This window comes from Psychrobacter halotolerans (assembly GCF_039680845.1).
GTDB lineage: Bacteria > Pseudomonadota > Gammaproteobacteria > Pseudomonadales > Moraxellaceae > Psychrobacter.
The window spans coordinates 1-57,671 of sequence record NZ_JBDKWD010000006.1 but is presented as its reverse complement, the minus strand read 5'-3'; the positions used below and the strand labels follow the sequence as shown (position 1 = coordinate 57,671).

The 57,671-nt window shown below is 44.2% G+C and carries 48 protein-coding genes (1 of these 48 running past the window's edge); 24 read left to right on the top strand and 24 right to left on the bottom strand.

Annotated elements, in window-relative coordinates:
• From tatC to AAJP47_RS11380, 5 genes are all read right to left on the bottom strand, one after another.
• Positions 1-601: the 5' portion of a twin-arginine translocase subunit TatC gene (gene tatC / locus AAJP47_RS11400; protein ID WP_497198726.1), read on the bottom strand. Its footprint begins 137 nt before the window's first position; only the first 601 of its 738 coding nucleotides appear in the window; the start codon lies at positions 599-601; its stop codon lies off the left edge, out of view.
• 161 nt (positions 602-762) lie between these two features.
• Positions 763-1,431, bottom strand: a complete 669-nt coding sequence (tatB, locus tag AAJP47_RS11395) for a Sec-independent protein translocase protein TatB (RefSeq protein ID WP_346718044.1) — start codon at positions 1,429-1,431, stop codon at positions 763-765.
• Positions 1,432-1,480: 49 nt separating this feature from the next.
• Positions 1,481-1,753, bottom strand: a complete 273-nt coding sequence (tatA, locus tag AAJP47_RS11390) for a Sec-independent protein translocase subunit TatA (RefSeq protein ID WP_346718043.1) — start codon at positions 1,751-1,753, stop codon at positions 1,481-1,483.
• A gap of 189 nt (positions 1,754-1,942) precedes the next feature.
• Positions 1,943-2,803 carry a bifunctional phosphoribosyl-AMP cyclohydrolase/phosphoribosyl-ATP diphosphatase HisIE gene (hisIE, locus tag AAJP47_RS11385; protein WP_346718042.1) on the bottom strand — a complete coding sequence of 287 codons (861 nt, stop codon included), beginning with the start codon at positions 2,801-2,803 and terminating at the stop codon, positions 1,943-1,945.
• A 158-nt stretch (positions 2,804-2,961) separates the two neighbouring features.
• Positions 2,962-3,405: a thioesterase family protein gene (locus AAJP47_RS11380; RefSeq protein ID WP_346718041.1), complete on the bottom strand. Its 444-nt coding sequence runs from the start codon at positions 3,403-3,405 to the stop codon at positions 2,962-2,964.
• Positions 3,406-3,861: 456 nt separating this feature from the next.
• On the opposite strand from AAJP47_RS11380, the gene rpmI reads away from it, so the two are divergent.
• The 5 genes from rpmI (at position 3,862) to AAJP47_RS11355 (ending at position 9,016) form a co-directional block, all read left to right on the top strand.
• Positions 3,862-4,059: a 50S ribosomal protein L35 gene (rpmI, locus tag AAJP47_RS11375; protein WP_062845610.1), complete on the top strand. Its 198-nt coding sequence runs from the start codon at positions 3,862-3,864 to the stop codon at positions 4,057-4,059.
• Between the two features lie 134 nt (positions 4,060-4,193).
• Positions 4,194-4,550 (top strand): 50S ribosomal protein L20, encoded by a 357-nt coding sequence (gene rplT / locus AAJP47_RS11370; protein WP_011281252.1) that lies wholly within the window; start codon positions 4,194-4,196, stop codon positions 4,548-4,550.
• A 346-nt stretch (positions 4,551-4,896) separates the two neighbouring features.
• Positions 4,897-5,952 carry a phenylalanine--tRNA ligase subunit alpha gene (gene pheS / locus AAJP47_RS11365; protein ID WP_346718040.1) on the top strand — a complete coding sequence of 352 codons (1,056 nt, stop codon included), beginning with the start codon at positions 4,897-4,899 and terminating at the stop codon, positions 5,950-5,952.
• Positions 5,953-6,034: 82 nt separating this feature from the next.
• Entirely contained in the window at positions 6,035-8,452 is a 2,418-nt protein-coding gene (gene pheT, locus AAJP47_RS11360; RefSeq protein ID WP_346718039.1) for a phenylalanine--tRNA ligase subunit beta, read from the top strand.
• Between the two features lie 264 nt (positions 8,453-8,716).
• Positions 8,717-9,016, top strand: a complete 300-nt coding sequence (locus tag AAJP47_RS11355) for an integration host factor subunit alpha (RefSeq protein WP_346718038.1) — start codon at positions 8,717-8,719, stop codon at positions 9,014-9,016.
• Between the two features lie 218 nt (positions 9,017-9,234).
• On the opposite strand, the gene AAJP47_RS11350 is transcribed toward AAJP47_RS11355, so the two are convergent.
• Positions 9,235-9,603 (bottom strand): hypothetical protein, encoded by a 369-nt coding sequence (locus tag AAJP47_RS11350; RefSeq protein ID WP_346718037.1) that lies wholly within the window; start codon positions 9,601-9,603, stop codon positions 9,235-9,237.
• Positions 9,604-10,126: 523 nt separating this feature from the next.
• Between AAJP47_RS11350 and ypfJ the strand changes: the two genes are divergently transcribed.
• Entirely contained in the window at positions 10,127-11,020 is an 894-nt protein-coding gene (gene ypfJ, locus AAJP47_RS11345) for a KPN_02809 family neutral zinc metallopeptidase (protein ID WP_346718036.1), read from the top strand.
• A 123-nt stretch (positions 11,021-11,143) separates the two neighbouring features.
• On the opposite strand, the gene AAJP47_RS11340 is transcribed toward ypfJ, so the two are convergent.
• The 3 genes from AAJP47_RS11340 to trxA all read right to left on the bottom strand — a co-directional run bounded on the left by AAJP47_RS11340 (position 11,144) and on the right by trxA (position 14,264).
• Positions 11,144-11,392: a YMGG-like glycine zipper-containing protein gene (locus AAJP47_RS11340; protein ID WP_346718035.1), complete on the bottom strand. Its 249-nt coding sequence runs from the start codon at positions 11,390-11,392 to the stop codon at positions 11,144-11,146.
• A gap of 732 nt (positions 11,393-12,124) precedes the next feature.
• The gene (rho, locus tag AAJP47_RS11335) at positions 12,125-13,393 is read right to left on the bottom strand and encodes a transcription termination factor Rho (RefSeq protein WP_068403707.1); all 1,269 of its coding nucleotides are present in this window, start codon (positions 13,391-13,393) and stop codon (positions 12,125-12,127) included.
• Positions 13,394-13,937: 544 nt separating this feature from the next.
• Complete coding sequence (gene trxA / locus AAJP47_RS11330) at positions 13,938-14,264, bottom strand: thioredoxin (protein ID WP_346718034.1); 327 nt, start codon at positions 14,262-14,264, stop codon at positions 13,938-13,940.
• 304 nt (positions 14,265-14,568) lie between these two features.
• Between trxA and AAJP47_RS11325 the strand changes: the two genes are divergently transcribed.
• Both AAJP47_RS11325 and AAJP47_RS11320 read left to right on the top strand, forming a co-directional pair.
• Entirely contained in the window at positions 14,569-15,282 is a 714-nt protein-coding gene (locus AAJP47_RS11325; protein ID WP_346718033.1) for an RluA family pseudouridine synthase, read from the top strand.
• A 324-nt stretch (positions 15,283-15,606) separates the two neighbouring features.
• Positions 15,607-17,112, top strand: coding sequence for a flavin-containing monooxygenase (locus tag AAJP47_RS11320; RefSeq protein WP_346718158.1), 1,506 nt, complete (start codon positions 15,607-15,609; stop codon positions 17,110-17,112).
• A gap of 187 nt (positions 17,113-17,299) precedes the next feature.
• Here AAJP47_RS11320 and AAJP47_RS11315 read toward each other — a convergent pair whose 3' ends face one another.
• On the bottom strand, positions 17,300-18,244 hold the full coding sequence (locus tag AAJP47_RS11315; RefSeq protein ID WP_346718032.1) for a D-2-hydroxyacid dehydrogenase: 945 nt from the start codon (positions 18,242-18,244) through the stop codon (positions 17,300-17,302).
• A gap of 367 nt (positions 18,245-18,611) precedes the next feature.
• Between AAJP47_RS11315 and rapA the strand changes: the two genes are divergently transcribed.
• From rapA to AAJP47_RS11300, 3 genes are all read left to right on the top strand, one after another.
• Complete coding sequence (gene rapA, locus AAJP47_RS11310; RefSeq protein ID WP_346718031.1) at positions 18,612-21,500, top strand: RNA polymerase-associated protein RapA; 2,889 nt, start codon at positions 18,612-18,614, stop codon at positions 21,498-21,500.
• A 387-nt stretch (positions 21,501-21,887) separates the two neighbouring features.
• Positions 21,888-22,790 (top strand): acyl-CoA thioesterase, encoded by a 903-nt coding sequence (locus AAJP47_RS11305; protein WP_346718030.1) that lies wholly within the window; start codon positions 21,888-21,890, stop codon positions 22,788-22,790.
• 180 nt (positions 22,791-22,970) lie between these two features.
• Positions 22,971-24,605 (top strand): hypothetical protein, encoded by a 1,635-nt coding sequence (locus AAJP47_RS11300; protein ID WP_346718029.1) that lies wholly within the window; start codon positions 22,971-22,973, stop codon positions 24,603-24,605.
• Positions 24,606-24,655: 50 nt separating this feature from the next.
• On the opposite strand, the gene mutY is transcribed toward AAJP47_RS11300, so the two are convergent.
• The 5 genes from mutY to AAJP47_RS11275 form a co-directional block, all read right to left on the bottom strand.
• Positions 24,656-25,891: an A/G-specific adenine glycosylase gene (mutY, locus tag AAJP47_RS11295; protein WP_497198725.1), complete on the bottom strand. Its 1,236-nt coding sequence runs from the start codon at positions 25,889-25,891 to the stop codon at positions 24,656-24,658.
• Positions 25,892-26,029: 138 nt separating this feature from the next.
• Positions 26,030-26,971: a GIY-YIG nuclease family protein gene (locus tag AAJP47_RS11290; protein WP_346718027.1), complete on the bottom strand. Its 942-nt coding sequence runs from the start codon at positions 26,969-26,971 to the stop codon at positions 26,030-26,032.
• Between the two features lie 30 nt (positions 26,972-27,001).
• Entirely contained in the window at positions 27,002-27,958 is a 957-nt protein-coding gene (gene ylqF, locus AAJP47_RS11285) for a ribosome biogenesis GTPase YlqF (RefSeq protein WP_346718026.1), read from the bottom strand.
• 142 nt (positions 27,959-28,100) lie between these two features.
• Positions 28,101-31,241 carry a DUF2339 domain-containing protein gene (locus tag AAJP47_RS11280; protein ID WP_346718025.1) on the bottom strand — a complete coding sequence of 1,047 codons (3,141 nt, stop codon included), beginning with the start codon at positions 31,239-31,241 and terminating at the stop codon, positions 28,101-28,103.
• A 272-nt stretch (positions 31,242-31,513) separates the two neighbouring features.
• Positions 31,514-32,251, bottom strand: a complete 738-nt coding sequence (locus AAJP47_RS11275; RefSeq protein WP_346718024.1) for a dienelactone hydrolase family protein — start codon at positions 32,249-32,251, stop codon at positions 31,514-31,516.
• Between the two features lie 159 nt (positions 32,252-32,410).
• Here AAJP47_RS11275 and AAJP47_RS11270 point away from each other — a divergent pair, with 159 nt between their 5' ends.
• Positions 32,411-32,992 carry a YcgN family cysteine cluster protein gene (locus tag AAJP47_RS11270; protein ID WP_346718023.1) on the top strand — a complete coding sequence of 194 codons (582 nt, stop codon included), beginning with the start codon at positions 32,411-32,413 and terminating at the stop codon, positions 32,990-32,992.
• A 29-nt stretch (positions 32,993-33,021) separates the two neighbouring features.
• Here AAJP47_RS11270 and AAJP47_RS11265 read toward each other — a convergent pair whose 3' ends face one another.
• Positions 33,022-34,428: an Lnb N-terminal periplasmic domain-containing protein gene (locus AAJP47_RS11265; RefSeq protein WP_346718022.1), complete on the bottom strand. Its 1,407-nt coding sequence runs from the start codon at positions 34,426-34,428 to the stop codon at positions 33,022-33,024.
• A 281-nt stretch (positions 34,429-34,709) separates the two neighbouring features.
• Between AAJP47_RS11265 and AAJP47_RS11260 the strand changes: the two genes are divergently transcribed.
• The 5 genes from AAJP47_RS11260 to AAJP47_RS11240 all read left to right on the top strand — a co-directional run bounded on the left by AAJP47_RS11260 (position 34,710) and on the right by AAJP47_RS11240 (position 42,336).
• Entirely contained in the window at positions 34,710-35,609 is a 900-nt protein-coding gene (locus tag AAJP47_RS11260; protein ID WP_346718021.1) for a transporter associated domain-containing protein, read from the top strand.
• A 433-nt stretch (positions 35,610-36,042) separates the two neighbouring features.
• The gene (gene lnt, locus AAJP47_RS11255) at positions 36,043-37,632 is read left to right on the top strand and encodes an apolipoprotein N-acyltransferase (protein WP_346718020.1); all 1,590 of its coding nucleotides are present in this window, start codon (positions 36,043-36,045) and stop codon (positions 37,630-37,632) included.
• A 133-nt stretch (positions 37,633-37,765) separates the two neighbouring features.
• Positions 37,766-38,221 (top strand): hypothetical protein, encoded by a 456-nt coding sequence (locus AAJP47_RS11250; protein WP_346718019.1) that lies wholly within the window; start codon positions 37,766-37,768, stop codon positions 38,219-38,221.
• A gap of 311 nt (positions 38,222-38,532) precedes the next feature.
• On the top strand, positions 38,533-40,095 hold the full coding sequence (locus AAJP47_RS11245) for a peptide MFS transporter (protein ID WP_346718018.1): 1,563 nt from the start codon (positions 38,533-38,535) through the stop codon (positions 40,093-40,095).
• Between the two features lie 423 nt (positions 40,096-40,518).
• A complete protein-coding gene (locus AAJP47_RS11240; RefSeq protein WP_346718017.1) occupies positions 40,519-42,336 on the top strand; it encodes an aminopeptidase P family protein in 1,818 nt (605 codons plus the stop codon).
• A 265-nt stretch (positions 42,337-42,601) separates the two neighbouring features.
• Here the strand turns inward: AAJP47_RS11240 and AAJP47_RS11235 are convergent, their stop codons facing one another.
• Together AAJP47_RS11235 and fabF are read right to left on the bottom strand one after the other, a co-directional pair.
• A complete protein-coding gene (locus AAJP47_RS11235; protein WP_346718016.1) occupies positions 42,602-43,465 on the bottom strand; it encodes a hypothetical protein in 864 nt (287 codons plus the stop codon).
• Positions 43,466-43,649: 184 nt separating this feature from the next.
• Positions 43,650-44,921, bottom strand: coding sequence for a beta-ketoacyl-ACP synthase II (gene fabF / locus AAJP47_RS11230; protein ID WP_346718157.1), 1,272 nt, complete (start codon positions 44,919-44,921; stop codon positions 43,650-43,652).
• Between the two features lie 369 nt (positions 44,922-45,290).
• Here fabF and AAJP47_RS11225 point away from each other — a divergent pair, with 369 nt between their 5' ends.
• Positions 45,291-45,941: a hypothetical protein gene (locus AAJP47_RS11225; RefSeq protein ID WP_346718015.1), complete on the top strand. Its 651-nt coding sequence runs from the start codon at positions 45,291-45,293 to the stop codon at positions 45,939-45,941.
• Positions 45,942-45,978: 37 nt separating this feature from the next.
• Positions 45,979-47,115, top strand: coding sequence for a helix-turn-helix domain-containing protein (locus AAJP47_RS11220; RefSeq protein WP_346718014.1), 1,137 nt, complete (start codon positions 45,979-45,981; stop codon positions 47,113-47,115).
• Positions 47,116-47,159: 44 nt separating this feature from the next.
• Here the strand turns inward: AAJP47_RS11220 and AAJP47_RS11215 are convergent, their stop codons facing one another.
• Positions 47,160-48,581, bottom strand: a complete 1,422-nt coding sequence (locus AAJP47_RS11215) for an anhydro-N-acetylmuramic acid kinase (RefSeq protein ID WP_346718013.1) — start codon at positions 48,579-48,581, stop codon at positions 47,160-47,162.
• 119 nt (positions 48,582-48,700) lie between these two features.
• Here AAJP47_RS11215 and tyrS point away from each other — a divergent pair, with 119 nt between their 5' ends.
• Genes tyrS through AAJP47_RS11200 form a run of 3 tightly spaced genes read left to right on the top strand, consistent with a single transcriptional unit; the run spans position 48,701 to position 50,822 of the window.
• Positions 48,701-49,915 (top strand): tyrosine--tRNA ligase, encoded by a 1,215-nt coding sequence (tyrS, locus tag AAJP47_RS11210; protein WP_346718012.1) that lies wholly within the window; start codon positions 48,701-48,703, stop codon positions 49,913-49,915.
• 59 nt (positions 49,916-49,974) lie between these two features.
• A complete protein-coding gene (locus AAJP47_RS11205; protein WP_346718011.1) occupies positions 49,975-50,553 on the top strand; it encodes a GNAT family N-acetyltransferase in 579 nt (192 codons plus the stop codon).
• A 29-nt stretch (positions 50,554-50,582) separates the two neighbouring features.
• Positions 50,583-50,822, top strand: coding sequence for a DUF1653 domain-containing protein (locus tag AAJP47_RS11200; protein ID WP_346718010.1), 240 nt, complete (start codon positions 50,583-50,585; stop codon positions 50,820-50,822).
• Between the two features lie 241 nt (positions 50,823-51,063).
• Here the strand turns inward: AAJP47_RS11200 and AAJP47_RS11195 are convergent, their stop codons facing one another.
• Positions 51,064-51,900 (bottom strand): alpha/beta fold hydrolase, encoded by an 837-nt coding sequence (locus AAJP47_RS11195; protein WP_346718009.1) that lies wholly within the window; start codon positions 51,898-51,900, stop codon positions 51,064-51,066.
• A gap of 151 nt (positions 51,901-52,051) precedes the next feature.
• Entirely contained in the window at positions 52,052-53,014 is a 963-nt protein-coding gene (locus AAJP47_RS11190; protein ID WP_346718008.1) for an alpha/beta fold hydrolase, read from the bottom strand.
• Positions 53,015-53,224: 210 nt separating this feature from the next.
• Between AAJP47_RS11190 and AAJP47_RS11185 the strand changes: the two genes are divergently transcribed.
• On the top strand, positions 53,225-53,881 hold the full coding sequence (locus tag AAJP47_RS11185; protein WP_346718007.1) for a hypothetical protein: 657 nt from the start codon (positions 53,225-53,227) through the stop codon (positions 53,879-53,881).
• Positions 53,882-54,039: 158 nt separating this feature from the next.
• On the opposite strand, the gene AAJP47_RS11180 is transcribed toward AAJP47_RS11185, so the two are convergent.
• The 3 genes from AAJP47_RS11180 to upp all read right to left on the bottom strand — a co-directional run bounded on the left by AAJP47_RS11180 (position 54,040) and on the right by upp (position 56,238).
• The gene (locus AAJP47_RS11180; protein ID WP_346718006.1) at positions 54,040-54,792 is read right to left on the bottom strand and encodes an SDR family NAD(P)-dependent oxidoreductase; all 753 of its coding nucleotides are present in this window, start codon (positions 54,790-54,792) and stop codon (positions 54,040-54,042) included.
• Between the two features lie 168 nt (positions 54,793-54,960).
• Positions 54,961-55,461 (bottom strand): GNAT family N-acetyltransferase, encoded by a 501-nt coding sequence (locus tag AAJP47_RS11175; protein WP_346718005.1) that lies wholly within the window; start codon positions 55,459-55,461, stop codon positions 54,961-54,963.
• Between the two features lie 117 nt (positions 55,462-55,578).
• Positions 55,579-56,238 (bottom strand): uracil phosphoribosyltransferase, encoded by a 660-nt coding sequence (gene upp / locus AAJP47_RS11170; protein ID WP_346718004.1) that lies wholly within the window; start codon positions 56,236-56,238, stop codon positions 55,579-55,581.
• 402 nt (positions 56,239-56,640) lie between these two features.
• Between upp and AAJP47_RS11165 the strand changes: the two genes are divergently transcribed.
• A complete protein-coding gene (locus AAJP47_RS11165) occupies positions 56,641-57,354 on the top strand; it encodes a DNA glycosylase (protein ID WP_346718003.1) in 714 nt (237 codons plus the stop codon).
• Positions 57,355-57,671: the final 317 nt, after the last annotated feature.

Genomic DNA, 57,671 nt, shown 5'->3' with positions numbered 1-57,671 from the left:
CAACTGCTGCTACCGCAAAACAACCAACGATAATATAACGGCGTTTTTCCTCTAGGCTCTGAATGGAGACAATACCGGCCAATATCAATAGCAAGGTGACAACGGGAATCTCAAACGTTAATCCAAACACCATAAATAATTTTAAGGCAAAACTTAGATAGCTGTCGATATCTGTCATTGGTAGGACATTCTGCGGGGCAAACATGATAAAGAACTTCAGCACGCCTTTGAGCACCACGAAGTAAGAAAACGCTACCCCTGCATAGAATAAAAAGATGGATGAAAATAGCACTGGAATCGCGATTTTCTTCTCTTTTTTATACAATCCGGGCGCAACAAATGACCAAATCTGATAAAGAATATACGGCATGGCCAAAAATGCAGCGACAAATACAGTCAGCCGTATCGGTGCCATAAAGTTGGACGTAATATCGGTTGCAATCATGGTCGAATTGGCAGGCAATTGAGCAACCAGTGGGTCTGACAAAAAGTTATACAGCTCACGTGAAAACCCTGCTAACGCCAAAAATATGACCAGTACCGCCACACATATTCTAATCAGGTGGCGACGCAGCTCAATCAGATGCTCAGTGATGGGCATATCAGCCAAAGCGCTTAAAACATCGTCAGACGCATTATCATGAGCGGTTTTTGAGCTGGACTCAATACTTGAATCAGTGCCTAGGCTTGAATCAACGTTTGCGTCGATGTCTGAATCAGTGATTTTTTCTTGACGGCTTTTTTTGCGTTTGAACAATCCCATCAATCAGCTTCCTGTTTATTGAGATAGGCTTGATTCGCCGTAGAATTGTCTAAATGAGCATTTAGCAAGATATCCGCTTTATAGTTGGGCAAGTATGGCGGCATCGGCAGGCGACGGGCTTTGTCATACGCTCCCAAACGAAACCACATATTCTCCCACGGTCTGGTCATGATAGGTTGAACGGGTTGGTTGGTACAAGTATTAACGTCTGGTGCTGAGAAGATATCGTGTTCGGCTGATTTTTGCTCTTGCCCATACGCATAATCGAATGCTGTTGGGGCGGCGGTTTGATGATTGCCTGTGTCGCTACTGTGCTCAGTCTCTGCCTTATCACTCTGATCATGCGCACTATTATCGGTATGGGAGGCTTTTAGATGCTGGTTCTGCGAGTGTTCAAATTGCTTCATATTACCGCGCATCTCTGCCATCTCACGTCTCATATCCGCTTCAGTTTGACGAATTTTGGCAAGCTCTTTTTGCATCATTTGCCGCGTTTCAGCCAAATCCAGTTCAGCTTCTATCTCAGACTGTAACGTCGAGACGGTACGGCGAATTTTGGCATACCATTGCCCAGCCGTGCGCGCTGCTTGAGGCAGTTTTTCTGGGCCTAAGACAATCAGGGCGATGACGCCGAAGAGGAGTAATTCAGAAAACCCAATATCAAACATAATGGTCGAATGTCACTATTTCAAATAAAGCAGGCTAAATGCGACGGGCTTATACGTTGTGCTTATCGTCAACAGGCGTAGAGTGGACAGTGCTGTCATCAACCTTTTGGCTGGCAGAACGCTCAGTTGTACGGGCATTGCCATCATGATCAAGCACCACATGTTTTTTGGCATGTTCAACGTTTTCATCTTTAACGGCTTCTTTAAAACCTTTGACCGCACCGCCCAAATCTTTGCCGGCATTTTTGAGTTTTGCAGTGCCAAATACGACGACAACGACGACCAATAATATTAGCCAATGCGTAATAGAAAAACTGCCCATAATGGTATCCTTTTGACTTAATTTTCAGTCTTTATATGAAGGCTTTGAGTTTATGAAGATTGATCAGTAAACAAAAAACATCGACATATAATGCGAAGTAAAATAGAGGTACATTATATCCTGCACTTATGACAAAAAGGTGAAACCGACCACAAAAGATAAAGCTATTTACTTAAGTAAGTGTCAAAGCTATCGAGCGGCTTTTTCATCGATACCTGAGAGTCCAAAGCGTCGACCCAGCTCGCTCAATACGGTGTCTGACTCTATATCAAACCATGCCAAACCAACCAAGGTGTGGAACCAAACATCTGCCACTTCATAAATGAGCTCATGACGGGCGTCATCGTATTGCGTTTTGTCTGTATTCTCATCACAGTTGGCAAAGTCTTTGGCAGCGATAATACTCTCTACGCTTTCTTCACCCACTTTTTCTAAGATTTTATTCAAACCTTTGGCGTATAAACTTGCCACATAAGAGCTATCGGCATCGGCTTGTTTTCGTTCTGACAATACGTGATCCAGTTGTTGCAAAATAGAGCGTTGATCAGTGTGCGTTTGATTGCTCTCAACATGGGTAATAGTGTCAGCATCCGTAACGACATTAGCGCTAGGATTTTTGTCTTGAGCTGTATCAATGGTCGATTCATTTGAATGATAAATATCAGAGGGATCTTTTAAGACTTTATCGACGGTTTGCCATTCTGGGTGTTGCCCAGATAAGTCCAAACGCCGATAAAAACAAGATTCGCGTCCTGTGTGGCAAGCAATGCCACCTGCTTGCGTGACGTTTAGTACAATGACATCGGCATCACAGTCCAAGTGAATGTCATGCACGGTTTGCGTGTGACCTGACGACTCGCCTTTGTGCCACAGTTTGGCGCGTGATCGCGAAAAGTAAACCGCTGTTTTTGTTTGGGCGGTTAATAGCAGCGCGTCGCTATTCATCCACGCCATCATCAGAATACGCCCAGACTTATGATCTTGGGCAATGGCAGGAATTAAACCATCACTATTAAAATTTACGTCGGTTAGCCAAGCAGGTAAAGTCATCATTTATCCGTTTTTTCTGGGTGTGGTATTTGCTATTGTTATTTAATCAAGCCATTCGTATTTTGAGAAAAACATTTACTTAAAAGATAGCACTTAAAAAATAGTACTCAAAAAACAGTCACTGATATGGCAATGGTATTTGTTATGAATTAACCTTATTAATGCTTAAATAAGTGTGGGTACAGCGCTTCTTTAATCTTGTTATCAAGCGCGGTTACTTTATTCGCTTTAAAGTCATAATTGACAAAATGCTGTCTGGCTTTTGCTACGGTATCACCTGTGTGTAGACGTGAGATCTTTATCTCTACATGACCGCCATTATCATACATGGGTTCAACACCCACCTCAAACAACAGCTCTTCACGTACCTGTACACGGCTGCTGATATTTAGCTGTAATTCATCAATAATCAAACCTTGATAATCGGCATTGACCTCTTTGATTCCTTTGGCATATAAAAACCGCAACCATGCTTCCGTCAACAATGCGGTCAAAGATTCGATAGTCATATACTGACCCGTATCGATCTCAGTATGACGCACGCGCATCACGGTTTCAAAGACCAAGAGGTCATCATCAACTTTTATTTCCTTTTTTGGCACGTTTTCTCCCAAAGCGATTATAGGCGAGGCGTTCTGCTGATTAGGGTACAGGTTCGCAGGGTTAAGAGGGATGGGGTCATACTAAACACAGTCAATAACGGCTTAAATAGTTGGATATGACGGACGCTCAGATTATAGCAAATTCTACTCTCTACTTAAGCATAGCTTAGGCTGACATTCAATCTTTTTGGAAAAAATCATAACCTTACTGAGGTTTTATTGATATTTTGATACGGTTGACCGCAAGCTCGCGCGTGCGAATTGGTGGATACCACTCGCAGCTTTGGTCGGACTAAAACTTTACTTGGCAAAACAAGCCACTATCTGCTAAAATAGCGCCTCCCACCTCGAGGCAAATAGAGGTTTGATGATTGTTTATATGGCAACTTATATAGTAGTCAGACATTTTCCCTATTTGACGACCAGGTTCTAACAAAGAAAAAGAGGCAACTCATCATGAAAGTTAAGATGAAAACCAGAAGCGGTGCCGCTAAACGCTTCAAAAAAACAGCAAACGGCTTCAAGCGTAAGCAAGCTTTTAAAAGCCATATCTTGACCAAGAAATCACCTAAGCGTATTCGCCAGTTGCGTGGTCTTAAGTTAGTGCACAAGTCTGACGAAGCAGCTGTTCGTCGTATGTGCCCATACATCTAATAGCCTATCGTCACTTGTATTTAATTTAAAATTGTTGAATTGGATATAGCTGACTTTGCAATCTGACAACGATGTTTACTATTTAATAGCATCGTCATTCGTTTAACAGTGATTACAAAATCTTGGAGTAAATTATGGCCCGTGTAAAACGTGGTGTACAGGCAAATCGCCGTCACAAAAAAATCTTGAAGCGTGCAAAAGGCTACTACGGTGCCCGTTCACGTGTTTACCGTGTAGCGGTACAAGCAGTAACCAAAGCTGGTCAATATGCATATCGTGACCGTCGCAACAAAAAACGTACTTTCCGTCGTCTTTGGATTGCACGTATCAACGCTGGTGCACGTTTAAATGGCTTAAGCTATAGCCGCTTTATCAATGGCATGAAAAAAGCCAACATCGCAATCGATCGTCGCGTCCTTGCTGACATCGCTATGCATGATGCTGCAACTTTCACCGCATTGGTCGAAAAAGCAAAAGCGGAATTGGCCTAATATTAACCATCCTTTAGATATTCAGCATATTAAGTTGAGTGTTTAGATGGATAGGACTAATATTGATTAATAGTATGATATTAATAGAAGCTACCGCTAGTCGGTGGCTTTTTTTATATGATATGTTTTTGCTCATCCTGGGTATCGAGATGGAAGCGTGATATCAACACTTGGTGAATAAAGATTGATGAATCAAGCTCCATGAATCAAGTATGATGAGTACTGTCTAAATATTCAAGCCATTCATAACACTCGTTTTTATTTTAAAATAGCGAGTAAATGGTTTGCAATATTTGGTCAAATCCCTACAATTAATAGTCCGTTCAAATCAGGAATAATGCGTCTTATGACTACCCCTGCTGCCACCAACGACTTGTCGGCGCTACCGACCTTATCTACAGAGCTGAATGATCTTAGCGAAGCTCAATTGACCGAGTTTGCTCAAGCCGCTGACGCTTTGATTGTACAAGTCACTGATGCCCGCGTATTGCAAGACTTACGAGTGCAATTGACTGGTAAAAAGAGCCTATTAACGGGTTGGTCAAAACAGATGGGCAAGCTTACCGCCGACGATAAAAAAACCTACGGTGGCTGGTTGCATCAAGTGCGTAGCCGCATTCAGCAGACCCTGACAGATCAGCAGCAGCAACTAGACGTTGCGGCACTAAACGCTAAGTTAGAGGCTGAGAGTATTGATATCACCTTGCCTGCGCGCGGTGGACAAAAAGGCCATTTGCATCCGGTGACGATGATTACCCAGCGTATGCAGCAGTATTTTGTGCAGGCGGGTTTCAATGTGGCAACCGGCCCTGAGGTCGAGAGCGATTACTATAACTTTGAAGCGCTAAATATTCCCTCCCATCACCCAGCGCGTGCGATGCACGATACTTTTTATTTTGATGCGCATTATTTGCTACGTACCCATACCAGTCCGGTACAGATTCGTACCATGGAAAAAAACGAGCCACCGATTCGTATTATTTGTCCAGGCCGTGTCTATCGCAATGACTCAGACCAAACGCATTCCCCTATGTTTCATCAGTTAGAAGGGTTGATGGTCACCGAATCGAGTACTTTTGCGGAGTTAAAAGGCTTGATCAGCGAGTTTTTGGAAGCGTTTTTTGCCAAAGAGCTGACCGTGCGTTTTCGTCCCTCATTTTTCCCATTCACTGAGCCCTCAGCTGAAGTCGATATCTTAGATGATAATGGTAAATGGCTTGAGGTCATGGGCTGCGGTATGGTGCACCCACAAGTACTGACCAACTGTGGTATCGATAGCGACAAATACACGGGTTTTGCCTTTGGTATGGGAATTGAGCGCTTTGCGATGCTGTATTACGGCATCGATGATTTGCGTTTGTTTTTCCAAAACGATGTACGCTTCTTAAAGCAGTTTGGCTAGAATTTCCGTTTTCAGTGGTTAACGGGTATTTGCCAACCTTTACTCCAAAATCTTTATTATAAAATTCTGATCCGAGATATATATGAAAATTAGCGAACAGTGGCTACGTCAATGGGTGAACCCCAATAATACCAGTGAGCAATTGGCTGAACAGCTGACCATGGTAGGGCTGGAGATTGATGATCGTTATGCGGTCGCACGCGCTTTTAGTGGTGTGGTGGTTGGTGAAGTTATTAGCGTTGAGCCGCATCCGGATGCTGACAAGCTACGCGTCACGCAGGTAAATATCGGCGACGCTGAGCCAGTGCAGATCGTCTGCGGTGCACCCAATGTGACGGTCGGTATGAAAGCGCCTGTCGCTACCGTTGGTGCCGTCTTGCCAAGCGATGATAACAGTAATGGTAAAGCGGGCTTTAAGATCAAAAAGAGTAAGCTGCGCGGTGTTGCGTCAAACGGTATGCTGTGCGGAGCGTCTGAAATCGATTTGGTTGACGACATTGACGGTTTGCTTGAGTTACCAGCGGATGCCCCAATCGGTACCGATATCCGTGATTATTTGGGTTTAGACAATCAAATTCTCGATGTCTCAATCACGCCAAACCGTGGTGATTGTTTCAGCGTCCGTGGTATTGCGCGTGAAATCTCAGTCATCAATGATTTGCCAATGAACACGCCAACGATTGCTGATAATATCGCGATGACTGACAACGCTGCATCGCCAGCAGTCAAAGTAAGTGCAACCAAGGCGTGCCCACGTTATTTATTACAGTCTATTAGCAATATCGATCGTAGTATCGAAACCCCTAAATGGATGCAAGATGCGCTGGTACAGTCAGGTCTGCGCGCGCATAATTTTTTGGTCGATGTGACCAACTACGTGCTCTTGGAACTTGGTCAACCGCTACACGCCTTTGATGCCGATACCATTGTTGGTGATATTGTCGTACGCTTGGCACAGCCTGAAGAGAGCATCACTTTACTGAACGAGCAAACGGTCACACTAACAGGCGATGAGCTTGTGATTGCTGATGATAAAGGTGCATTGGCATTAGCGGGTATCATGGGTGGTCAGCGTAGTAGCGTGACGGACAGTACCAAAAATATTGTATTAGAAAGCGCTTTCTTTAATCCGCTTGCTATTGCTGCTCGCGCTCGCCGTTTTGGCTTGCACACCGATGCTTCACAGCGTTTTGAGCGTGGCGTTGATTTTGAATTACCAAAATTGGCGTTGGCGCGCGCTTGTGATTTGATTACGAGTATCACGGGTGGTCAAGCTGGACAAATAGTGACGGTTGAAAACCTTGAGCACCTACCAGTACGTGACCCAATTACGTTACCGATTGCCAAGGTTCGTGATGTCATCGGTATTGAGATTGAACCTGACGTCATGGTACGTATCTTAACCCAGTTGGGTTTTGTGGTAGAGCAACAAGCGGATACGCTTCTTTGTAAGCCGCCATCTTATCGCTTTGATATGAGTATCAAGGAAGATTTGATCGAAGAGATTGCCCGTATCTATGGTTATGACAATATTCCAAGCGTATTGCCGCATTTGCAGGTGAGCATGGATTATGACGATACCGCAGATTTGACGCATGAGATGAAGTTGGCATTGGTCGACAACGGTTACATGGAAGCAATTAGCTTTAGCTTTAGTGATGCCAAACTAGAAGCACTGCTCGATGATGAAGCGTTAGGGGAAGTATTGGCATTGGCCAATCCGATCTCTAGTGATTTGGCGGTCATGCGCCGTACGCTATTGTCAAGCTTATTGCCTTGTGTACAGTACAATCTCAATCGCCAACAGCCGCGTGTGCGCTTCTTTGAAACGGGTCTGAGCTTTGTTGGTCATAGCATCAGTGAGTTGGTACAAACGCCAAGTATCGCTTTGGTCGCTGTGGGCGATATCTGGGATGAGCAAGCGTATCAAAATCGCGCGCTCGACTTTTATGATCTCAAACATGATATTGAGCAGCTACTACCTGCCCAAATAGATAGCGCCCGTGTCCGCTATGAGCGTAGTGAATTAAGCTTCTTGCATCCGGGTCAAAGCGCTAAGCTGTATATCGATGATGTATACGTCGGCTGGCTTGGGCAACTGCATCCTAACACTGCCAAACAATTAGACTTACCAGCCACTTGGGTCGCTCAGTTGTCACTTGCGCCGTTACTGACGCTCGCCCGTGAGCAGCACGCGATTACCACGCCGAGCAAATTTCCACAAGTGCGCCGCGATATTGCCCTATTGGTCGACAGCGAGATTAGCTTACAAACGCTAGAGTCAACGATACGAGCCGCGGCAGGTGAGATGTTGGTTGATCTTTGGTTGTTTGATGTTTATCAAGGGGACAAAGTACCAGCTGGTCAACGCTCATTAGCCTTTGCCCTCGTCTGGCAAGACAGAACGCAAACCTTATCTGATGAGGCTGTAAAAACAGCCACCGATAAAGTAGTAAAAGCGTTGGTTGACACCCATGCCGCACAATTGCGTGACAGCTAACCCTTTATTTCAATAGCATATAATGCTCTATGGCCTTGTGTTTGTAAGGCTATGGAGCATTGCTCTTCATAGAGCTTGCTAGAAATAAAAACATAATTTTATATAAAAATTAGTATTCAAAAAATGGTAAGTTGTTATTAATAAAAGATTTTAATCCTCTGTTTGTTAAAAGAGTCTAAAAAAGCTTTATAATAACAATAACAACCTTCATACGCTAAACCATGATATTCGACATGACGACATAGCAAGCATAGGAGTCGCACTGTGAGCACCTTAACCAAATCTGACATGATTGAGCATTTGATGAGTCATCTTAACCTAACGCGCCAAGAAGGCCGCTGTTTGGTGGAGAACTTTTTTGATGAGTTGTCAGAGAGTTTGATTGATGGAAAAGAGGTCAAGCTATCAGGCTTTGGCAATTTTGAGCTGAAAGACAAAAACAGCCGCCCAGGTCGTAATCCAAAAACAGGTGAGCCAGTGGCAGTTTCAGCCCGCCGGGTGGTGACTTTTAAAACGGGACAAAAATTTCGTCAGCAAGTTGATGAGCGGTTGTTTGATTCATAACCGTCCTTGCCATTTGGTTTATCATTCAGTGATGCTCTTTAAGTTGAGCTGGTCCCTTTTGTGTAGAGCAGTTGAGTATACAGAGGCCAGGCGCATAGAGCGCGACAGACTTAAGTTATCAGTGAGAAGTAAGACAGTATATAAACAGCATACATAAAAAAAGAGAGAGCATACGCTCTCTCTTTTAACTACAGTGTTTTATCGTTTATACGATAAAATTACTGAGCTGGTTGCTCAACAACAACTTCGTCAGATGCATCAACAGCAGCAGCGTCAGTAGCAGGAGTTTCGCTAGCCATATCTACGCTAGTAGTAGTACCGTCTACAGGAACTTCAGCGTCCATTTCGTCAGTAGCAGTTGCAGCTTGTGCATCAGCAACAGCAGTTTCGGCTTCAGCAACGTCAGCTTCAGCACCAGCAGTAACTTCGCCTTCAGCTGAAGCGTCGTTTAGCTCTTCAGAAGCGTCTTGCACTTCTTCTTGCGCGTCAGATAAATCTTCAGCAGCGTTTTCTTTGTTGCTGTCACAGGCAGTTAGGCCCATAGTTGCAGTCATGATACCAGCTAGAGCAAGTAATTTAAGTTTCATAATATATTCTCCGGAAAAATGAAATGAGCAGTAGCAGCCACAAAGATTAAAATCCGAGATATCTCGGATTTCAACTCATCTTAGTCACAGCTACTCAGCTTCCACGCATTCTATATGTTTTTTATTTAAATAGAAATAGGCTGTACAATTAAGTAACAATTATATTTAAAATAATTCTTTACCTTGATTACTTAATATAATTTTTAACACAATACGCTTCATTAATCGACGTATAATCAACGACATCGCTTGGTTTTGAGTGGTTCTATCTGGTATGAGTGTCTCTGCTAGCAGGCTAAACTAGTCCGCTGAATGACGGTAAAATTGGATAAGTGGTTTGCGGCGTTACCATCTATCGAGATGCCTCAGTCATTAAAGAATATCAAAGTAATGGTGCTTATGTATAGCAGCAAATCTATGGCAGAAAATGACTGAGTAGACCGTGCATCAAGCGAGAATTTACATAATATGAATAACTATTGATACGAATAGCGCGGTCTATCGTACGTTTGAGGAAGAAACTATGAAGTGGCAAGGCAGAAGAGGCAGCTCTAACGTGCGCACAAGCACAGGTGGCGGCAAGATGATTGGTGGCGGTATCGGCGGTATTATTATCGCAGGTATTTTGTGGCTGGTATTTGGCGTCAACCCTATGACCGCTTTACAAACCGGTCAAGTCATTGCCGGTGGAAACGGAGGCAGCACGTCCACTGAGCCTGCGACCAGTACCGATCGAGACACAGAGTTTGTAAAAGTGGTATTGGCAGATACAGAAGAGGTATGGGGTCAGGTGTTTAATGAAGCGGGCAGTACTTATCAAGAGCCTTCGCTGATTTTGTTTAACGGACAAGTGAGTTCAGCTTGCGGCAGCGCCAGTGCAGCGACGGGTCCGTTTTATTGTCCAGGCGACCAGACGGTTTATTTAGACACCTCGTTTTTTGTAGAGATGCGTCAGAACCTTGGTATTACGGGTGACAAGCAAGAATCAGGTGGGCAAGAAAACCAAGATAAAGCGGGAGACTTTGCTCAAGCCTATGTTATTGCCCATGAAGTGGGTCACCATGTACAGACCTTGCTAGGTATCACTCAACAAGTCAATGAAGCCAGTCGTCAAGTGACTCAGACTCAGGCCAATCAATTATCGGTATTGCAAGAGTTACAGGCTGATTGTTTTGCAGGGGTTTGGGCGCAGCGTAATCAAGAACGCGTACAATTCTTGGAGCCGGGCGACATCGATGAAGCCATCAATGCGGCAGGTCAAATCGGTGATGATCGCTTGGCACAAGCGAGCGGTAGACAAGTAGTACCTGATAACTTTACCCATGGGACCAGTCAACAGCGTGTCCAATGGTTTACCCATGGATTAGAGAGCGGCAATATCCAATCTTGTGATACTTTTAGTGGGGCATTGTCATAAGCTTTGCTATATTGAAGATATGATTCTCATGTTCTTATCAATAACAATCATTAAAAAAGCCTGCAATCATAATTGCAGGCTTTTTGTATTTTCATTCAAGCTAGGTCAATAACAAGTCAGCGATTAACGGCTGTTGTTAAGGATGTAAGCACCAGCGCCACCAACAGCAGCACCACCAAGTGCACCACGAGCGATATCTTTACTGTTGCCACCACTTTTTAATAATGCACCAGCAGCAGCACCAGCAGCAGCGCCTTTAGCGGTGTTTGCAGTATTGTTGTTACCGTATCCGTAGCCGCCGCTTGCACAGCCGCCCATGATAAGAGCCGAGCTAGTAATAGCAGTCATTGCGATAGTTTTAGCAAATTTCATAGTATCACCTATTAAGTTATCAAGTTGGTTTATCAAAATTAAGAGACAGTATCATTAAGAAACAGTATCTTCGTTCACACTGCTTTTTATACCGAGATACTGGGTTAAAGTGTTTAAGCCATTCTCCTAGAATAATCTATTATGCTACCGCAAGACGTTATAAGGTCTGCATTAGTAAGGATTATTAAGTATAGCAAGTGTCTTGTCATTTATCTCGCTACCAATATTCAAAACGTAATATCCAAAAATTAATCATTCAACAATGAATATATGGTTGCAGAGTAAATCTATACTAACTGCTATGCTAACTCATTCGATTCTATTTAGGCGTAGTAAAAGCGCTAAGCTTTGCAAATCCACTGTAAAATATGTTTCCCCACTGTATCGTTGGTAGTAATTTTGCTCAGAGTTATTGTGTTCATACGGATAGTAGGCTAACTATTTTTATACTATAGTTGATCCTAAATAAAACGGATACAAGAAATGATAAAGCGAGACTGGAACCAATTTTTCTTGCTTGCTGTGCCTACGCAGACAGAGGCATCAAAAAATTAATTCCATTCTCGCTGTGCCTTTTTTATATTGGATTGACTTAACAACGATTTTTAGATTGGTAACGGTTTTTAGACTAAGGCGTATTGCAAAACCATCTATAAAAAAAGACCACCCGAAAGTGATCTTAATTGAGTAAACATGGTTTCTATACGCTGGCTACATCAGCCCAAAACCTATTTAGTTTTGTGATTTGCGTTTCATTTGTTCAAAGAATTCATCGTTGGTTTTTGCTTCTTTGAGACGATCCAATAAGAACTCAGTAGCCTGTACACCGTCCATCGGTTGTAACAACTTACGCAAGATCCAGACTTTACGCAGTTTGTCTTCGTCCAATAAGCGCTCTTCGCGGCGCGTACCCGATTTTTTGATATTAATGGCTGGGAAGACGCGTTTTTCGGCCAAGTCGCGCTCAAGCGTGATTTCTTGGTTACCCGTACCTTTGAATTCTTCAAAGATAACGCTGTCCATTTTACTACCCGTATCGATCAAGGCACTGGCAATAATCGTCAAGCTGCCGCCTTCTTCAACGTTACGAGCCGCACCAAAGAAGCGTTTTGGACGCTCTAGGGCGTTGGCATCCAGACCACCCGTCAATACTTTGCCTGATGATGGAATAACGGTGTTGTATGCACGGGCCAGACGAGTGATAGAGTCAAGCAAAATAACCACGTCTTGCTTGTGTTCGACCAAGCGCTTGGCTTTTTCGATAACCATTTCAGCAACTTGTACGTGACGCTGTGGTGGCTCATCAAAGGTAGAGGCAACGACTTCACCGCGAACCGTACGTTCCATTTCGGTCACTTCTTCTGGACGCTCATCAATCAGTAGTACGATGAGGTAGCATTCAGGGTTGTTACGGGTGATCGACTGGGCGATTGATTGTAGCAGCATGGTTTTACCCGCTTTTGGCGGTGCCACGATAATAGAGCGCTGACCTTTACCAATCGGGGCAATCAGGTCAATAATACGGCCAGTCAAATCCTCAGTCGTACCATTACCAAGCTCTAGTTTTAATTGCTCAGTCGGGAACAGCGGCGTTAAATTCTCAAAGATGAGCTTATGACGTGAACGATCTGGCGTATCAAAGTTGATTTCGCCTACTTTTAGCAGGGCAAAATAACGCTCAGAATCTTTGGGCGGGCGAATCGTACCAGCAATACTATCACCGGTCTTAAGACTGAAACGGCGAATCTGACTAGGACTGACGTAGATGTCGTCAGGGCCTGCCAAATAAGAGCCTTCTGATGAGCGCAAAAAGCCAAAACCATCAGGAAGAACCTCAAGTACGCCGTCACCATAGATGGCTTCACCGTTACGCGCGTGGGTTTTTAAGATGGCAAAGATGATGTCTTGTTTACGGCTACGCGCCATATTATCAAGACCCATTTCTTTGGCGATGGCCAATAGCTCAGCGATTGATTTTTTCTTTAATTCAGTTAGATTCATAGATAGGTCATTAGCAATTGATCAGATGAGAGATGCCATTAGCAGCACAAGTCACGACAGTGATTAAAACAACGATAGTATGGCGATAGAGGAGGCAAACACAGCGTTAGAATTATGTAGTTTTGATTTTACACGTCTGCTTATGTACGCATTGCAGTCATTGGATGCAAGGTAATAAGAAATAAAGATAAAGAAGGCTACATAAGAGTCTGTGTCAAAAACTCAATATCAGTAATGATGTTTAGTCATTTCGTTCAGTAATGGTATTTATAACGACGATTGTGTTTTTGTTGATAAACACGAGGAGAATAGCAATAAGACACTTAGGAAAAACCGTTGGTTTTCTCTTGTCAGCAGACTATACGGTCTTCACAATGATGTTGTCAATAAATTTTGCTAAAAAAGTCGAATAATTGGGTTTTTTGGCTAAAAAATAAGCAAGAAAGCCATTATCTAAGGCAGATAATGGCTTTTTCAATGATGTTATCTTGTTTGCTCATTTCTATCTCATTTATTCACAATGGAGTAAACGAGTAATTTTAACTTATAGGTGCTTGTCTAGCACTTTGGCCAATTCAGCTTTTGGTTGTAGGCCCATGACTGAATCTACTTTTTCGCCGTCTTTGAAGACAAATAAGGTTGGGATGTTACGGATACCAAAACGGCTGGCCGCTTGTGGATTGTTGTCTACATCAACTTTGACGATTTGGATTTTGCCTTGGTATTCAGTGGCTAGATCTTCTAAAATAGGCGCGATTGCTTTACAAGGACCACACCAAGCTGCCCAAAAATCTACCAACACTGGCACATCTGATTGCAATACGTCTTGGTCAAAGTTGGTATCGGTCGTATTAATAATAAGGTCTGACATAATATTATCTCTCTTGTTTTATTGTTCTATCGTCATTCATTGACCTACGTTTTAAGAAAAAAATACCGTAATGAATGGCCAAAGAATCGTTTAGAAGGGGTAAAAATGTGCCATTATATTAACATGTTTGCTGACGATTGGCAGAGGCAAACCAGTTAAATTGCTCAACAATTACTATTAGCACAATAAATCGAAACACAAGGATACAGGTTAGGATTTGTCTGTAACCTACCGCCGCTTTGCCAAAAACGACAATAATCAAAAGCCCGCCTATTTAATCCAATTTACATAAGTAGTTTATTTTATGCCTTTTACCGAAGAAGAAGTTATTGCCCTAAACACTCAAGAAAACGCTTATCCACTTGAGTTTTTTCAAGCCTTTGCAAAAGACATTACCGTCTACGAGGATGATGACATTTGGGTAGTCGATAAACCCGCAGGTCTACTTAGTGTCGATGGCAAAACGCTAAAGGTGAGTTTGCTGGCTCGACTTGAGCGTGCCAATCCAGCGGTCAAGCTGATTCATCGTTTGGATATGGATACCTCAGGGTTGATTATTTTTGCAAAAAATGCAGCCGCGCAGACCCATATTAGTAAGCAGTTTATCGAGCGGCTGCCGCAAAAAAAGTACCAAGCGCGTGTGTTTGGTCAATGGGAGAATATTGGCGCGACTGGTGAGATCTGCGTGCCTGTGCGTTATGAGCCAACCACCAAACCGCGTCATATCGTCGATCATGACTGGTCAAAGCATGCATTGACCTTATATGAAGTCATTGCTCATGAAGAATGCGGCGGTCAAACGGTGACACGCGTTATGTTAAAACCCGTGACTGGTCGCAGTCATCAATTGCGTGTGCATATGGTACATGTGGGTCACGTGATGATCGGTGATCCCATTTATGCAGAAGGCGCAGCATTAAAGATTGCATCGCGGCTAAATCTACACGCGCAGCAATTGCGTCTTAAGCATCCGACGCTTGGCGCATGGATGGATTGGGAAAGTCCGAGTCCTTTTTAACGTGACATATTAACGTAATATAAATGCTCGTAGCTGCTATCAATTTTTCTTGCTTGCTGTGAGCTTCGCTCGACAGAGGCTTCGAAAAACTTATATCAGCACTTTTAAGCGTTTTATTTATATATAAACGTCATTGCGTAAAAAATCATGTAAGTACAATCATGAAAATAAAGAATGCATGCAACAACAAGGAAGAAAAGTATGCTTGATATGAATGCTACCAGACAAGCGAGCAAAAATCGCTTCACACTAAAAAAGTCGTCTTCAAACACGCCCGCGGATTACGAAGTGCTGATCATTGGCGCAGGGATTGCGGGCATCGGCATGGCGTGTCGGCTACAACAGCGACAGCATAAAGGGTTGTTTAGTCATAAAAAACCCAATAAGGCGAAGCGTCGCCTACCAAAGCCGGCCAAGCGAAAAGTTACCCAACGATTTGTGGTGTTAGAAAAACGCGCAGAGTTGGGCGGGACATGGGATTTATTTACTTATCCGGGTATCCGCTCTGACTCCGATGCGCTGACCTTTGGCTATGGTTTTCGCCCGTGGTTGGATCATAGGATGCTGGCAAAAGGCGCGGATATCAAACGCTATATCGCTGATACCGCCCGCGAGTTTGCCGTCACAGAGCACATTCGTTATCAACATGAAGTGCAGCAGCTGTCTTGGTCAAGTACGGCGCAGCTGTGGACGGCAATGGTAAAAGATCATAGCAATGGTGAGGTATTTACGTTAATGGCTCAGTTTGTGGTGGGCGCGACGGGCTACTATGATTATGAGCAAGGCTATCAGCCCCGTTTTGATCAAGAAGAAGCCTTCCAAGGTCTTATCGTCCATCCTCAGCATTGGCAAAACACCGCTTATCACGATAAAAAAGTTGTCATCATCGGTAGCGGCGCCACCGCCATGACTTTATTGCCCGCCTTGCTAGACGAGGCGGATGAGCAATGCGCGCGCCATGTCACGATACTACAACGCTCGCCCACGTATGTGGCCAGCGTACCCGGCGATGATTACGCGCTTGACTGGCTCTCAGGTACATTCTCTCCATTATCTAAAGAACAAGCTTATACGCTATTGCGTGCTCGTAACGTTGTGATGCAACAAGGTATTTATCGCGCTGCTTTATTTGCGCCCAACGTCATGAAAGCGATATTAAAGCACGGCGTCAAAAAAGCGCTAAAGGGAAGTAATGTGGATGTGGCGCACTTTGAGCCTGATTATAATCCATGGGATGAGCGCCTGTGTGCAGTACCAGATGGTGATTTATTCAACGCCTTACAAAGCAAACGCGCCAACATTGTGACGGATCACATCGACCACTTTACCAAGACGGGTATTTTGCTCAAATCTGGTAAGCATCTCGATGCTGAGATCATCGTCACAGCCACCGGATTAAAAATACAAATGCTGGGCGGCGCCAAGGTTTATATCGATGGTCAAGCGATCGATATCGGAAAGCGCATGACCTATAAAGCCGTCATGATGGAGGGCATACCAAACATGGTGGCCTTATTTGGTTACACCAATGCGTCGTGGACGCTCAAAATCGATTTGGCGTGTCAGTATGTCATGCGCTTGCTTGGCTACATGCACAAGCAGCGTTATCAAGTGGCCTTACCACAAGCGCAGACAAAAGATAGCGAGGCGCACATGCAAGAGGATACGGTGATGGGTGCCTTATCGGCTGGATACGTTCAACGCGCAAAAGATGAGCTGCCAAAGCAAGGCGATCGCTATCCTTGGTATGTGACCAACAATTATCTCAGTGATCGCGTGATGCTAAAGTACCGTAAGATAAAAGATGACTGGTTGCACTTTAGTCGCTAGTTCGATATGCAAACAATGACGTGCTACTGATATAAATTTCCTTTGCGTGCTGCTAAACAGAGGCTGCGAAAAATTTATCCCAGTCCTGCGGACGCTTTTTTATTAACTTGATTTTATATTGAGCTGACTATTATTGAACTGATTAACGACCCAAACCGCTAACGCTTAACGCTTGGGTCGTTAGTTCTTATGACTGCTTATCGATAAACTCAGCGACTTGTTTGCTTAATATTTGCCACAGCGTCACTTGTGCGCTTTTACTGCCCCATGCATTATGTGGGCTAAAGATCACGCGTGGATGATCGGCAAGGGTCAATAAAGGATCGTTATCTAGGATTGGCTCTTGTTCAAACACGTCGCTGGCGTAGCCGATGATTTGCTCATTATTGATGGCATCCGTCAACGCCTGACTGTCGACGATACCGCCGCGTGCGACATTGACGATAAGCGGCTGCTTGCTCATTTTTGCCAAGGTGTCTTTGTTAATTAGATGCTCGGTTTGTTCGTTCAGTGGACAATGTAAAGTAAGAACATCCGCGCGCGCAAGGACGTCATCAAATGCGGTATATTCCTCACTACGCGGTGCCTGTCCCTGATGATCTGCCCACAATACGGTCATACCAAACGCCCGCGCGATTTCGGTAACGCGTTTGCCAATGGTGCCGACACCAATAATGCCAAGCGTTTTTTCTTCTAAATCTATCAGCGGAATATCAAGCAGGCAAAAATTACCGTTAGCGAGCCAGGTGCCATCAGCGACTTTTTGATGGTAATGCACGCCTGCACGCATGGCGCTTAGCATCAGCATAAAGGTATGTTCAGGCACGCTTTTGACCGCATAACCGGCGATGTTGTAAAGGGCGACATTGTGCTGTTCACAGGCGTCTTGATCGACATTATTCATACCTGTGGCTGTCAATTGAATGAGTTTGAGCTTGGGTAGGTTTGCAATAATGTCTGCGCCAAGCTGAACCTTGTTGGTAATAATGATGTCGGCATCTTTACAACGCTCAATGATGGTATCGGCGTCTTTTGGTGTGTCGTTATAAGTGACATAATCACTCACCCCTGCTGGTGCTGGTAAGTCAATGCCGTCAGAGAAGGTGCCTTTGTCTAAAAAAACCGCTTGCATGAGTCATCCTTATTATTGGTGATTGTGCTTGTTATCTCAGTGGTTCGTTGTCATATTAAAAACGTTGAGGGTCTTAATGTAGCATGTGGAGAATGTTAGTCAAAAACGAATGTGAAAAATGACTGGTAATCTCACTGGCTATCGTAAGCCTTCTCTTGAAAATTTAACTTAACGCACTCATCTAGCCGCTAACGTTATATAATGGTTCGGCTAAACAGCTGGCTTGATTGATGTTATGACAGCACGCGCCCTTTTTTTGATGCGCTGCTAGGTAAGTAACCATTGCTGCCATGATTATCGTTGCCATTCATCACAGCCACCATTGCTATTTATTTTCTTATCATTTGAGTACAAAAGACATCGCCCTATGACTATCTCTATTGCTTCACTGCACAGCACCGAATTCGCCGTTGGTCAACGTTATTTATCTGATACGGAGTCCGAGTTGGGCTTGGGCGTGGTCATTGATGTAGATGACCGATGTGTGCATATTTTATTCCCGCAAAGTGAAGAGACGCGCGTCTACGCCAAAAACTCTGCGCCCTTATCACGTGTGGTGTTCAAGATTGGTGATAAGATTTATGACCAAGAAGGCAAAAGCTACACGGTCAACGCCGTTGATGAAGTCATGGGCGTGCTTAAATACGGCGTCGATGAGCACGAGCGCGGCATCATGGAGACGCGTCTTGCTGCCAATATCACGCTGGCAAAACCGCTTGAGCGTCTGCTCGCTGGTCGTATTGAACGCGGCGATTGGTATGAGCTGCGCCAAGATATATTGCGTATGCAATCAGCGCTTGCTGGTCACCCGTTAAAAGGGCTGATGGGCGCGCGCGTCGATATCATTGAGCATCAGCTTTATATCGCCCACGAAGTTGGCAAACGTATTGCCCCGCGTGTTCTACTAGCGGATGAAGTGGGACTGGGCAAAACGATTGAGGCGGGTCTAATTATTCATCAGCAGTTACTCACAGGTAAGGCTGAGCGCGTACTTATTTTGGTGCCAGACAGTCTGCAATATCAGTGGATGATCGAGCTGCGCCGCCGTTTTAATCTCAACTTTGCGTTGTTTGATTTGGTGCGTACGGCCGCCATCAAAGAGCACGATCCTGAACAAAATGTTTTTGCGACCGAGCAATGTATTATTGCAGGCATGGATCTGTTGCTTGACCATCCTGATTTGTATGACCAAGCGATGGAAGCGGGGTTTGACTTATTGGTCGTCGATGAGGCACATCACCTGCATTGGGATGAGGCGCAAGGCGGCAATGATAAGTACGACTTGATTGCCGATTTTGCAGAAGAGACGCCCGGTGTCATGCTGTTGACGGCGACTCCTGAGCAGCTTGGTGCGCAGAGTCACTTTGCCCGTTTGCGCTTGCTTGATCCGGATCGTTTTGATGATTTGGATGAGTTTATCGATGGTCAAGAAGCGTTTGCTGAAACGGCTGCCGTCGCTGGTGTGTTGATAGAAGACAAACCACTGAGCGAAGGCCAAATTGCCGCCTTGAGCAGCTTGTTAGACATCAATATTGATGAGCTCGCTACGATCAATGATGATGAAAAACTGCGAACCTATGCGCTCAATGAGTTGCTCGATCGTCATGGTACGGGTCGTATTTTGTTCCGTAATACGCGTGAGAGTGTCAAAGGGTTTTATGGGCGTAGCAGTCAGCCGTATCCATTGCCGTTGCCTGACGCATGGAGAGACAGTTATCAAACCAATGGCAAACTGCGTGAGCAGCTATGGGGCGAAGAAAACCAACCCGATGGTGGCTGGTTAGAGGACGACCCGCGTGTGTCTTGGTTGATTGATATCTTACGCGGTGATCTAAAACACAATAAAGTATTGCTGATTGCGCGTAGTGGCGCGACCGTTGAGAGCTTGGAGGCGGTATTACGCTTACATGCTGGCATCAAAACAGCTATTTTTACTGAGCAGATGACCTTGCTTGAGCGTGACCAAGCGGCTGCGTTTTTTGCCGATAGCGAAGGCGCGCAGATATTATTGTGCTCAGAGATTGGCTCTGAAGGTCGTAACTTCCAGTTTGCAAGCCAGCTGATCTTGTGGGACTTGCCTGCCAATCCAGATACCTTAGAGCAGCGTATCGGACGCTTGGACCGTATTGGCCAGACGCAGCAAATCATGTTGCATATTCCGTATGTACAAGGTACCGCGCAAGAGCGTTTGTATCAGTGGTATGACAGTGCGCTTAATATGTTCAATCAGATTTCACCGACCGCGCAAAGCGTGCAAGAGCAGTATATTCAAGAGCTAAAGCCAATGCTTGAAGGTGCTGATACCGCTGACAATCGTGCTACTTTGCAGAATATTATCGATGAGGCGCTACAAACGCGCTTGGGACTAGAGGCGCAACTACAAGCGGGTCGTGATCGTCTGCTTGAGTACAACTCGTGTCGTCCGCGTGTCGCTGGCCGTATCGCTGATGCCATGCGTGATTTTGACAGTCATAATCTGTTGCCGCAGTTTATTGAGCGCTTTTTTGCCTCAGCCAATATCGACCACAACATCCAACGCGATGGCTCGTGGGTCATTGCACCGATTGATAGCACTGAGATCAGTGACTATATCGATGGCTTGCCACTGGGTGATGAAGACGGCATGACGTTGACCTTTGAGCGTGAGCAAGCGCTGCAACGTGAAGACATTGAATTCATCACGCATGAGCATCCATTGATGCGTGCGATTTATGAGCTGGCAAGCACCAGCACCTTTGGTAATACCACGGTTGCGATGCTAAAAAGCGCCGCTGTACCGCAAGGTATGGTGCTACTAGAAGTGAACTTCCGCGTGGAAGTGATTGCGCCAAAAGTACTTAACTTACCATCGACGTTGACCACGCAGAATATTCGTGTGTTCATGAGTGAGCAGGGCAGTGACTTATCAGCCCGTATCAGCGCTGATATGATTATGCCGCATATCGAGCGTTTGGATAAAAACCGCGCCCGCCAAGTGATTAAGGTACGCGGCGATGTGATTGAGCAGCGTTATTACGAAGCCGAAGACATCGCGCGTGAGCAGTTGCTAGAGATTGGTGAGCAAGCCAGCACACGTTTTAGTCAGCAGTGGTCGCGCGAAATTAAGCGCCTAAAGCATCTGCAAACCATCAATCCTAACGTCCGTCCGGCAGAAATTGAGCGTTTAGAGCAGCTTCAAGCGCAAGGTGAGCAAGCGCTGGGTAATTTATCATTGGTACCAGACTCTATCCGTGTGCTGGTGGCGGTGAAACCATAAGATTGAGAGTAAGCGAAAAACGAGGTGTTATGCGACATCTCGTTTTTTTATGGTTCACGTTGTTTTTATCGGCTTCGTACTTTTATGGAGCTTATGCTTGTATCGGCTTAATAAAATAAATCGTGCGATACTTATAAGTAAGTGCTTAGTCTCTAGTCAAAGCCACCAATATTGGGTAAGATGTTTACCTTGCCAATTTGTAACACGTGCTTAGTGATAGCGCTGCTATGACTGTATCTTCTGTTCTAAAATCTCGCTTGTATATGATTAGCAAGTGATTTCATATTATTTTAAATTCAAACGCAAAGGATCTGTCGCCATATCATAATTATGTTGATATCGCTGGGTGCTGGGCGTTTTTTTGTAAAAATAAGGAAACATATCGTCATGTCCGATTATTCGCAACTGATTGATGAGCTGCTAACCACCGTGGCGCTTATTGAAGTGACCCCTGATGTTTTTGAGGGCAAAAGCCATGACTATGTTGGCAGTCGTATTTTTGGTGGGCAAGTGCTCGCCCAAGCGATGATGGCAGCAGCGCACACGCTGGATCAAGACAAGCCTTGTCACTCACTGCATGGGTACTTTTTGCGGGGCGGCGACATCAATCAGCCTGTCATCTATCAAGTGCGCCGATTGCGTGACGGCCGCAGTCTGTCTGCGCGTGAAGTGATTGCTATTCAATATAAAGAAGTGCGCGGTAAGCCGCCCGTTGAGCAAGTTATCTTTTCGATGATTGCCTCGTTTTCACCGATGGAAGATGGTCTTGAATATCAAGAAGATATGCCCGCTTATCCGCCACCAGAAGATTTACTGGCAGAGCAGGATTTAAAAGAAGAGTATGTGGGCAAAGTCCCAGACGCGCTCAAGGCTCGCTTTATGCGTCGTCGTCATGTGGAGATTAAACCTGTCAAACCACGTGATCCGATTCATCCTGAGCCCATGAAACCCAAGCAGGCCAACTGGTTGCGTATTCGCGAGTTAGGCAATCAACCCGTTGCCATTCAGCAAGCCCTATTGGCATTTTCCTCTGATTTTTATTTGGTCGGCACAGGGCTTATGTCGCATGGCGTCAGCTTTATGACCAGTGGTCTGCAAGCTGCCAGCATCGACCATTCAATGCATTTTCATCGTGATTTCGATCTAAATCGCTGGTTGTTATACGATATGTGGAGTGATACGACGTCCAATGCTAAAGGGCTAAACCACGGACAGTTTTGGCAAAATGGTAAGCTGGTTGCTACTGTACAACAAGAAGGCTTGATGCGTTTGCGCGTGCCAAAGTCTTAGTCTAATATCCATTTTCTATAATTTTTTCAATAGCACGCGGTAGTCCTAGACTCTCGCGTGCTTTTTGTTCGGTTAGCCATTTAGAATGGTTCAATAAGTACTTAAAATTGAATATTTTATAAAACCTATTAGCTAGGGAGTTATAAAGCTATACTCTAGATTTAGTTATAAGAGAATTATATGAATATTGAAAAAGAAAGATTAAGGTTAATGCAGAAAGCTACACTAGATGAAATTTTAGCTGAGCCAAAATTGACCGATATGCTAACGGTATATAAGCACGATATAAAGGTTAGTCATAATCATGGAATACATAGTATTCTAGTACCAATAGATAAAAAAGACGATGTTCTTGCTGATTTCTCTTGGGAAATGCAAAGCACAGATGGATTACCTAGTTCTTGTGTTTATGGCGGTAATAGAGCTGAATATTTGAGATTTGGCAATGATGATGGTTATGAACCATTATTAATATGCAGGGAGTTTTTTGACATAAAACCTAGTAGTATTGAAATTACAGAGGAGTTCCGTCTATTTCATAATTTATATCATGATAGCGTTAATAATCATTTTATTAAAATTGATGAAAGTGGAAATACAACGGTAATAGCAATAGTATCATTAAATGAAGTCAAAATACGTGTTAAGGAGTTAAAGCAGTTTTTAGCAATTAAAGAGATGTATTTATCTATACAGTTCGATTGTAAAGAATATTCTCAAATTTCCCTATCTGAACTTTTATTAGAAGAAACACATAATAAAAGTAGCAGTGAGAAAGCCGTTTGGATGATGGGCTATGGAGATATTCAGATGACAGAAAATAGATATTTTTCAGGCTTATGTGGAAAAAAACTAGTAGAACCTTTATTAAAATCTCAAAGTGGAATGTATGGCTTTGAAAAGAAAAAAGCTAAAAAATATGTTGATTTTATTGTTGATACATCCTCTGATGGCGATGAGATATTATTCTCTTCTAATGCATCTCAACGCGATTACCTTACCGCAGTATATTTTAAAAAAGAAGTGCTAGACAAATATCATCAAAAACCTAGTAGATATTCAGTTGAGCCGTCATATTTAAGATGTACAAACTTATGGGGCATGATGATAGATAATGACCAAAAAGATATTGTTTGTGCATGGCTTGGTGATTTGGGAAGAGACCTGCCATATGAAGAACAACTGCACTGGCGTTCTTATAATATAGAGCCAGTAGGATCTATGAGCAGTTCATTTTTTAGACAACAAATTCTAGCAGAGTTTACTGACTCTGAAAGTTTTGAACACATATTTAAAAACATGTATAGAAAGTTCAATGAGGCTTGTATAAACGTACTTAACGAACATCTAATATTGCCTCTCAAAGATGAAGATTCACACTATTTTGACACTATAAGAGTGCCATCTACTAATGAGCAACTTGATTTTGATGGCTTAATCTTAGGATTAACTAAAGTAATGATTGATTCACTAAATGAAAAATATCTCAATAGCTACTTAAAGAGCAAGCTATCTGAAAATGAGTTTAATGAAATGAAAGGTAGTATCAAAAAATTAGAAAAAACTTTAGATTTACACGGTATAACAGATTATGAAAACCATATATCTTTTTTGAGAAACTTACAAAATCTACGTTCAAGTAGCTCTGCCCATAGGAAGGGCAAAGGGTATGAAAAAGCCATTGATAAATTCAAGATACATAGCGAAAAGGACTTAAAAACTGGTTTTAGAGATATTTTGAAACAGAGCTGTGAATTTTTAGATTATTTGATGCATAAGGTTTCTACCGAAAGCCTCAATTTTTCTGTAGAGTAATAAATTTAACTATGTTAAATATGGAGCACGTCTCTGATAGTAGAAAATTACTAAAAAAATACTTCTAAAATCTTGACCATCGCTCGCGGCAACCCAAGCGTTGCCTGAGCATCAACAGCATTCAACCAATGAATATTAATATCAGCTGCTTGTAAGGCTTCTCTTATTTCGGCCGTTTGTTTGGCATTTAAAGTCAATGATTGTGGCGTCAAATACCAGTGAAAGTGTGTGAGCGAATGCTTGATAGGGTCGTCATCCAGCAATGTACGGCTGATGGATTCAGCGACCAATTTATTTTCTGCCAGCCATTCATTGATAATTTGCTCAGCAGTGGTAAATTCTGCTTCGTATACTTTTTCATGACTACGTACGTCTAACGAAGTGTTATTAGCTGTATTTTGGCTTTTACCCGTCACTTTGCCCGTCACTTTTTCTACAAACTGGAGGGGCAAATTCCAAAGCCCGCCCCAAATGCCATTGTCAGGGCGTTGTATCCACAATATTTCACCGTCTGTATTTTCTATCAGTAATGCATTGCTAAATTTACTCGGCTTGGGCTGTTTCTTCGCTTTGACAGGATAATCGGTTTCGCGTCCCTCGGCATGTGCCAAGCAATCGTCTTTTAATGGACATAATAGGCAAGCAGGTTTGCTGCGTGTACACAAGGTTGCGCCCATATCCATCATCGCTTGCGCGAACAATCCTGAGTTCTCTCTCGGGGTTAAACGCTCAGCGAGCGCCCATAATTCTTTGGTCGTGGCAGACTTGGTAATGTCCCCATCGATTGCCGCCCAGCGCGTCAGTACGCGTTTGACATTGCCATCGCAGATCACGCCATAATGATGCAACCCCATCGCCATAATCGCGCCCGCGGTCGATGGCCCCACGCCCGATATCGCCTCCCAACCAGCTAGCGTCTGTGGAAAATTGCCCGTCTCATCGATGACCGCAACCAATTGCTTTGCGCCTTTATGCAAATTGCGCGCACGCGCATAGTAGCCAAGTCCTGCCCAATGCTCAGCGACCAGATCCCAGTCGGCAGCAGCCAAGTCTTGCACGGTTGGAAACGTGTCCATAAACCGTGCAAAGTAAGGTAGCACGGTCGTCACTTGCGTTTGCTGGAGCATGACTTCTGATAGCCAAACGATATAAGGATTTGGTGTATCGGTCTGATGCTGTTGCCACGGCAAATCATGGCGACCGTTTTCGGCAAACCAATCGAGAAGGCGCGGGGCGAAGGCGTTGAGGGAAGAAGAGGGCTGAGAAAAGTGAGTAGGCAAAAGCATTCCTTGTAAATTTGACAGGGATATATGAAGTCAGTAAGAAGGCTGTAATCGAAAAATTAAGCAACTAACATTGCTTATGAGTATATAAGGCTTGAAACTTTTAAATAAAGGCAGTAAACGTTACGGAGAGAAGAGGGGTTAGCGATAAACACTATCTAAAGTTTGACCTGTTTCGTTTTTCCAAGTTCTCCAACCATTATTTGAAGATCCTAGAACAAAGTCGCAAGCGCCACTTGGTGTATTGCATAATAAATTTTCTGCTAACACATATGATTCATCATTATATTCAACTAACTTTTTGGAAGTGAGTAACTCATCTCTCCTATTAATTGCCCAAGAACCTATGGATGGAGCAACTCTTTTCCTTATCAATGAGCCTGCTAAAATTACAAAGCCATCATCGTCATAGTAACCTTGAGCATCACAGTCTTTGGCTTTGCAATAGAACAGCATTGGCTGATTGTCAGTAGCTACCAACGCTGATACGGTTTTTGTTGGAACGAGCTGTTGTGTGTTCTGTGGTGCTACTTCAACTGCATGATCGATTGCTGTATGAATACCAATCGACTCAAAAACTGGCTGCCCGAGGGTAGACAGTAAAATATCTAATGTATGAAACAATTCTTCGCAGTCTGCTTGCAGCGGTACTGGCGTGTGCGGCTTGCTGCCATTATTACCATTTTGCAAATCGTAACGCCCAACGTCTGTGGCAATCTGAATGGCTTTATGCTCCATATACAGCGCATGCGTCTGGGTAATGGTGTTGTTGGTAGAGAGCATGATAAACACCCTTGTCCAAAAATCTTTACCATTATTGTGGCTTTTTAGGCGCTGTGTTAAATCGCCTGTTTGCCCAATATAGAGTAGTGGTTTGTCTGTGCTATCGGTATCACCGATTAAAAAATATAAGCCCACTTGCTTGGCATCAGGCATATTTAAAAAATCCGCAATATGAATGCGCGGCACTTCAATCAGACGCACTGTACGAGTAGTCATCTCAGCGACACGCAGTCCACGAGGGTTACCCGTGGGCAGGTAGATCTGAATGGTTTTTGCTGAAGGTATGGGCGTGTTCATCATGGTCTACATTTGTTATATGAATAGTATCATTTACTTCCGATTCTGCCGCGTCCGCTTTTTACGTAGACGTTTTTCTTCCTCTTTCGCTTTGCGCTTCTCTTCTGCTGCAAGGCGTTGTTCAGCGACGACGATTTCTTCCGCTTCGATCATAGCTGGGGTTTCAAGCGTGATACGCCCAATCTTCGCGCTACGTAGCTCATTGATCAGAATCTCAGACATGCGATACGTATCGACTTGATTGCCTGAACGTACGCAGCCGCGATTACGACCAGCCACTTCAAAAAACTCCCAATCGGTTTTGGGCAATTCGTCAATTTTATAGCGAGATTTTAGCAGCTCAGGATAGGCGTGCATTAAATACTCAGCGGTGTAGCTGGCGACATCAGCGAAGTCAAACGCGGTGTCACGGATACCGCCCGTTGCGGCTAGACGATAGCCAGAGTTTTCGTTTTCAACCTTTGGCCATAGCATACCGGGCGTGTCATAGAGCATGATGTCATCGTCAAGCTTAATCAGCTGCTGCGACTTGGTCACGGCTGGCTCATCGCCCGTTTTTGCCACAGCACGCCCCGCCAAGGTGTTAATCAAGGTAGATTTACCCACGTTTGGAATGCCCATGATCATGGCTTTGATTTGACGGCCTGTGCCCACTTTATTAGGTACGAGTTGTTTACAGATGGCGATGATGCGTTTGACATCATTGGCTTTCTCGGTATCGCACGCGATCGCTTTGACACCATTTTGCTGTTCAAGGTGATCCATCCATGCTTGGGTCAATTCAGGATCAGCAAGGTCGGCCTTGTTCAAGATTTTGATCACGGGTTTTTCGCCGCGTAATGCCGCGACCATGGGGTTTTCACTGCTGTGAGGAATGCGCGCGTCAATCACTTCAATGACCACATCCATTTGTGGCATGATTTCTTTGATTTCGTTGCGGGCTTTGTTCATGTGCCCAGGGAACCACTGAATACTTGCTCTCTTATCCATCTGCTTTTATAACCTTTTTTTTCATAAAGTGTTGCGCTAAAGAGGACGATGCTTTGATTTTAAACATATCTTTAGTCAATAGTGCCAGTTTACTACAGAACCACCTTGCTCACGGCACAATTTCGCTTTGCTGTACAGGCAGCTACTCTTTAGACTCATCAATGCTCTCTTCAATCGCTGGCGGCAGTGGCGCAAGATATCCGATTAACAATATCAAGCTGCCTGCGCCAAGGAAGGAGATGACTCGCCAAATGGCTTCGGTCTGTGACAGATCAACCAAGACCAGTTTAAGCACGACGATGCCGAGTAGCCCAATTCCCATAAACCAAAGCGCGCGCTGCCAGTAGCGACTGGCAATAATGGTGGCGACTAAGGCTAAGAGCGTCCATAAGATCGTCAAACCTGTCTGCACTTGCTCACTCTGCCAAGCGCCGCCCTGAGCACCGTCCCAAAGCGGCGTACCAATAAAGGCATGTAGCGTTCGGATCAATATACTAGAGATTAGCCAAAAACTGATTAAGCCTAAGGCAATCAGGACATTTTCTTTGGTAAATATTTGCCTGTGTTTGACAGTCGTATTTGAGGTGTCTGAATATTCACCGTAATGACGCTGGTGCAGGTAATACAAACTAAAACCCGTTAATAGCACCAGCGATGATGTGACATCATATAGATTGAGCACTGGGAAGTAGGACAGTCCCCAAATCACGCCAGTATAAGACCAGTTGGTGATAATGACCCAAAATAGCGCAAGAGGGGTGAAAACCACCGCGCAGTTGAATAAGGCAAGTTGCCCATCAAACCAAGGAAATAAACGAGTTAATTTGTTTTGTACTGGCGACCCTTGCGCACGATCGCGGAAACGGTAACTCAGCCACAATCCTGATACGACCAAACAAGTTGGAATCAAGATTGCCATCACGCCTTCAGAATCTGGAAGCCCATAATGCGCGGCGGCAGCCATCAGTAAAAGACCTGTGCCTAGCCAAATGGTGTTCGCGTAGCGCGGCGTTTTAATATCAGTATTGGCATCGGTATGCCACGTCTTTAACCAAAGCTGGCCGACACTCAACCAGCCAACGATTAAGCTTGCAAATACCAGCCACTCTGCGGTTGTCCATGTCAAATTTTGCTCAAAATGCTGCGGCAATTGTAGTACCAATAGGGCATAAAATAATAATGACACCCAGTAGCTAAGCTGCCTGATCTCCGTCCACGGATAATAGCGATTGATCAGCCAATAACCCCCTAGGCTCATGAGCGTTGCCAATGCAATGAGCATCGTCGTTGATTGCCAAATATCAAACCAATGATTCAAATCTATCATCAGTACCTGTAGCATCCAGACAACCGCTGTCAGAGTCAAAAACATGACCAATCTAGGACTGCGCCACACAAGGTTAAAGACCTGACTCTGACTATCGATGGAACCCAGCCACTGGCGGGCGGCATCAGTGCTCATCCCTAGCGAGTCGGCGTAGGTCGATACGGTAGCTGACATAGTGTTTGACGTGGCATCGAATGGCGGGGCATCTGCTACAGCATGTTCTGTGTTATCGTTTTTAACGGCGAATATCGTGGGTGAGTTGTTGGCACGTAAGATAAAGACCGTGGCAAGGTAGCTGATGGCGGAAATACTTAAGGCCAATATAGGAGTACTGTCGCCAGAGAATGCGGTCGTCTCTAGTAACATACCGATACTTAGAATTTGTAATAACACACCAAACAGCACTGACCACGCGCGTAGTGAGCGCCTGCCAAACCAAACCAGGGCAAGCCCTTGTATCGACCAACCAAAGGCAATCCATTCTGCATCGAATACCAAGGGTACGACCAACGCCAAAAACCCAAACCCAAGTGCCAACATGCCTTCAGTGATAAGAGCATAACGCTGACTGCGCTTAACAAATATCCAGCCCAATCCAAGATACACAATAGCCAAAATTGCACTGGTAATCGATAAGGCATTGGAAATATCATCGAGTAATGCGGCAAGTAGTCCAAACGCCAGCAGCGGTACTGAAAACAATAAGCCTGTATCGATAGGAAACAGATAAGCCGTCTGCTCGATGGCGAAAATATTTGTCGCCTCTGTTTTGGCCTCATTATTAAGAGACCGATCAGCGCTAAAGGGGCTAGAGGCAGCTTCATTGGACGTGTTATAGCTGATAATTTGCTGGGCGTAGCGAATGACAACAAAGAGATATAGTAGCCAGTGTAAGACAACCAGCAATACCAACGACCAGCGCTGCGAGTCAATCAGTACGCTTAAATTCTCGCTCATGCCCCAGTAGTAGGCCAGTCCAAAGGTCACGGCCACCCCGAATAGGTTTAATATTTTCCAAGGACGGTAATGAGCAATCACCGCAATGGTGACATTTAACAAAAGATAATAGCTGAATAACACCGTCAAACTGCTCGTATCTGCACTGGTTAAAATAGGCGCAAAAAAACCACCGGACAATGCCAATAAAGCGAGCGGAAAGGCGTTTTGCCGCACGGCCAAGACAATAGTAATAGCGGACAATATACCGAGTCCGATAAAGCTCGGTATACTTGGGATAATCTGATACACACTATAAGCGAAAAAAGTGCTCAAATACGCAATTGCTAAGCCCGTACCTTGTAAAGTAATGCCATAGGAAAAGCGTTTTGCCGTCAGCTTGTATCCCAGTCCTGCCAGCCCAAGCCCCGTGATACCGATTGCCATGAGCTTCACTGCAATTGAAACCTCTATATATTCGCTCAATAGACGTAGCAATAGCACCACGCCCACCAGCAACACCAAGACGCCAACGCGTACGACCAGATTGCCACCGAAAAACCAGTTTTTGATAGAGTGAATCAACGAGGTTACCATCGGTAAAGAGCGCTCATCAGGCTCTATAGGCGTGACGGGGATTTTTTGTGGTAGGCTCGGTTGCGGGGTGGCTTTTGCTGGAGATTGCTCAGTAATTGAAGAATGATTGTTTAATACTTCAGCGCTAGAGGTTTGATTGGTTGTCGAAGACGTTGGTAATGAGGGTGGCCACACTGAGGACAAAGCTGGTGACGTATTAGGCGTATCCACAGGAATATGATCTGGATTAAAAATCCTATCCTCAGTCTTACTTTCTCGAATAGCATCAGTGTCTTTTTGCTGCTCGAGCGCTGTTTGCAGCTTGACCACATCGCGGCGTAGCTGTTTGATTTGCTGACTTATCCGACTGTATAACGCGACAACCACGATTAACAAAGCGATAAAAGCCAGCCAGCCCAACTGACTTATTAATAGGTACAACATTATCGTCACTCAATCTGGCTCAGGATAAAATAATAATGACGGTATTCTTTCAGAAGTACAAGACTGGCTATGTCACTATAGTGGATTCACTTTAAAAGCGAGTCAAAGCGACTGCAATGAATTTTTTGCAGTTTCTGTATCAGTAGCCATAAAAAAGGCCAGCTTTGTGTTTAAGCTGGCCTCATAGTTATTTATTAGTCACTTCTTGCTTTGCTTGCAGTCTATTGAGCCGTTTTTTGTGCTCATCTAACACAAGCTTTAGTCATAGGCGTTTATGCCAAGTTGGTTTTCATAAACTCGAGCATATTTTCCCAGCTTTGCTTGGCAGCGGCTTCGTTATAGCCAAGATCAGCATTGTTTTCAGCAGCCCGCTCGTCTGCATGTGGGTTGGTAAAGCCATGCTTGGCATTGTCATACACGTCAATAGTATAGTCGACGTCGGCCGCATCGAGCTCTTCTTTGAGACCGTCGATCGCATCCATTGATACCATTGAATCATCACGACCATGCGCGACCAATACTTTGGCGGTAAAGTTTTTGTCAGCAGGTTGTTTTGGCGTTGGGTTACCATGGAAAGTTGCGACTGCTTTTAATGGCATGCCTTCGCGTGCCATATCAAGGACGACTTTACCGCCGAAGCAAAAGCCAATCGCTGCTAGCTTGTCGCCATCGACCGCCAATTGATCGCTGAAATCATTGAGAATCAGACGGCAACGCGCCATCAGCATGTCTTGATCTGCCAGCACTTGCTCCATCCACATATTGGCCATTGATGCATCGGTGGTGAGTTTGCCTTCACCATACACATCCATCGCAACGGCTGCATAGCCAGCTTCGGCCAAACGCTCAACCACAGATTTTGGATGATCGACCACACCCCACCATTCTGGCGCGACTAAAATACCCGCAACTGGATTGGTGTCTGAGGCATTTTCTGGTAGTGCCACATAGCTGATAAGCTCAATATTGTTTTCTGTTGTGCTGATTAATTCAAAAGTTTTGACTGACATAGGATTGTCCTTTTTTATGTTATGAGTTTTAATTATCTATAGTTAATTATCTATAATTATTGCGGTTCGTTTTTCTTACCTTTGCTACCTTAACGCCCATACCAAACAAAAACAGCTATAATACTGTAACGCTCTTTATCAAAATGCTACTGCCACTTTATGACTATCAATTTATTACACCAAAATAATGCCAATCTGGATGCTGGTCTCAGTGCTTCGTCAAGCAGACCGCCAGAATCCTCGACGACTTCATTCACTGAAGACCATGCGGCGGAGTCACTGCGTCCGCAGTTTTGGTCACGCTTTACATTATCAGAATTAAACCATAGCGAATGGGAAGCCCTATGCGATGGCTGCGGCAGTTGCTGCTTGATTAAATACATTGACAATGATGATGACGAAGAGCTGGTCGAATACACCGATGTCACTTGCCAGTTAATGGACTGTGCGACAGGCTATTGCCGTCACTATGCGACGCGTCAAGAGCATGTGCCAGACTGTATTCAGCTGACGATGGACAATCTACCCAACATGATGTGGCTGCCATCGCACTGTGCTTATAAGCGCTTGTATAAAGGTCAAGGGCTACCAAGTTGGCACCTGCTTTTGACGGAAGATGCTGTCGCAACGCAGCGGCAAATGCGCGCTGCCAACGTCGGTGTGGCTGGGCGCTGCGTGAGCGAGATTGGCATGAGCGATGAAGAGATGGAAACGCGCGTGGTGCAGTGGGTGCAGCCTTAGCCTGCGTTAGCGCTTATCTTTGACTAAAGCTAATGCGTGGTTTCGGCGACTGATTTGGCCTTGGCTTCAGCGTCAGCCTTTGAATTGGCAAGGGGCGGCATGGGAATGTCTTGCCGAATCTGCTCAGAAAAATCACGGCTATTATGACTAGTGTCTAAATTGGTTTTATTATCAAACCCAAGCACTTTGGGATTGATGTGCGTGCGCTCATACCACGTATCCATTGACCAAGGCTGAGCATCTTTGTTTGGATTGGCATCGAGCATACCGACATCGTACAGATAATTGGGTAGCCAGCCTGACACCCAAATTCGGTAATCCCACGGCAAGCGATCACCGCTGACGATACGCGCCATATAAAAAATGATATTGGTGCAGTTACTGGTCAACGTGTTGTACCAAGCGGGCGCGGCATTCAAATCATCGGCTGCGCGCAAATAAGACTCAAACAACGATTGAATCTCATGCTGTTGCAGATGACTCACAGGAAACAAATAAACCTGCTCACCGCGCACGTTGCTACGAGTGTAGATAATATCGCGCTCTTCTGCGGCAATCAGACTCAGCTCATAGCGTCGAAAAAATCCCGCCAGTGCCGAAAATGACTCACCTTCTTCTTTACGAATCTCAAACGAGAACGCCAGTGGCCTATCATCCTCAAAACGAAAACTGATCAAGGTATGAGCAATCAGTGGCCCCATCCAATAAGAATTGGTGACATCGACACCAGATAATTTGGATAAATCGATCGTGCGGGTCTCCCAGCGCTCGGTCGCCTCAGTATCAACATCAGTATCGGTATGCCAATCAAAATTGCGCACGTTGGTAAAGGTAATAAGGTTAGGATTGCTCGCATCGCGCTCATAAGTAACTTGCCGATCAACCTCCGCCATCCAGTGACGATTTTGCTTGGGTTCAATAGAAAAAAACCAAGCAACGCCTATAAGCCAAATCATAGCGTACAGACCAAGCAGCCAGCCAAAACGCGTGGACTGATTAGATTTACGATGAGAATGCATGGAAGCAGCAGAAAACGAGGAAGCAGGCGTATGCGACGCTTGTTTTTTAAGCCATTTGTTGAAAAGTTGCGGCTGATAAGGGGCAGTAAACAATGCCGTCAGTAAGCCCACAATCAGGATGGTCGCCATCCAAGTGATTGCGCTTGTAACCCCAAACTGATACCAAATAGCCAGTAGCAACCAGACGGCAGACAGCATAAGGACAAGAGCGATCAAAAACTGCACAATATAACGTCGCCATTGTGACCATTTGGATGATTGTTGCTCGTCGTTAAAGGCCTTATTTTCTACGCGGCGACTCTCTATATTAGTATTTATAGTAGTATCTACAGCATTGTCTGATACTAGATCAGCATCTGCCAGATGTCTATTGGGTTTGTTTGAGCGCAGGCGAGAAAAAAAAGAGCGTAGCGACATAAGGCGTGTCTTGATAAAGGGATCTCTTGACCATAGCAAAATTTATAACACAGTGACAATACAATTTGGGTGAATTTGTCGTTGAATGTCCGTCAGCCTTGCGATAAAGTGAAGCTGATTTATACAGGTCTGTTGTTATTTAACATTAACATTCCTGTTTTATTTGCCAGTTTTGTCCCCATTTACACCTTGTCTGTTATTTATTTACTATTTGCATTATTATTGACTATTGTCCTTTATTAAAAATTGTCATTAACTAAAAGAGGTTAAATCACAACACCATGTCTGACGACACTCCCAGCCCGAGTAGTTGGTCGATGCGCGGCTTAAAACGCTGGCTATCGACCGCCCCTGAAACCCGTGATGAACTGATTCGCTTGGTACAAGACTCGCGCCAATTCCTAGAACCCGATACTGTCGATATGTTAGAAGGCGTGCTTGATTTACCAGCGACACAAGTGCGCGAAATCATGACGCCGCGTCCACAAGTGATTGGTTTGCACGAAAGTACCAGCCTTGATGAAGTGATGAATATCATTCTTGAGACCACTCACTCGCGCTATCCTGTCTTTGACAGTCAAGATGATGATGCCGTTATTGGTATCTTATTGGCAAAAGACTTGATTCCCATTCTTGTTCATATGGTGCGTAACCAAGACGAAAAGATCGATAGCCAACGCCTAAGAGATTTGGTACGTCAGCCACTATATATTAGTGAGACGGCACGCTCTGATACCTTGTTACGCTCATTGCAGCGCACCCAAGTCCACATGGCCATTGTGGTCGATGAGTTTGGTAACTTTGGTGGCGTGGTGACCATGGAAGACTTGCTTGAAGAGATCGTCGGTGACATTGTCGATGAGCACGACGACTTCGATGAAGACAGCGATATCAACAATATTATTGCTGATCCCGAAAAGCCAGATACTTGGCGCGTTCAGGCCTCAACGATGATTGAAGACTGTAATGATGAGCTGGGTAGCCGCTTTGATGATACCGATGTCGATACCATGGGCGGTTTGATTATGCAGGCGCTCGGCTATGTTGGCGACTTAGAGGGTGAGAGTGTGGTGATCGACGATTGGAAAATTACCATTACCGATGTTGAAGGACGCTTCATCCAAAACCTAGAGTTGACCAAGTTGAATCCAGACCAACAAATATTGATTGGCAGCCACTGATACATTAATACATTAATACGTCGATATAGCCAGTCCTAAAGAAAAAAGGGTCTCCTATTATCACGCGCTATTGAAACGAATTTTGCTTGCTTGCTGTGCCTTCGTAGACAGGGGCGGCGCAACATTTATCTCAGTAGCGCTGTATTTATTTTATAGTGGCTCAACGGTAGTGGTTAAAAGAAGAAATGGCATACTCAAAAACACGATTGCGATCGTGTTTTTTCCTTTTTAGGATAGGGTTTTTGCTACGCAATTTTACCCATTTGTCCCCTGAGACTGGTATCATGGGCGGGTTTGATGGGTAGATACGGTATTTGGGGGATATAGCCATTTATAAATACGGTACAACACTTGATACGCTCACCTTTGGCTTGGATTTTGTCTGAAGATCAAAGCGGCAACATTTTGGAAAATAAGGTTTTGGATAACTGCTATGCGTCTGTCTACTGTTGATTTGCAAAAACGTCTCAACCCCGAGAAGCCAAAAGGCTTGCCAATGGCGCTGACGGTACTGATTGCTTGGTTGGCGGGGGGCGCTTTTACCTTTGCGCTCGCTCCTTATGGTATTTGGCCGCTGGCATTGGTGTCACCTGCTATCTTATATGCCTTATTGATTGCTGATATGAGTGGCAAGCGTGCTTTTCTTATCGGTCAGGCCTATGGAACGGGTCTTTGGTGTGTGGGCGCGTTTTGGCTATATACCTCTATTCACGTCTATGGCAATACGCCTGTCTGGCTGGCGCTTATCATGATTGCGCTGATGGGTTTGGGCATGGGTTTGTTCCATGGCTTTTTGGCGCTGGTGTTCAATCGCGTGGTTGGTAAACAGCCGCTATCCTTTGCCGCGCTTTGGATTTTGCAAGAGTGGCTGAAAACGTGGTTATTTACCGGTTTTCCTTGGTTGTTCGTGGGTTATGCCTTTACTGAGCAGTATTGGCTGTCCTCATTGGCGCCGGTTGCTGGTGTCTTTGCCGTCTCTTTTGTTGCCGTGCTGATTGCCGCCAGTGTGGTTGAGCTATTCCGTCGCCGCGCTGGCTATATGATTCCATCATTGGCGTTGCTGGCGCTTAGTACCGCCTTATGGTTGATCAATCCACAGTGGACCAAACCAAAAGGCACACCTGATCTGTCCGTATCTTTAATCCAAGGCAATATTCCTCAAGACTTAAAATGGCTCACTGAGTATCAAATAGAAACCTTAAAAATCTATGCCAACTTAACCAGTACTGAGTGGGATCGTGATTTGGTTCTTTGGCCGGAGTCATCGATTCCGATGTTTCAGACAGAAGCCGTGGGCTTTATTAGTGAAATGGTCAAAATGGCCAAAGAGACGAACACCACTTGGGTAACAGGCATTCCTTATAAGGATGAAACGGCGTTTGATGCCAGTGTCGATAAATATCCGCCCTTTTATAACAGTGTGATTGCCTTGGGCGCAGAGGGAGAAGGGCTTTATAAAAAGCAGCGTTTGGTGCCATTCGGCGAGTACATACCCTTTGAAGGGATACTCGATATTCTGCCAAACTTAGCGGGCAGCCAAGAGATTATGAGCTACAGTCGTGGTAGTGATAAGCAAGCACCGCTGCGCGTTCGTGGTCATAATTTGGGGGCGGCCATTTGTTATGAAGTTGCTTATCCAGAGACTACCCGCAAAAATGCAATCGGGACTGACTTTTTATTGACCATCTCAAACGATGCTTGGTTCGGTACATCAGCGGGACCATTACAGCATCTACAAATGGTACAGATGCGCGCGCTTGAAAACGGTCGCTGGTTTATGCGAGCCACCAATACAGGGGTGACAGCAATCATTGATCATAAAGGTCACATTGTCGAACGGGCGCCGCAGTTTGAGCGTACGGTATTGCGCGGCGAGGTGCAGGCAAGGGTGGGTAATACGCCATTTATGCGCTTTGGTCAGTATCCTATTTTGTTTATCATGACGCTTCTGCTTATACTAAGCTATTTGGGTAAGCGTAAAGCAAAGCAAGTACGTGCGGTCACACAGACAACCAAGTCGTAAAATGGTGTGCGATAAGCGCGCAAAAAAATTGTTGCTAATAAATCCTTTAAATACTTAAGGGTTTTAACAAAACCATATAAATTGCGATATAATAGGTCAATATTTCAAATATTTTTTGCAAGGTGGATAAGGTATGTCAGAAGATATCGTCAAGAACAATCCAAAAAAAGAGCTGTTATATGCTCTAGTCGGCATTGCCTTGTTTTTGGGCATTGTCTTACTTATTGGTATTTCTGGACTTTTGCGTCCAGCAGGCGAGCATATTACGGCTGAGACGACCGCCGAATCAGCCGCTGCTGATGAAGCAGAAGCGATTGCAGCTGAGGACGATGCAGCGCCAGCCGATGCTGCAACCGCACCTGTAGAAGCAGCAGATACCGAAGCAAGTGCGACTCCAGCAGACGCTACCGTGACACCAACGCCAACCGCAGGTACTGATGGTGCCGTGGTTGCAGCTGAATCTGGTACGGCCACGGCTTCTGGTACTGTAAACCAAGCCGCAGTGGGTGATGCAGATTTGACCGCTGAGCAAGCCGATGGTGATTTGGATGCAGGCAATACGACTGATGAAGCAGCGGCTGCACAGTAAGTGTGAGCCATACTGCTTCTGTATAAAGTAATTGCAACCTTTGATTTCTAAAGGGTTGCAATGCTCATTAGGCTTAGATAAAACCTACTTACCAAACGCTTGTAGTACACTCTAGTCATTCCAAATACTTATAAAAAAACCCGCACTTATGCCTTAAGTGTGGGTTTTTTTATAAGTATTTGTGTAATCTTTCACTAACTTTTTCTTTACTTGAATATAACCAAGTGAAACAATAACGCGCTTATATGACCGTCTATTAGTATTTTTATAGGTTTGGTCGTTAATAAAGGGTTCTTTAAAGGAATAAAGTTATGGGCATAGAATCAAAATCAGAAGCGGGAGCTGCTGAGCTAGAAGCTTTGGATAATGGCTTTATGGGTCATCCAAAGCCTTTACGTTCACTATTCTTTACCGAGATGTGGGAGCGCTTTTCTTACTACAGTATCCGTCCGCTATTGGTATTGTTCATGGTAGCGACCGTTGGTAGCGGTGGTTTTGGCTTCGATGAAGTAACCGCTTCTGCTATTTATGGTATTTTTGCAGGTTCATTGTATTTGGCGGCCGTACCGGGCGGTTGGCTGGCAGATAATTGGCTTGGGCAAGAACGTGCGTTATGGTGGGGTAGTATCATCATTGCGCTTGGTCATTTATGTATTGCGCTGTCCGCAGTATTTGGTATGACGTTATTTTTTGTCGGTTTGATATGTATTGTGTTGGGTTCAGGGTTATTTAAAACTTGTATCTCGGTCATGGTTGGTGCCTTATATCCGAAAGGGGATGGTCGCCGTGACGGTGGTTTTACCTTGTTTTATATGGGCATTAATATTGGTGCCTTGTTGGCAGCCCTTATCGTTGGGGTATTTAAAGAAAAAGGCATGTGGCATGTAGGCTTCGGTGTCGGTGGTCTAGGGATGCTTGTGTCGTTGTTGGTATACCGTTTTGCGGCGCGTAAGAACTTAAATCGATATGCACGAGCAAAAGGTATCGAGGCTGAGTGGGAACAAGCCAATGGTATTTACAAAAACATAGGCCGCTGGGTTGGAGGGTTTATCGCCTTACTCGTAGCCCTTGTGCTTTTGGTATCGACAGGTATGGTCGCGTTCAATCCGCAGATGGTTGCTGAGTATATGACTTATATCATCGCAGCCGTTGTTATATTGTACTTTGCTATTATGTTTATCTCACCGCGACTGGATAAGACGGATAAACTGCGTCTACTGATTTGCTTTATCTTAATCATTGGTTCGACGCTGTTTTGGTCAAGTTTTGAGCAGCAACCAACGTCTTTCAACTTGTTTGCTGATCGCTACACCGATCTGAATGTTTTAGGTTTTGAGATTCCAAGTATTTGGTTCCAGTCTTTAAACCCATTGTTTATCTTAATTTTGGCTCCTATTGTCAGTATCGTTTGGGTCAAACTTGCAAACCGAGGACTTGAGCCGAGCAGTATGGCTAAGTTTGCTTTGGGTATGCTCCTTGCAGCGGCAGGTTTTGCGTTGATGATTTTTGCATCAAAAAGTATTTTGACGACTGATGGTGCCTTAGCATCACCGTTATGGTTGGTCGGTAGTTTATTACTATTGACGCTTGGTGAATTGGCACTAAGCCCTGTTGGCTTATCTTCCATGACCAAGCTTGCACCAACTGGGATGCAAGGTCAGATGATGGGACTCTTCTTTGCTTCTATCGCCATGGGTAACTTGGTTGCCGCTTTCTTTGGTGGCCATGTGTCTGCTGATAAAATCGAAGGGTTACCAACGCTATTTACGACCATGACGGTATTTTTGGTGGTGACGGCTATCATCCTACTAGTATTGGCAAAACCCATCAATAATATGCTGAAAAAGAGTGAGCGCGCCGATCAAGTCAGTTAATTGATTAAGGCTTTACCCTGTCATTCAGTGTGTTTACGACATCAATCAATGACAAACGATGAGACGTGTTACCATAGCTGGTAGCACGTTTTGTTGTTTTACTCGGTGCAATATTTTTTTTAGGCCATTGAAAGCCTATAGTCTGCCCAAACATCTAATTATGTTCTGCTACGATAACATAGTCAGCGAAAAGTCAAATTGATACATTGATAGGTCAGATACTGGTGGTATAAATTTTCCTTGCTTGCTGTGTCTACGCTGACAGAGGCGGCGCAAAATTTATCCCAGCAGTACCGTCGCTAATCTATTTTTCTTTGACTATAGTAATAGTAAGTGCAATTAAATAAGACGACTATCCATAGTCGCTATACCTAGACATTTTTCTAAAATCAGCTTTTCTAAAATCTATAAGGAAGATCTATTATGAATAAACAAATCATCCATGAGCGCATTGATAGCCTACGCCAAACGATAGCGGCACAAGACTTAACGGCAATTATTGTGCCGTCTGCCGATCCGCATCTGTCGGAGTACTTGCCGGAGTATTGGCAGGCGAGACTGTGGTTGTCAGGATTTACCGGTTCAGTGGGAACGCTGGTCGTTACGGCTGATTTTGCAGGTCTGTGGACGGACAGCCGTTATTGGGTACACGCCGCTGACCAATTGCAAGGGACAGGTATCAGCTTAGAAAAGCTTGCTCCTGGTAAGCCAAACCACATTGATTGGTTGGCTGAGCATTTGGTCGAGGGCGATAGTGTGGCCGTCGATGGCAATGTGTTGTCTATCGCAGAGCAGGATCGCCTCTTAAATGCGTTTGACGCTAATGATATTACCTTGATCACCGAGCGTGATGTATTGGCAGACGTATGGAATGACCGTCCAGCGCTACCAGCAGCAAAATTATATGCGCATGACGAGTCGTTCGTGGCGCAGTCTGCGACATCGAAACTTGCCGCCGTCCGTGCCGGTATGGCAGAGGCAGGCGCGACCCATCACTTGCTGTCGAGCTTAGATGATATCGCTTGGCTCACCAATCTACGCGGCGCTGATGTTGATTACAATCCGGTGTTTTTGGCGCACATGCTGATAAGCGATGAGAACGCCACCTTGTTTGTTGACAACAATAAAGTCAATGATGAGCTTACTAAAAGCCTTGCAGACAGCGGTATTACGCTAGCAGACTATGATGCTGTACAGGACGCTTTGAGTGCCTTAACGCCAGATGATTTATTGCTCTTAGACCCAAGTAAGGTGGCCGTTGGAACCTTGTCAAACATGGCAGATGATGTGGGCTTTATTGAGCAAATGGCGCCGAGCACGTTACTTAAATCGGTTAAGTCTGACGCGGATATCGATCATGTGCGTGAAGCCATGCGTCAAGACGGAGCGGCATTGTGCGAGTTTTTTGCGACATTTGAGCAGCGCCTTGCAGCAGGCGAGCGTTTGAGTGAGCTGGATGTGGACAGTATGCTTATCGAAGTACGCAGTCAGCAGCCACACTATGTATCGCCAAGTTTTCCAACCATCGCAGGCTTTAATGAAAATGGCGCACTGCCGCATTATCGTGCGACCCCAGAAAACTTCAGTTACCTTGACGTAAACGCAGGCGAGGGTGGATTACTGCTGATTGACTCAGGCGCGCAATACCAAAATGGTACCACTGACATTACGCGTGTGGTCGGTATCGGCGAAGTAAACGCTGAGCATAAACGCGATTTCACCACGGTATTAAAAGCGCACATTGCCTTGGCACGCGCTCATTTCCCTGACGGTATTGCTTCTCCGTTAATTGATGCGATTTGCCGTGCGTCATTGTGGCAAGCGCAGATGGACTATGGTCATGGCACCGGTCACGGCGTTGGTTATTTCTTAAACGTCCATGAAGGCCCGCAAGTCATCGCTTATAGTGCTACTACGCCAAAAGAGCGAGCGATGAAAGTAGGTATGATTTCAAGTAATGAGCCAGGTCTATATCGTGAAGGCAAATGGGGCATTCGTATTGAAAACTTGGTCATCAATACGCCAGTGGCCAATCCGACTGAGACAGAATTTGGTGATTTCTTACACTTTGAAACCATCACCTACTGCCCAATCGATACGCGTTTGATTGAACCATCACTGCTTGATCAAGTAGAAACGGATTGGTTGAATGACTATCATAGCCAAGTGTTTGCCGAGCTTAAGGATCGCGTTGATGGCGCTGCACTTGAGTGGTTAACTGAGCGTACACAAGCCATCTAATCAAACTGATAATAGCTAATAGCGTAAATAATAACGTAAAAAAGCCCCGCCAATCTTTGACGGGGCTTTTTAATGTGTTTTTTAATTATAGTCAATTCAATATAAAAAAGGCACAGCAAGCAAGAAAAATGGGTTCCAGTCTTGCGCTATCATTTCTTGTAACCCTTTTATTTAGGATCAACTATATTTAAAAGTTCGGCTTTTTTAGGCGGTTCTGTCATCTCATTATAATAGACGCGTACTATTCATTGACACGTACTACCCACTAATGCACCTGACTCTCGATCGTGTTTTCAGCCGTCTGCTCATCAGTGACAGCTTTATCTTGCGCACCCAAATGCTGAGTCACCTCCGCGCGTAACCAAGACTTTAGGTCTTCAGAGATCAGCATCATCTGCTCACTCAGATAGTCATCAATTTGCCGCTCTAACTCGTGAATTAATGATTGATGCTCGGTGCTTAATTTTGTATCTTTCAATGCCAAGCTAATCGCAGCACTGGCTTTCCCATGAATCGCCTTTATATTGTCTGATTTATTATCATCAGCGTTTTTAGGGTCAGACTGACTCATCGTATGAGCATGTTCGCTAATGGTTTTATGATCGGTATGACGGCTGTTGGAGTTTGCGGTCTTACTGTCAGCAATGTCAGCAACTTGACTATCATCACTATCATGACTATCCGTATTTATCTTATCCACTTCATTTGCGGCAGCCGCTACTGACGCAGCAGGGCTGGCTGTATTTGCGCTCGGCAGTGCATTTTTTTCTGATTCTTCTTGCACGGTTTTTGCGGTTTCAAGACGGTCGGCTTCTTCTTTTTCTTTAGCGTCTTTTATGGCTTGGGCTTTTTGTTCGTCGTCCAAACGTTTTTGCTCAATCGCTGCCTGCTCTTCTTCTTGTTTATCACTGATGGCTTTGGCAATCGCTTGCTCAGCTTCATGATTTTCGTACAGCTCATCGATATGGGCATCTAAATCATGCGTGTTAAAAACGAAGCTCTCAAATGGCGTTTCGGTTTGTAATAGAGTGGTGATGTCTTCTAGCTCTTGCGTAATGGTTGCGCGTACAGGTTCAGGCGCACACGTCCAGCGCTGATAAAAATATTGGGAAAAGGAGTAGCTTGACATGGTATCGTCCATAAATGTTCCAAAAATTACCCCTTATCATACGCAAGTACGATAAGGGGCTGCAAGAGGACAAACGTAGCCAATCTGACAATAAAGTTACAAGCACAATATTATAAACTTAAGGTTACCAGTACAAATTTACACGTACAACGTCATAATGATTGGTATGAGTCAACCTAGTGCCTTAATGAGTGATGGGCCAGCGCGCAAAAATCAATGAACCGTTGGTACCGCCAAAGCCAAAGCTATTGGATACCGCATATTGAAGGTTATCAACCTCACGCGATTGATGAGCCACATAATCGAGGTTACAGTTGTCTTCAACGTTGTCCAGATTGATGGTCGGCGGTACTTGTTGATGTTGTAAGGCAAGTACCGTAAAGATGGCTTCAATACCACCAGCTGCGCCCAATAAATGACCTGTCATCGATTTGGTTGAGCTCACTAAGATGCTGTCTTTGACGGGTGCAAATACGGTTTCGATGGCGATAGATTCTGCCACGTCACCTGCCGGCGTGCTGGTGCCATGGGCATTGACATAACCAACCGCAGCAGGATCGATGCCCGCATCATTTAACGCATTTTTCATCGCTCGTGCCGCGCCGCTACCATCTTCTGGCGGTGCAGTAATGTGGCTCGCATCATCACTCATACCAAAGCCGACCAGCTCTGCCAGTATCGTTGCGCCGCGCGCTTTGGCATGGGCAAGGCTTTCTAATACCACCATACCCGCACCATCACCCAGCACAAACCCGTCGCGGTCTTTGTCAAACGGACGCGAGGCTTTGGTTGGCTCGTCATTACGAGTTGATAGAGCATGCATAGCCCCAAAGCCTGCCATACCTAATGGACTTGAGCCTTTTTCACTACCACCAGCCAGCATCACATCGGCATCACCGTACGCAATCAAACGGGCAGCCAAACCCATCGCATGGGTGGCGGTTGTACAAGCGGTCGATGTCGCCAGATTAGGGCCTTGCAATTTGTGTTTAATCGCAACCAATCCGGCTGCCATATTGACAATAGAGCCTGGAATGATAAAGGGCGATACTTTGGTCGCGCCTTTTTCGCGCAGCATATCGCGACTGTTTTCAATGGTTTGAATACCACCAATACCTGATCCCAAGATAATGCCAAAACGCTCTTGATCAACGTCTTTCACAGGGCTGTCAGCCGCGCTTACTTCATCGATAAAGCCGGCGTTTTTTAAGGCCATGGTAGACGCTGCGATACCATAATGGATAAAGTCATCATAGCGGCGTGCGTCTTTGGCATTCATGTATTGTTTGGCATCAAAGTCTTTGACAACCCCTGCAATTTGGGCGCGGTAGTTCTCTGCATCAAAATGGGTAATAGTCGAGATGCCGCTGTCGCCATTAAGTAGGCTTGTCCATGAACTATCAACGTCTAAACCAAGCGGCGTAATCGCTCCCATACCTGTGACGACGACGCGCATATCATCAGAGCGCTCGTAATGTGGCGGCTTATGACGCGTTTTTTTCTCTGTTGCAGCGGCATTTTGGTTTGCAGCTTGCAAGGTAGGTGAACTGCTATGTTGGCTCATGCGATATATCCTATACTTAAGGTCCCAAGAGGATGAGGTGTTCCTAATTTATAAGGTGATAACGGTATATTATTGATAGCGTTTTCCCCATATTTTGACAACCATTATAAAACACATTAGTTTACGCGTGTAAACTTAAATTCAACTAGGGAGTTCGACAAAATAAAGTTGTAAAACCGCAATCTATTTAGTTTACATATTTAGTAATAAGCTTTAAAATAGTTGACATAATACAAAATTGGAACGTTTTAGAGGTGGTGAATGAATAAAGATTTAAAGTTGGGTGATCTAATATCAGATGAAATTCGCGATGATATAAAAGATATATTGCTTGATGTATATGAGCAAAATGAGTTATCTACAACGACAGAATACGATGATAACTATACTTTCTTTTCTAGTCTTTATCGTAAATCTCTTAATGCATTAAAAGGTTATGCTAATAATAGTAAATTAGTAGAAAATTTAAGTTGTAATGGTAAAGCTATCTTACAACCTACTGGTTCGATACTGTATTTAAGGTTTTTGAACCATACTCCTTCTGAACATCGAAGAAAGAAGAGTAATACTGATATTTATAATCTTTTTGGTATCTCTGAAAAACCTTCTTATAATTATAATTTATTTGATGAAGTAAAGTTCGTTAAAAAACTATTGTTCGGTTTCTTTTTTATTGAAACAAGTACTGACGGTATGCCATATGTTAGATTGCAGATCGTAGATGAAACGTGGAACTTGATACTAGAATGGTCATCTGACAATGTTCAGAATAAGATTACTTTGAATTCGGATAGTTTTGATGAGAAGTCGAAAGATTTGCCTAAGGCTAAACTCTTGAAAAGTGGAAGCGATGTACTCAGACAAGATATTATTTCTACTGACTCTAATATTGATAATGCTAGTAATGAATAAGTCATCGTTCCCTTATAGGTTTTTGTAAGGAAAGATTATGTTTAACTCAATAAATAATATCGAACTAAAGCTAGTTCGATATTTTTATAGAATGTCTCTACAGGATGTAGCTGATCAACTTGGAATTTCTAGACAATATTTGCATAAGTTTGAAACAAAGCAAAGTAGTCCAGATCATGAAATGCTAGAAAAAATATCAGAAATATATAAGGTTAGAACTGAGTTTTTTTCTCAAGAAAAATCCACTGTTCAAGAAGACCAAGTACATTTTAGAAAACTTCAACGTTCAAAGGAGATTGATAAGCAGGCACTTATATCTACGGCTGAGTATATTGATAGATTATTGACAAATATTGAAAATAAGTTAGATGGGAAAGTTACTCTACCTGTTTTTGAACTACCTAGATTAGACGATTTCAATATAGATAACGCTCTTGATATAGAAAGAATAGCAGAACACTGTAGAGAAAACTGGGATTTGGGACTTGGTCCTATTAGCAATATGACTCGTTTATGTGAAAATTTAGGTATTGTAGTTATATCTTATGATCGGCATGGTGAGAATTCAGACATAGATGCGTTATCAGTTACGCTCAAACGTCCTATTATAGTTAGAAGTTCTTCTAAGCAGAGTGCTTGTCGCTTAAGGTTTGATTTAGCTCATGAGCTAGCACATTTACTATTTCACGATGGTATAGTTACTGGGTGCAGAAAAACAGAGAGCCAAGCTAATCATTTTGCGGGCGCATTTTTACTCCCTAGACCTATAATGATTAAATATTTTCCTAATATATTTAATGGTAGTAGATTTAACTGGGAGAATATGTCTGAGTTTAAGAAGCATTTTAAGGTGAGCAAAGCAGCGATTCTATATCGAGCAAAGCAGCTTTCTTTGTTGAATGAGAGTCAATATCGTACTGGAGTCATATCTCTAAAAAACAAAGGTGAGTCTAAACAGGAGATTGAAGATAAATTTATAGAATTGGAGGAACCTGAATTACTCGATAGCTGCTTTACTTATTTAGCCGAGAAAGAAAAGGTGTACGTTGAAAAAATATGCGATGACTTACGCATCACACCATCATTTTTAGAAGATTTATTGTCAATAGATTTGACCCATGCTGTATACTCTAAAAAGTATAAGATTAAACAACTAAATTTAAGAATAAGCTAATTAAAAAAGCTAGAGAATACCTTATCTCTAGCTTTTTTATTGTCTTAGGCAAAACAAACTTGACCCAGCACCACCCCTTTACTGGCGCCCGTCACAGCGGGTAAATTACCCGCTTCTCCCATCAATGTTTGTCTTGATAACCACGCAAAAGCAACGGCTTCTACCCACGTTGGATCAAGTCCTAAGCGTGCGGTGGTCTCGACTTTACAATGAGGCAGGTTCGCTTGTAGACGCTGAATCAGATAATCGTTGAGCGCCCCACCACCGCAAACATAAATAGTGCCGCCGTGTTCCTCATTTAAGAAGTTTTTGATTTGGGTGCTGGCACTGATCGCCGTCAGCTCGGTCAAAGTGGCCTGCACGTCGGCCGATGAATAGCGAGTATAAACCGACGTTTGATCGAACTTTTCCAGCTCATCTTGTAGCCATTCTAGATTGAAGTCTTCACGTCCCGTGCTTTTAGGATATGGCTTAGCAAAAAATGGATGTCCTAACAGTTGCTGAAGTAGCAGCTCGACGACTTGACCTGACTGCGCCCAGGCACCGCTCGCATCATAGTCTTTATCGGTATGCAGCGCTGTCCATGCGTCTAGTAACAGATTGGCAGGGCCTGTGTCATAGCCAACAACGTTATCTTTTTCGTTGATTGCGCGATCAGATACGGCTGGCAAGACGGTTATATTAGCAATCCCGCCCAAATTTAATAACACGCACGTGTTATCGGATGCGCCAAAAAGCGCTTGGTGAAAGGCGGGAACCAAAGGCGCACCTTGGCCTCCGACTGCCATATCGCGGCGGCGAAAGTCACTGACGACACTGACACCAGTACGCTCAGCGATAATATTGGCATCAACCAGTTGCAAACTAAAACCCATTTTTGGACGATGACGCACGGTTTGTCCATGACAGCCAATCGCCAACACTGCTTCTGCGTCTATATTGGCTTGTTGCAATAAGGTATTGACCACGTCGCTGGCAAATTCGCCATACTCACGACTTGCCCAGCCAAACCAATCCAGCTCGCTATTTGGCTCATCCGCTTTTGCTACCAATTGATTGACGCCGTTAGGTTGGCAGAGCGCCAATAATACCTCACGCAGTCGTGGCGGAAAATCTTGGCTATAAGTGGACAGTAATCGCATTGGTTGCGGCGTCTCGCTATCATCGCTCGTATTTTCGCTAAACTGGCAAACAACCGCATCCATACCATCTAGGCTGGTCCCTGACATCATGCCGATATATAAACCATCATCAAAATTTTCAAACACCGTTTGCTCAAGCGCTTCGGTTAAGGTGGCATAATTTAAGTCGTCATTATTATGTGAGTCGTCATTATTATGTGAGTCGTCATTATTATGTGAGGGCGTATCTGAATGATGGTCGGAATGAGTCGTGACACCAGTGTCCAAACTTAAATCTGTATGAATATGATGAGAGGTATCAGCAAACGATGCGGGGTTGGTCATGGCAATTTACCTTAAAAAACGCTAGTATATCTGCCAAATTCTAACATTTTTTGACGGCTGCGATATTTTAAATAGTCCAAGCACTTTCACCATTCGATAAAGACAATAAAGAGACCTTCATGACCACTCAAACTTACACCCTAGAAGAGCAGCTAGCCTTGATTCAGCGCGGCACGCAAGAAATCCTATCAGAAGAGGATTTAGTCGCCAAGCTCAAACTGAACCGTCCCTTGCGTATTAAGGCAGGCTTTGATCCCACGGCGCCTGATTTGCATTTGGGTCATACCGTTTTGATCAATAAGCTCAAGCATTTTCAAGATTTGGGTCATGAGATTTATTTTTTAATTGGTGATTACACGGCCAAGATTGGCGATCCATCTGGTAAGAACAGCACGCGTCCGCCGTTGACCGATGAGCAAATCAAAGCCAACGCCGCAACTTATGCTGAGCAAGTCTTTAAAATTTTGGATAAAGAAAAAACCCGCGTGGTCTTTAACTCCGAATGGTTCAACGACATGACGGCGGCGGATATGATTCAGCTTGCCAGCCAGCAAACCGTCTCGCGTATGCTAGAGCGTGATGACTTCTCTAAACGCTACGCGTCACAAACGCCGATTTCTATCCATGAGTTTCTTTACCCCTTGGTGCAAGGCTATGATTCTATCGCGCTCAAAGCCGATGTCGAGCTTGGCGGTACGGATCAAACCTTTAACTTATTGATGGGGCGCACCTTGCAAGGTCGCTACGGTCAAGAGTCGCAAGTTTGTATCACGGTGCCAATCCTAGAAGGGTTGGATGGCGTCAATAAAATGTCCAAATCATTGGGCAACTATGTCGCCATCTACGATGCACCAGGCACCATGTACCAAAAAATCCTGTCCATGCCAGATACTTTAATTCGTCGCTATTTTGAATTTTTGAGCTTCAAACCAATGGAAGAAGTCGAAGCACTGATGAGTGAGATGGAAGGCGGGCGTAATCCGCAAGAAATCAAACGTATTTTGGCTGAAGAATTAATTGAACGTTTCCACGATGCTGATGCCGCTGCCAATGCGCATAAATCAGCGGGCAACGTACTTGCCGATGGCGAGCTGCCTGTTGATTTGCCAGAAGTGACGTTAATGCTTGAGGATGGTCAAGAGGCCTTATTTATCACGCAGATATTAAACCAAGCTGGTTTGGCCAAGAACAGTGCAGCGGCAAAAGATATGCTAAAACGCAATGCGGTAAAAGTTGACGGCGAAGAGGTCAATGCTGGCTTTAGCTTAACCTCAGGTCAGACGGTCGTCATCCAAGCTGGTAAAAAGGCCTATGCAAAAGTGACGGTGGGTTGATTCATATAGCCAGTTAGGCAAAATTGTATTCGAAATAACGATGGTTTAAGGACAGATACATGCTAGACATTCCCGTATTATCAAGTAACGGTATCATTCTTAAGCCACTGAATTTAACGTATGCAAGTGATTTAGTCGAAGCTTGCCAAGATGGTGAGCTATGGAAAATACATGTGACGTCTGTACCTGAGCCAAATCAGGTCATCGATTATATCAATACCGCTGACTCAATGGCTGACAGACAAGCTTTTGTCGTCATTGATGAGCGTACTGGTAAAGCGATCGGTTCGACAAGCTTTCATGATATTTTACCGCTCACAAAATGCTTAGAGATTGGCTATACATGGTACGCCAAATCGTATTGGCAAACGCATGTCAATACGACCTGTAAGCTTATGCTGCTTACCTATATATTTGAAACCTTAGAATATCAAACGGTAGGCTGGCGCACAGACATTGATAACCATTGTTCACAAAAAGCGATTGAGCGTTTGGGTGCAAAAAAAGATGGCGTCATTCGCGGCAATCGAGTTCGGCGTGATGGCGTTATTTCTAGCACCGTTATGTATAGTTTATTAAAATCTGAATGGCCACAAGTAAAAATTGAGCTGACAAATAAGCTCAATAAAATTTACTAACATTCACAATTAAACCAAATAAGACTCTTATGCCACATCAAAACCAAAAAACTATACCTCAAGGCATCTACCGCCACTATAAAGGCAGCTTATATCAAGTGCTGCACACGGCAACCCATTCAGAAACCGAAGAGTCGCTGGTTGTGTATCGTTGCCTCTACGGCGAGTACGGTGTATGGGTACGCCCTTTGAGTATGTTTACCGAAACAGTCACGGTTGACGGTCAAGAAGTACCACGATTTGAGCTGATTAAGGGATTAGCTGACTAGTTTTGTAACCCGTTCAGTGTAAAAACGACAGGTTTGTAGTTACGTACTGCTGGGGTAAAATTTTCTAGCTTGCTGTTCGCAAGCGTGACAGAGGCTACAAAAAATTTACTCCAGCAGCACTATATCGGCTTTAGAGTAAATTCACGACGAGTTGTTCATGAATAATCGATATAGCAAATAAAAAGCGACTTTTTGAGTCGCTTTTTTTATATTTAAAAATGGCAATTAGCTATAAAAAAATTTAGCTATCCAAAAACGCAATCAACACATCGTTGAACTCGTCTTTATGCGTGACATTGATACCGTGCGGGCCACCTTCTACGATGTGGAGCTGGCTGTTTGCAATCATCGTATGAGAGCGCTGACCACTGGCTTCAAAGGGGACGACTTGATCGGAATCACCGTGTATCACTAACGTCGGTACATCAAACGTTTTTAAATCTTCGCGGAAATCAGTATAGCCAAAGGATTTTACACAATCATAAGTGGCTTTGGGCGAGGCAAATGCGGCGATATCACGATTGTATAAGCGCATAGGTTTGCTAACCAAGAGCTTACCGTCTTTTGGCGTAAAGAAGTTCTTAGTAAAGTCATTTAAGAATGCAATTCGATCCTCGCGCACACCATCCAAAAACTCTTGAATGTCTGAATCTTCAAGACCACCATCTGGATTGTCATCGGCTTTATATAGATAAGGCGGAACGGCAGATGCAAGGACAGCTTTGCTCACACGCTGTGAGCCGTATTTACCCAAATAGCGTGCGACTTCACCGCCGCCCATAGAAAAGCCAACGATGGTGGCATCGTTTAAATCAAGCTCGTCCATCAAGGCTTTTAGATCTTGAGCCAATGTATCGTAGTCATAGCCGTCCCATGGTTTAGAGGATTGGCCAAAACCGCGTCTGTCATAGGTGATGACTTGATAGCCCGCTTCTACCAGCGCAGGCAGCTGTCTCTCCCAAGCGCGTCCACTGAGTGGCCAGCCATGAATAAGTACCACAGGTTTGCCGCTTCCTTGGACTTCATAGTAGATATCGACGGGTTCATTGTCTTGGGTTGCAACGGTAACATAAGGCATGATTTTATCCTTTTGAATTTATTTTATTTTTATTGCTGATAAGTGATGCTGGCTAGGTCGCAGTATCGATTATTAGTATAAAATTCGTCTTAATCAATTGCTATGACGGGTTGTAAAGTTATAGTGGCAATTATAAAGTGGTTGTGTAAAATCATAGTGAGTATTGTAGAAATTCTTTTAGACGCTTATAAAATTGAAGCGGCTCATCTAGCGGTACCGCATGACCTGAGCGGGGCAATATGATGTCGCAAGCATTGGGTAGCATTTGCGTGATTTTTTGCTGCCACTTGGGATCATACAGTTCTGAGCGTCCACCAATCAGGCTGACCACCGGAATGGTCACACGCGTGAGAGTGTCTCGAAAGTCATAAGGGATAGCCAAATACGCTTGTAGGCAAAGCATTTTATGCTGCCAAGTACCGTGATTATAAAACGCCAGCTTATGATCACTTTGATGGGTTGATAATTGCACGAGCGTCTTTGCATGCTCACGGTTTACCGATAATAAAGAGAACATGCGTTCCACATCCGTTACTTGACGTTTGAGAGCAAAGGGCAAGTGCGTAAAATGCTCAACGTGCGCATACGGTAATGTCTGGTCGATAATCTCTTGAAAAACCTCAAACAACTCTTGTTGCCGAGCCCCAAACAACCCGCCTTGCCAATCTGCTTGATTATGAATGACAGGGCTTTGATCTATATTCAAATAGCGGCTAACGCGAGATACGCCAAAACGCTCAAAGTAAGACCACATAACGAGCGCTCCCATTGATATTGCTGCGACAGGTATTGATTCAGTCTGACGTATCAGGCAAATTTGCTTAATCACCTTATCGATATCATCAGCATACTGATCCACAAAATCAAACTGCGTCAGCTCAATGGCTTTTGCGGCGCCAAACCCTCTAAAGTGCGGTAAATAAAATTGATATTGACCAGTCAGCGGTAATATAAATGGCAAAAACTCCCGCGCATCCATCCCATAGGCATGTAGCATCATGACGGGTTGACCGCTACCAATGACAGAGACAGGTAATAATGTGCCATCAGCCAAAGTGACATTGATGGTTTTTAATTGATAACGAGTTGCTAGAGGAAATTTGTTTTTTTTCATAGAGGGGCACAGTCAGTTAAGAATTATTTTGGTTTTATAACATAAGCTTGAATAACACAGGATTATAAAAGACTGCTATATTAATACGAGCAAAATTAACACGATTAAAATGAATACATTAAAACAACCATAGCATAAAATTTATCGGGCAGAAAAAATGTCTACGATGTTTGAAGTTATCTGTTTGCTACTGACAAAAGAGGTTAATACATGAATAAAGCAACGTTGCCACTACTTGATAGTAGCCTATATCCGCAAGTGTGGCAGCAGCAGACATTTACCAATCCACACACGTTTTTGCTGGCGCTGCTGACAGATGCTACCACACCAGATGCTGCGTCGTTTACCAAGCAATTATTAGCCAACGATACTTATCAAGACTGGATCAACAGCACGGTATTTGGACGTTATCTTCACCGACAATTCACGGCGTTTTATCAGCAAACAGAAGACAGCTTTAATGAAGAAATGCCTGCGTTGTTTCGCCAAGAGCTGACGCGTCACGCCCAGTATTTGCCGCTAGAGCAGACATTGTTTTTCGCAGACAATTTGCCAAAAAGCGTGCGGCAGACCAAGTTGTTAACCACCACCGTCAATCCTGCTACCGTGATAATCAATGCACAAAACCTGGCGGGACAAGGGGCAAGCGATCATACAAAAATGATTGTCAATCAAATAAAAATCACTGGCAAAAAAGTATTAGGATTTCCAATACGTCACAACAAACGTACTAGTGAGCGCTTGCGTAATGAAGTATTGATTTTAGATTTTCAGGATTTGCGCTTGGTCAATGAGCAAGAGATAGGACGTTTAGAAGAAAGCAACATAGACAAGGCTACGTTGCTTCGGTCTTATGAATTACGTTGATGAGCTAGAATGATATAGCCGATTCGATTTAAAAAGACTAAAAGGGTGCTGGGCTGAATGGTTCGAAACCTCTATCTACAAAGATACAGCAAGCGAGAACAACCAGCCCAGCAGCAGGCTTGTTTGCGTCCCCTTTTTTATTTTTAACTGATTATAGACTACGACTCTCGCTTAGCAACCGTCAAACCATTATAGGTTTGCGCCACTGGCATCACTTCCAAACGATTGACGTTGACATGCGCAGGTGATTCAATCAGCCATAACAAAATATCGCCAATATCATCGCCCGTCATAGTTTTAAAACCATCGTACACTTTGGCTGCTTTGTCATCATCGCCATGATAGCGCACGTTTGAAAACTCCGTACCCGCAATCACACCCGGCTCAAGATTGGTCACGCGCACTTGGGTGCCAATCAGATCCGCGCGCAAATTTAAGCTAAACTGCTTAACAAAGGCTTTGGTCGCCCCATAAACATTGCCACCGTAATACGGCCAATTGCCCGCCACCGAGCCAATATTAATAATATAACCGCTATCACGCGCCACCATGGCTGGCAAGACGGCATGAGTCAACGCCATTAATCCTTTAACATTGGTATCAGTCATGCGCATCCAATCATCAAGACTGGCCTCATGTGCAGGTCCTGTACCCAGTGCCAGCCCTGCATTGTTGACCAACACATCGATTTGGTTAAAACCATCGGGCAAGTCGGCAATGATCTGTGGAATAGAGGCGGTGTCACTCACATCCATGACCACGGGCAAAAATGCATCGCCCAGCGCATCAGCCAACGCATTGAGTTTTTCTACACGTCTGGCACAACCAATCACGCGATGACCTTTGGCCACCAATCGCTCAGTCAACGCTTTGCCAAAACCGGCACTGGCACCTGTAATTAATATGTTCATTGTCTCTCCTTATGTTTATTGCTATGGGCTTTGTCATCAATGCTAAGACAATGATCTTAGCGTAATCGCTATGGCTCTAACACTGTGGAACTGTAAGAAAAAGGCTCAGAAAGCATGGCAAACCTACTGTATGAATAAATCAAAGGTAAGTCACAAACCTCTGGCGCGCTACCACTCCTCAACGGTAATGGCATAACGATCATGGTCTCTCCATTGCCCAGCGATTTTGAGGTAGCGGAAGGAGTGCCCCTCGAGTCTAAAGCCTAATGATTTGACCAGTGCGACCGAGTTGAGGTTGTCGGGCTGAATGTTGGCTTCTAGTCGATGCAATTGATGGTGACCGAATGCCTCGGAGACCACCAGCTTTAAAGCCTGTTTCATCAGACCCTTACCGCTGTGAGGTGCAAAAGCATAATACCCGAGAAACGCTGATCGAAAAGCGCCGCGCACGATGTTACTGATATTAATACAACCGATAAGCTCGTTCTGCTCGTTACGGGCCAGATAGCTAAAGCTATTGTCCGCTGAGTAATTTGCTAAATGGGCGGCAAACCCTTCTGGAGTACAGGGTGGATCAACCCAATCTTCGAACAGGTCACGGCTTTGTGACACGGCGCTGAGGAACGCAGACTCGTCATCGATCTGAACTTGAGAGATAAAAACGGTCATGCTTTGTTCCCTTTTTGCTGCGTAAGTCGTTGGATTGTTTTTTACTTTATGCCCATCAGTGTTAATCAGCATCAGTCAGTGTTAATTAACGTCGATCAACAGTGGCGAGATGAACCGTTATTTATTGGCCAATTGCTTACCAAAGATTTTATCACCCGCATCACCCAGACCTGGAATGATATAGCCATGCTCATCCAAATGACTGTCTAATGCAGCAGTATAAATAGTCACGTCAGGATGCGCTTCATTAACCAAACGAACGCCTTCAGGCGCAGCAACCAACACCAACGCTTTAATATTGGTACAGCCATTTTTCTTTAACATCTCGATGGTCGCAACCATTGAGCCGCCCGTGGCAAGCATAGGATCAATGATAAGCGCGGGACGTTTGTCCATGTGGCTCACGAACTTTTCAAAGAAAGGCACTGGCTGCAAGGTTTCTTCGTCACGTTGTAAACCCACAACAGAGATTTTTGCAGTAGGGATTAGGTCGAGCACCCCGTCTAGCATGCCAATACCCGCACGTAAAATAGGTACAATCGTTGCGGTTTTACCAATGATTTGCTCACCGGTAATTTCACCACACCAGCCTTGCATCGGGAACGTTTCGATTTCAAAATCACGGCTCGCCTCATATGCCATCAAGCGTGCAAGCTCTTTGGTTAGCGTCCGAAATTTGTAAGTACTACAGTCTTTTTCGCGCATTAGGCTGAGTTTATGACGGACTAGTGGATGATCGATTACCGTAATTTTTAAACCGCTATTTAGGTCACTCATAAGAACTCTCTTGATTTGGTCTGATGCATGCGCAGTCACTGCGTTTGCCGTTAGTATAAAAGATACAAACACTTACCACACTTTCACTTAATGCCAGTCATAAGGCACTATGCTATTAAAATTATACCGTGTTTAAATACTAGGCCGTGTTTAGTAGGCACGCACGCTTGTGACTGTCATTATAGACAGACAAATAAAAGACGTGTGACGCTTTTATAACGTTTTCAGTGTTAATGAAAGTAATCATGCCACCTTCTTAATAGCAATAAACACTATCAAAGTGGTGCGCGCGCGTTTTACGTCTATGGTCCGTTTAAACCGACGATAGAAGTCCATGACAAGTGAAGCAGTGTTTAGGCCTGCTATGATAACAAAAAAACCACTTTTCTGATGAAGAATATCATGACTACAAAACCAACCAATACCCAAAACAATCTCAATCAAACGGATAAGCAGATAAAATTATCCGAACCGCAAGTAGCAGACCGAGCCTCACAGATAGAAACCCATCCCTTTGCCCCTGTGTTGCCCCCAAATGCCACTGTAATGATGATGGGGACGTTTCCACCGACTGCCGACAAATGGGCAATGCAATTTCATTACCCAAACTTTTATAATGATATGTGGCGCATTTATGGACGCGTGTTTTTTGACGACGCCGACTATTTTAGAGTCGGGGATGAAAAACGCTTTGATCCCAAGCGTATTCGCGACTTTATGTTTGAGCGTGGCATCGCTTCTTGTCCCACAGTCAAGCAAGCTATCCGAGAGACAGGTAACGCGTCTGACAAAAACCTAACCGTGGTAACACGCGTTGATTTGGACAATATTTTGCCGCAAGTACCAGAGGTTAAAACCTTATTTACTACTGGTGGCAAAGCGACAGAAGTGCTGCTCAGTTTGCTTGAGACGCCGCCCGCTAAGTCAAAACACCCCAAAACCAACCAAAGTATGGCGTATCCTTATCAATGGCAAAACCTAGACGCTCATCAAAATAATACGGTTAACGACTTAACGTTATATCGATTGCCTTCTACCTCACGCGCTTATCCTTTATCTCTAGATAAGAAAGTCGCGGCTTATAAAGCGTTCTTTAAAGAGATAGGTAAGTTATAAGTCGAACAAGTACTAAGTCGAAAAAAGGTACAAAGGGCTATAAATAAAACGAGCATAAAGAGAGCCTACTATATAGAAGGGAGATAAGAATAGAAGGGAGATAAGAGCCGTTTAGTTGAAGGGATTTCCAGTATCTTGCAATGATACAAATAAATTTATAGCTGCTGAGTATATAACTTATTGAAATATCTAAAAAATTCAAAACTACTCAAAGCAATGTTGCAAATGAGTAAAATAACTCCTTGACCCAGCATCAAACCTGCGTATAATGCGTCCCAGTCGGAGAGGAGCTGCTTTAGTATTACAGATTGAGTCTG

What these genes read in the sequence shown, in the direction of transcription:
- AAJP47_RS11190 (WP_346718008.1), bottom strand. Translation starts at nt 53,014, where the DNA reads ATGAAAAAAAACAAATTTCCTCTAGCAACTCGTTATCAATTAAAAACC.
- rpmI (WP_062845610.1), top strand. Translation starts at nt 3,862, where the DNA reads ATGAAAGTTAAGATGAAAACCAGAAGCGGTGCCGCTAAACGCTTCAAA.
- AAJP47_RS11195 (WP_346718009.1), bottom strand. Translation starts at nt 51,900, where the DNA reads ATGCCTTATGTTACCGTTGCAACCCAAGACAATGAACCCGTCGATATC.
- AAJP47_RS11315 (WP_346718032.1), bottom strand. Translation starts at nt 18,244, where the DNA reads ATGCAAGCGGTTTTTTTAGACAAAGGCACCTTCTCTGACGGCATTGAC.
- AAJP47_RS11165 (WP_346718003.1), top strand. Translation starts at nt 56,641, where the DNA reads ATGACTACAAAACCAACCAATACCCAAAACAATCTCAATCAAACGGAT.
- rho (WP_068403707.1), bottom strand. Translation starts at nt 13,393, where the DNA reads ATGAATCTAACTGAATTAAAGAAAAAATCAATCGCTGAGCTATTGGCC.
- AAJP47_RS11200 (WP_346718010.1), top strand. Translation starts at nt 50,583, where the DNA reads ATGCCACATCAAAACCAAAAAACTATACCTCAAGGCATCTACCGCCAC.
- mutY (WP_497198725.1), bottom strand. Translation starts at nt 25,891, where the DNA reads ATGCTTTTGCCTACTCACTTTTCTCAGCCCTCTTCTTCCCTCAACGCC.
- rplT (WP_011281252.1), top strand. Translation starts at nt 4,194, where the DNA reads ATGGCCCGTGTAAAACGTGGTGTACAGGCAAATCGCCGTCACAAAAAA.
- ylqF (WP_346718026.1), bottom strand. Translation starts at nt 27,958, where the DNA reads ATGGATAAGAGAGCAAGTATTCAGTGGTTCCCTGGGCACATGAACAAA.
- lnt (WP_346718020.1), top strand. Translation starts at nt 36,043, where the DNA reads ATGCGTCTGTCTACTGTTGATTTGCAAAAACGTCTCAACCCCGAGAAG.
- AAJP47_RS11175 (WP_346718005.1), bottom strand. Translation starts at nt 55,461, where the DNA reads ATGACCGTTTTTATCTCTCAAGTTCAGATCGATGACGAGTCTGCGTTC.
- AAJP47_RS11350 (WP_346718037.1), bottom strand. Translation starts at nt 9,603, where the DNA reads ATGAAACTTAAATTACTTGCTCTAGCTGGTATCATGACTGCAACTATG.
- pheT (WP_346718039.1), top strand. Translation starts at nt 6,035, where the DNA reads ATGAAAATTAGCGAACAGTGGCTACGTCAATGGGTGAACCCCAATAAT.
- AAJP47_RS11180 (WP_346718006.1), bottom strand. Translation starts at nt 54,792, where the DNA reads ATGAACATATTAATTACAGGTGCCAGTGCCGGTTTTGGCAAAGCGTTG.
- AAJP47_RS11325 (WP_346718033.1), top strand. Translation starts at nt 14,569, where the DNA reads ATGCCTTTTACCGAAGAAGAAGTTATTGCCCTAAACACTCAAGAAAAC.
- hisIE (WP_346718042.1), bottom strand. Translation starts at nt 2,803, where the DNA reads ATGACTTTACCTGCTTGGCTAACCGACGTAAATTTTAATAGTGATGGT.
- AAJP47_RS11185 (WP_346718007.1), top strand. Translation starts at nt 53,225, where the DNA reads ATGAATAAAGCAACGTTGCCACTACTTGATAGTAGCCTATATCCGCAA.
- AAJP47_RS11205 (WP_346718011.1), top strand. Translation starts at nt 49,975, where the DNA reads ATGCTAGACATTCCCGTATTATCAAGTAACGGTATCATTCTTAAGCCA.
- AAJP47_RS11250 (WP_346718019.1), top strand. Translation starts at nt 37,766, where the DNA reads ATGTCAGAAGATATCGTCAAGAACAATCCAAAAAAAGAGCTGTTATAT.
- AAJP47_RS11320 (WP_346718158.1), top strand. Translation starts at nt 15,607, where the DNA reads ATGGCGTGTCGGCTACAACAGCGACAGCATAAAGGGTTGTTTAGTCAT.
- tatB (WP_346718044.1), bottom strand. Translation starts at nt 1,431, where the DNA reads ATGTTTGATATTGGGTTTTCTGAATTACTCCTCTTCGGCGTCATCGCC.
- pheS (WP_346718040.1), top strand. Translation starts at nt 4,897, where the DNA reads ATGACTACCCCTGCTGCCACCAACGACTTGTCGGCGCTACCGACCTTA.
- trxA (WP_346718034.1), bottom strand. Translation starts at nt 14,264, where the DNA reads ATGTCAGACCTTATTATTAATACGACCGATACCAACTTTGACCAAGAC.
- ypfJ (WP_346718036.1), top strand. Translation starts at nt 10,127, where the DNA reads ATGAAGTGGCAAGGCAGAAGAGGCAGCTCTAACGTGCGCACAAGCACA.
- AAJP47_RS11235 (WP_346718016.1), bottom strand. Translation starts at nt 43,465, where the DNA reads ATGTCAAGCTACTCCTTTTCCCAATATTTTTATCAGCGCTGGACGTGT.
- AAJP47_RS11240 (WP_346718017.1), top strand. Translation starts at nt 40,519, where the DNA reads ATGAATAAACAAATCATCCATGAGCGCATTGATAGCCTACGCCAAACG.
- AAJP47_RS11270 (WP_346718023.1), top strand. Translation starts at nt 32,411, where the DNA reads ATGACTATCAATTTATTACACCAAAATAATGCCAATCTGGATGCTGGT.
- AAJP47_RS11300 (WP_346718029.1), top strand. Translation starts at nt 22,971, where the DNA reads ATGAATATTGAAAAAGAAAGATTAAGGTTAATGCAGAAAGCTACACTA.
- AAJP47_RS11280 (WP_346718025.1), bottom strand. Translation starts at nt 31,241, where the DNA reads ATGTTGTACCTATTAATAAGTCAGTTGGGCTGGCTGGCTTTTATCGCT.
- AAJP47_RS11215 (WP_346718013.1), bottom strand. Translation starts at nt 48,581, where the DNA reads ATGACCAACCCCGCATCGTTTGCTGATACCTCTCATCATATTCATACA.
- AAJP47_RS11290 (WP_346718027.1), bottom strand. Translation starts at nt 26,971, where the DNA reads ATGATGAACACGCCCATACCTTCAGCAAAAACCATTCAGATCTACCTG.
- tatA (WP_346718043.1), bottom strand. Translation starts at nt 1,753, where the DNA reads ATGGGCAGTTTTTCTATTACGCATTGGCTAATATTATTGGTCGTCGTT.
- AAJP47_RS11260 (WP_346718021.1), top strand. Translation starts at nt 34,710, where the DNA reads ATGTCTGACGACACTCCCAGCCCGAGTAGTTGGTCGATGCGCGGCTTA.
- fabF (WP_346718157.1), bottom strand. Translation starts at nt 44,921, where the DNA reads ATGCGCGTCGTCGTCACAGGTATGGGAGCGATTACGCCGCTTGGTTTA.
- AAJP47_RS11275 (WP_346718024.1), bottom strand. Translation starts at nt 32,251, where the DNA reads ATGTCAGTCAAAACTTTTGAATTAATCAGCACAACAGAAAACAATATT.
- AAJP47_RS11305 (WP_346718030.1), top strand. Translation starts at nt 21,888, where the DNA reads ATGTCCGATTATTCGCAACTGATTGATGAGCTGCTAACCACCGTGGCG.
- AAJP47_RS11225 (WP_346718015.1), top strand. Translation starts at nt 45,291, where the DNA reads ATGAATAAAGATTTAAAGTTGGGTGATCTAATATCAGATGAAATTCGC.
- AAJP47_RS11265 (WP_346718022.1), bottom strand. Translation starts at nt 34,428, where the DNA reads ATGTCGCTACGCTCTTTTTTTTCTCGCCTGCGCTCAAACAAACCCAAT.
- upp (WP_346718004.1), bottom strand. Translation starts at nt 56,238, where the DNA reads ATGAGTGACCTAAATAGCGGTTTAAAAATTACGGTAATCGATCATCCA.
- tyrS (WP_346718012.1), top strand. Translation starts at nt 48,701, where the DNA reads ATGACCACTCAAACTTACACCCTAGAAGAGCAGCTAGCCTTGATTCAG.
- AAJP47_RS11220 (WP_346718014.1), top strand. Translation starts at nt 45,979, where the DNA reads ATGTTTAACTCAATAAATAATATCGAACTAAAGCTAGTTCGATATTTT.
- AAJP47_RS11245 (WP_346718018.1), top strand. Translation starts at nt 38,533, where the DNA reads ATGGGCATAGAATCAAAATCAGAAGCGGGAGCTGCTGAGCTAGAAGCT.
- AAJP47_RS11340 (WP_346718035.1), bottom strand. Translation starts at nt 11,392, where the DNA reads ATGAAATTTGCTAAAACTATCGCAATGACTGCTATTACTAGCTCGGCT.
- rapA (WP_346718031.1), top strand. Translation starts at nt 18,612, where the DNA reads ATGACTATCTCTATTGCTTCACTGCACAGCACCGAATTCGCCGTTGGT.